This is a genomic window from Streptomyces sp. NPDC034099, from assembly GCF_055575415.1.
Map to the genome: position 1 here is coordinate 367,068 of NZ_JBVISR010000006.1, position 54,508 is coordinate 421,575.

Below are 54,508 nucleotides of genomic sequence, written 5' to 3' on the forward strand. Positions count from 1 at the left end.
AACCACCCCCTTGCCCCTGTTGTACCCCGGGTGTTTCCCCCCCTGGGCCCTTTCACCCCCCCCCCCCTCCCCCTTCCTGGTGGGGGGAAAAACCGCCAAAAAACGGGCGTGGGTCCCCTCCGCCCCCCCCCGCGCCGGACGGCGGTCCGTCAGACCCGCTGCCACAGGGCCGGCGTGCTCGCCGGTGCGCCGGCGCCCTGCGCCTGGTGGCTCTGCAGACACCGGTACCGCGCACCGTCGAAGGACACGGTGGTGCCGACCTCGTAGACCCGGCCCGCGGCCCAGGCGTCCGCCGCCGCGTTGTCCTGCGGCGCGGGTGTCTGGGTCGCGGCGGAGGTGGTCTTCAGGGTGAGGCCGAAGTCGCTGAGCAGCGGATTGACCGGCTGGTAGAAGGTGGTCCCGCCGTTGGTGCAGTCGCCGGAGCCGCCGGACGTGGTGCCCTGCGCCTGGGTGCCCGACACGAAGGGGCCGCCGGAGTCGCCGGGTTCGGCGCACACCGTCGTCTCGGTCAGCCCGTCGACGGTGCCCTCCGGGTAGGTGACACTCGTGTCGTGCTGCTGGATCGTGCCGCAGTGCCACCCCGTGGTCGAGCCGGAACGGCACACCGACGCCCCCACGAGCGCCTCCACCGACCCGGCGAGCTGGATCTTCTCGCCGTCCTGCGCCTTGACGTCCGGCGTGGCGGTCCAGCCGGAGTTGACGCCCACCCAGGCCATGTCCTTGCCGGGGAACGTGGAGGCCTGGAAGGTGCCCTGGTCGGCCTCGTTGAACCCGGTGGTGGTGGCACCCGGGTCGCCGCAGTGCCCGGCCGTGGCGAAGCCCTGCTGGTCGTCCTTGGTGACGGAGAAGCCGATGGAGCAGCGGGCCTGGTCGTTGATGTAGTAGGCGTCGCCGCCGACCAGGTCCTCCAGCACCCGCGGCTGGTCCGGCGAGACCCGGACGCCCACGTCCTCGGCCGGCACACCGGCTGCCTCGACGAAGGCGGCCGCGGCCGACTCGGCGGTGGCCTGGACGGTGACCCGGTTGGTCTTCACGTCGACGTACCAGACCGGCGTCTGCCGGGTCCGGGTACGGACCGCGGCGGCGTCCAGCTTCTCCTTGACCGCGCGCAGCTCGGCGAGGTTCCTGCCGACGACGGCCGCCTTGGCGCCCTGCGCCTCGATGGCCGCGGTGTCCGCGGCGTCGGTGGTGGCCACGGTCAGCTCGGCTGAGGTCGCGCCGCTCACCCAGGCCCCGGCGAAGCGGTCGCCCAGCGTGTTGCGCAGCATGCCCGCGCGGGTGCCCGCCTCCGCCTCGTTGACCAGCCGGGCCGCCGCCTGGCCGGGCGCCAGCTTCAGGTCGCGCTCCATCGCGCTCAGCATGCGCGCCGGAGCGGCGGCGGCGCCGGGCGCCTGGGCCACGGCGGGCCGCGGTCCGGGAACGGGCGGCGGTGCGGCCGACGCGGCCGAGGGGAGTGCGGTCAGGACCAGGGCGCCGAGCGCGGTGAGGGCTGCGCGGCGGCTGCGCGCGGCATGTCTGCCGACCATGCGATGTGCCTCCTTCGGACGCTGTGCGAGACAGCGGTGTTCGGTGGGCGACCGCGGGTCACGGTCGCCTGCGGCGAAGTCACAGGCCTTGCCGCAAAGACCCGCCGCGATGCCCGGCCCCGGTCTGTTTCGCGCTATGGGGGACGCCGTGGGTGCCATGTGCAGTACGCGGACGCCCTTGCGCCCGGCGGGCCCGGATCAGGCGGGTTTCAGCCCCGGTTCACCCGCCTCGGTGACGAAGGACGCGGCCGTGGTCACGGCGGCGCCGGGCGTGCTGATGGCGGACACCGTCTTGAAGTCCAGGTGAGTGGCCTGACGGCCGAGTTCGGCCCGGACGTAGCCGCGCTTGCCGTTGTAGAACTTCATATGTGGATTGGCCTGCATGTACAGGTCCCAGTTGGCGGGCTTCTCCACGCCGTCCCGGCCGCTGGCCACCGAGGTGCAGGTGACCTCGGTGCCGACGGTGGCGGACGCCGGGTCGTCGAAGTCCTCCTTGACGTCGAGGGCGTAGCCCACGTGCACGTCCCCGGTGAGGATCAGCCAGTTGTCGACCCCGGCGGCCTTCGCCCCGGCGACCACCCGGTCGCGCGAGGCGCGGTAGCCGTCCCAGGCGTCCATGGAGAGCGCGGCGTCGGCGGTCACGTCGAACTTGCGCTGGGAGAAGCACACCTGCTGGGGCATCACGTTCCACAGCGCCGTCGAGCCCTTCCAGCCGTCGAGCAGCCACTGCTCCTGCTCGGCGCCGGTGATGGTGCGCGCCGGATCGTCCGACTCGGCCCCCGGGGCGTGCGGCCGGTCGTCGTAGGCCTGGTCGGAGCGGTACTGGCGGGTGTCCAGGATGTCGAACTGGGCGAGCGAACCCCAGTGCAGCCGCCGGTACAGCCGGGCGTCCGGGCCCTGCGGCAACTGGGCGGCGCGCAGCGGCTGGTTCTCCCAGTACGCGCGGTAGGCGGCGGCGCGGCGCAGCAGGAACTCCGACGGCGGGATGTCGTTCTCGGGGAAGCTGCCCGCGTAGTTGTTCTCCGTCTCGTGGTCGTCCCAGGCGACGACGAACGGGTGCGCGGCGTGCGCGGCCCGCAGGTCCTCGTCGGTCTTGTAGAGCGAGTAGCGCAGCCGGTAGTCCGCGAGGGTCATCGTCTCGCGGTTGAACACGTCGGGCAGGGTGACGTCGGTGTAGTGGCGTTCACCGCCCTCGGAGTTCACCGCGTACTCGTACAGGTAGTCGCCGAGGTGGAACACCACGTCCACGTCGTCCTGGGAGACATGGCGGAGCACGGTGTAGTAGCCGTCCATGTACGCCTGGCAGGCGACCGCCGCCAGCTTCAGCGAGGAGGCGGCGCTGCCCGCCGCGGGCGCGGTCCGGGTGCGGCCCGCCGGGCTGAGCCAGGCGCCGGCGCGGAACCGGTAGTAGTAGACCGTCCCGGGCGTCAGGCCCTTCACATCCACGTGGACGCTGTGGTTGTACTCGGCGTGGGCGTCGGCGGTGCCCCGGAACAGGACACCCGCGAAGTACTCGTCCAGGGCCACCTCCCACTCGACCGTGACCCGCTCCGTGCCCATCCCGCCGTCCTCCAGGAACGGTTCGGGCGCCAGCCTGGTCCACAGCAGCACCGAGTCCGGCAGCGGGTCGCCGGAGGCCACGCCGAGGGTGAAGGGGTCCTTGCTGATCCGGGCGGCGCGTTCGGGGGCGGCGACCGCGCCGCGGGCCGGCAGGTTGGTGGAGAAGGCGAGCGCGGCGGCCGCCGCGGTGACGGTGAGGAAGCGCCGACGGCCCAGGTGCCGGGCGGCGGCGCCCATCACGGCGTCGTGCGGGGAGAAGGCGTGCTCGGCCAGTGCGCTGGGACGGCCCGTGGGCGCCATCTGGTGTCCTCTCGTACAACGGGGCGATGCGCGGACCCCGCATGCTAAGCAGACAAAACGCCCCAAACGGGCAGGGCTTGCGGAGTGATCACACAGGAGGAGGTACGCGCGTGTGGCCGCCGCCCCTCCGGGGCACCCGGGAGTCATGGCCAGGACACGGCGCTACGACGTGGCGGCCTCCGGCCGCTGGTGGGACGAGGACGACAACCGCTGGCTGCCGGCCGGTGAGGTGCACGCCTGGGAGCAGGGCAGGAACGAGACCGTGTGCGGTCTGTCGATCCACCGCTCGCGGCTCTCCCGGTTCCCGGCGGTCGTCTGGACCGACGTGCTGCCCGAGTCCGGCGGCGCCGCCGACGCCGTCCGCCGGGTCTGCCCCCGCTGCGCCGCCGCGGCCGGCCGCCGGGGCACGGACGCCCGGCCCGCCTGGCGGCGCGTCGACCCACGTCCGTAGGGGCGGGAGGAACGGTCCGGCCCCTCGGGTCGCGCGATCGGCCGCTACGACGGCAGCGGCGCCCGGCTCACCCGGATCTTGGACTGGCCGTGCGGCCGCTTCTCCCAGTCCTCCATGAACCGCGCGTGCAGGTTGTGCTGGGCGGCCAGCGTGAGCAGCGTGTCCGTGCGGTAGTAGAAGTCCTCGTGGAGCACCTGGTGCTCGGTGCCCTCCGTCCGGTCGAAGGTGAAGTCGAAGAACCCGGTCTCCGTCAGGACGCGGCCGACGTGCGCGAGGCACTCGTCGACGACGCTCAGCGGTGAGTGCGAGAAGACGCTGTGCGCGTGGACGACGTCGAAGTGGCCGTCGGGCAGGAAGTCCAGCCGGAGGTCCCCGGTGAGGGTCAGGTGCGGCAGCTTGGCCTGGAGGCCGCGCTCGGTCAGGGTCTCCTTGGCGGCGATCAGGATGTCCGGGGAGATGTCGACGCCGTAGTAGTGGCCGGTGTCGAGGTGGTCGATGAAGCGCCAGCCGCCGCGCAGGTTGCCGCAGCCGATGTCGAGCATGCGGTGCCGGGGGCGCAGCCCGTGCTCGATCAGGTAGTCGAACTGCATCCGCCCGAGCGCCAGCCAGCGGTCGTGGGTCCGGCTGCCGACCGCGGCCTCCGGATCGCGCCGGGCGTCGGAGGCCATCACCGCCCGGTAGTAGCCGACGTGGTCGCGGTGCCGGAGCCGCAGCCACGCGTCCCGGCCGGCCCGGCGGACGTGGGGACCTACGCGCTCGGGGTGGCGCAGCGCGTATCCGACCTTGTGCGTGAGCACGGCACGGTTGCCGCGCGGCTTCTTCGGGGACTCGGCGTCCTTGGGCATGGGGGGAGGGACCTCCGTACGAGGGACTCGGACAGTGAGCGGTGCCGGGCGGGGGTGCCGGATCCGGTGGTCTCGTGGCAGCGGGAGACATACCCGTTCGGGGTCGCGCGCTCCCGCGGTTCCGCCCCGGAGGTGAAGGCGCACTCCGGCACGCGGACCCGGTGCGCGGTGCCAAAAGAGACTTGGACTCCCCGTCCAAAGGTTGGACGTGTAGTCTGGGACTCCTCGAAGTCCCAGACTGGAGATCCGGATGAGTGACCCCGCGCTGGATGCCGAACGCGACGCCGTGCTCGCCGCGCTGCGCCCCGTCGTCGACGGGATCGCCGCCACCTTCGGACCGGTCTGCGAGGCGGTGCTCCACGACTACCGGCGCCCCGAGCGGTCGGTCGTCGCCGTCGCGGGCTCGGTGACCGGGCGGACGGTGGGCGGGGCGATGAGCGAGATCGGCATGCGCGTGCTGGCCCGGGGCGACGAGGCCCGCGACGAGCTGAACTACGTCACGCGTACGGCCGACGGCACGCTGCTCAAGTCCTCCACCATGGTGCTGCGCGACTCCACGGGCGCCGTCTTCGGAGCCCTGTGCGTCAATCTGGACGTCACCGCCGTCGACCGGGCCCACGCCCTGCTCGGCGCCCTCGCCGGGACCGCCCGCACCCCCGCCGAAGTACCGGCCACCACCTTCGGCGACGACATCGACGCCGTGGTCGACGCCATCGTGGACGCCCACCCGCTGCGCCGGGACACCAGCTGGGCCGCGCTGGACAGGGAGCGGCGCCTCGAACTGTTCCGCGACCTCGACGGGCGCGGCGTCTTCGCCGTACGCCGCTCGGTCGAGCACGTCGCCGCCCGGCTCGGCATCTCCCGCGCCTCCGCCTACCACTACCTCTCCCAGGCCCGCGCCGAGACCGGCCCGGCCGCCGACACCCCCTGAGGACACCCGTGACGACCACCACCCCGCCGGTCACCCTCGACGACGTCCGCTCCGCCGCCGCCCGCATCGAGGGCGTCGCGCACCGCACCCCCGTGCTGCGCTCGCGCACCCTGGACGCCCTCGTCGGCGCCGAGGTCTTCCTCAAGTGCGAGAACCACCAGCGGGTCGGCGCCTTCAAGTTCCGCGGCGCCTACAACGCGGCCTCCCGCCTCACCCCGGAGCGGCTCGCCCGGGGCATCGCCGCGTACTCCTCGGGCAACCACGCCCAGGCGGTGGCCCTGGCCGCCCGCGAGCTGGGCACCACCGCGGTGATCGTCATGCCCGAGGACGCGCCGCCCTCCAAACGGGACGCCACCGCGGGCTACGGCGCCGAGATCGTCACCTACGACCGCTACACCGGCGACCGCGTCGCCCTCGCCGAGGCGCTGGCCGCCGACCGGGGACTGACCCTGATCCCGCCCTACGAACACCCGCACGTCATCGCGGGCCAGGGCACCGCAGCCCTCGAACTGGTCCAGGAGACGGGAGACCTGGACGCCCTGGTCGCACCGGTCGGTGGCGGCGGACTGATCGCCGGGAGCGCCACCGCGGTCAAGGGCCTGCACCCCGCCACCCGGGTGATCGGCGTCGAGCCGGAGGCCGGTGACGACACCAGGCGCTCCCTGGCCGCGGGCCGGCGGGTCACGGTGCCGGTCCCGCGCACCATCGCCGACGGCCAGGCGCTGCCCACCCCCGGCGAACTGACGTTCTCCGTCAACCGGCGGCTGCTGGACTCGGTCGAGGTGGTGTCCGACGACGAGATCCGGGACGCGATGCGGTTCGCCTTCGAACGCCTGAAGACCGTCCTCGAACCCAGCGGCGCCACCCCGCTGGCCGCCCTCCTGAACGGCCGGATCGACGCCCTGCCCCGCCGCGTCGGCGTGATCCTCTCCGGGGGCAACGTGGACGCCGCCCGCTTCGCCGAACTCTGCGGCACGCCCCGCTGACGACGCGCCTCCCCCGGATGGCGGTGCCGAGTGGACAGGCGGACGATGGAGTGGTGGGGCCAGGGAAAGGAGGAGCGTCATGCTGGAGGCAAAGACGCTCGACAAGCCGGACGAGCGGCGCGATTTCCCCCGCGGTCACATCGAGGCCGTGCACATGGAAGGACTCGACTTCGCCGTCGCCACCTTCGAACCGGGCTGGCGCTGGTCGGAGTCCGTGGCGCCGATCGCCGGCACCGACAGCTGCATGATCCACCACAACTGCTACGTGGTCGAGGGACGCATGCACGTCCGCATGGACGACGGCACCGAGAGCGAGGTGGGCCCGGGCGACGTCTTCGTCTGCTCGCCCGGCCACGACGCCTGGGTCGTCGGCGACGCACAGTGCGTCGTGTACGACTTCGCCGGCAGCATGGCGAAGGAGTACGCCAAGGCCGACTAGGCCGACGTCCGGCAGACAGCAGGGAAGGGTGAGGGGGCGACCGCCGCGGCGGTCGCCCCCTCACCCTTCCCGTGCCGCTCACGCGGCCGCCGTCACCGCGCCCACCGCCGGAGTGCGCAGCACCCGCCGGGCCGTGCCCAGGCTCGTCCCCAGCGTCGCCGCCGCCGAGACCGCCACCATCGCGAGCCACACCCCGAGGAACCGGTCCGGCAGCACCGCGTCGGTGCGGACCACCGTGAACGGCACCACACCGGCCAGCGCGGCCACCGTGCCGAAGAAGATCCCCGTCACCGTGAGGACCACGCCCTCGGCGGCCACCACGCCCAGCACCTGCCCCGGCGTCGCCCCCGCCAGCCGCTGCTGACCGAATTCACGCGAGCGGTACGTCGTCGCCGCGTACAGCGAGTTGACCAGCATCACGCAGACGAACACCGCGATGATGCCGACCACCGTGAGGTTCAGCGTCTCCAGGTTCTTGGCGTCGACCGACTTCAGCAGACCGGAGTCCTTCACCGCGTCGCTCTCCACGGCCTGCATCGTGAGCGTCGCCGTCGACACGGCGGTGAACATGATCAGCGACACCAGGATTCCGGCCAGCTGATCCGCCCGCTCCCGCAGGTTCCGCACGGCCAGCCAGCCGCTCGCGCCGCTCAGCGGCAGCCGGTCGAGCACGCCCTTCAGCAGCCGCGGCGAGAGCAGCGCGAAACCGACCGAGAGCAGGATCGCCCCGTAGGCCGGCGCCGCCATCAGCGCCTCGTCCGTCGCGGAGAGCAGGAAGGTGGAGCAGGCGCCCGCGGCCCCGGCGGCCAGTGCCGCGTAGGCCAGGAACCGCTTCGCCCCGGCCCGCTCCCGGCGGCCCCGCGCCACCCGCCGTACCGCCAGGAACGCGGCGCCCGCGGACGCCAGCAGCGTGATGCCCACGCCGCTCAGCAGCGCGACGGGACCGAAGGAGTAGTCCACGGAAGGCGCCACCTGGCCGCTGTCCTGGAACAGGCCGAGGAGCGCCCGTCCGCCGAGCATCGCCGGGCCGATCGCCAGCGCCGCGCCCACCAGGGCCACGGCCACCGCCTCACCCACGACCATCCGCTTGATCTGCGCCGGGGTCGCACCCGAGCAGCGCAGCAGCTCCAGCTCGGCGGTGCGCTGACGCACGTTGACCGTCAGCGTCGAGGCCACCGCGAAGAACACCAGCAGGGTCCCGTACCCGCCGACGACCCCCGCCGCCGTGCCCAGCGTCTCCGAACTGACCGGGTCGACGCCGGCCTGCCCGGCCGTGTCGTGCATCGAGTTGAACGTCATGATGATCGCCGCCCCCAGGAAGGCGGACAGGAGGGTCGCGAGGAACCGCCCGGGACGGCGCCGGATCGACCGGAGAGCCAGTACGAACATCGCTCACACCCCCGCCGGCACGTCGTCGCCCAGGTGCGCGAGGCGCTCCGCGACCGCCTCCGGGGACGGCGCGTCCATCCGCCCCGCCAGCCGGCCGTCGGCGAGGAAGACCACCGAGTCGGCGTACGAGGCGGCGACCGGGTCGTGCGTCACCATCACCACGGTCCGCCCGTGCACCCGCACCGCCTCCTGGAGCAGCAGCAGCACCTGCCGGGCGCTGCGCGTGTCCAGCGCTCCCGTCGGCTCGTCCGCGAAGACCACCCGCGGTTCGGTGACCAGGGCCCGGGCGATCGCCACCCGCTGCCGCTGGCCGCCGGAGAGCTGGTCGGGCCGGTGACCGAGCCGGTCCCCGAGACCGACCGACGTCAGGATCTCCCGCGCCCGCCTCCGGTCGACGCGGCGTCCGGCCAGCTTGAGCGGCAGCACCGTGTTCTGCGCGACGGTCAGCGTCTCCAGCAGGTTGTACTGCTGGAAGACGAACCCGACCCGGCCGCGCCGGAACCTGGTCAGCTCCGCCTCGCCGCCACCCGTCAGCTCCTTGCCGTCCACGCACACGATGCCCCTGTCCGGCCGGTCGAGGCCCGCCGCGCACTGGAGCAGCGTGGACTTGCCCGAGCCGGACGGTCCCATCACCGCGGTGAACGTGCCGCGCCCCAGGCTCAGCGTCACCCCGTCCAGGGCGGTCACGGCGTTCTCCGCCGAGCCGTACGTACGGGTCACCTTGACGAGCCGGAGGGCCTCGGGGGCGGGGCCCGGGTCGTGATTTCCTCGTGCGCCGGAGCGAAACATCGTGATCACCTTCCGTGTGGCACGCCCTGTGCGGTGCCTCGTGGAAGACGCTACGGAGAGTGGGACCGGGCCACACTGGGTGCAGGACCCGTATCGGGGGGTGTACTCAGCGACACCCGGCAGCGCTACGAGCCGCCCAGCAGCACCACCTCCAGGGTGCGCGGGCCGTGCACCCCCTCGACGCGGTCCAGTTCGATGTCGCTGGTCGCTGAGGGGCCGGAGATCCACGTCAACGGCCGCTTCGGGTCGAGGCGTTCGAGGGCCTGGGGCACCGACGACACGACCTGCTCGGGTACCCGCACGACGCAGATGTGGTGGTCGGGGACGAGGGTGATGCGCCGCCGGCCCTGGTCGGGGGAGCCGTCCAGGACGATCGTGCCGGTCTCGGCGACGGCGACGGCGCAGCCGGTGACCACGCTGTCGACCTCGTCGAGTTCCGGTGCCGTACTCGCCGCCAGGTCCTGGACGAGAGGCGTGTCGACGGCCGTCAGCCACTGCGCCGGCAGCCCCGGAGGTACCACCACGGTCCGCGAACCGCGTGCGGACAGGAGACGGGCCAGCAGTTCGGGAACCTGCCCGTCCGCGCACCGGTGCACGACCGCCCGGTAGTCCGCCAGGTTCTCGGCGAGCAGGTCCACCGTCTCCGGGACGGACCGACGCCCGTGCTCGCGCAGATAGTCCCGGGCGACGGCCTCCTCGTAGGGCCTCGGCTCGTCCGGCACATCCGCCAGCGCGCGCCGTACCCGGCCCAGGATGCGTTCCCTGCTGCTCACTTGGCCCCGTCCTTTCCACCGTGCGTGCGCTGCCACCAGTCCCGGAACGGCTCCGCGGGCACCGTCGGCAGGTCCCGGCTGCCGCTCCACGCCCGGCCGGGTCCTGGCAGCGTGCGCGGATGCAGGCGCCGGGTGCGCGAGGCCAGCCGCTGCCCGGTCCGCAGCGCGCCCGGGTGCGTGAACGCCCACTGCGCGGCCCGCATCGCCGCCCGCTCGGCGGCGTGTCCCTTGGCGGGCCTCAGGACGACCCGGTTGCCGTTCCGTACGGACGGACCGCCCTGCACCACCCGCTCCCGCAGGTGCACCAGCACCTCGGGGATGTCGATGGCGACCGGGCACACCTCGTAGCAGGCCCCGCACAGCGAGGACGCGTACGGCAGTGAGGCGTCGATCTCGCTGCCGGTGCCCCGCAGTTGCGGGCTGAGGATCGCGCCGATCGGGCCCGGGTACACCGAACCGTAGGCGTGGCCGCCCGCGCGCTCGTACACCGGGCACACGTTCAGGCAGGCCGAGCAGCGGATGCAGCGCAGCGCCTGGCGGCCGACCTCGTCGGCGAGGGTGTCGGTGCGGCCGTTGTCCAGCAGGACCAGATGGAAGGTGCCGGGGCCGTCCCCTTCCCCGGCCCGGCCGTCCCCGGTGCCCGTCCACATGGACGTGTACGGGTTCATGCGCTCGGCCGTCGAGGAGCGGGGGAGGGTCTGCAGGAAGACCTCCAGGTCCTGCCACCTCGGCACGATCTTCTCGATGCCGACGACCGAGATCAGCGTCTCGGGCAGGGTCAGGCACATCCGCCCGTTGCCCTCCGACTCCACGACCACCAGCGTCCCGGTCTCGGCCACCACGAAGTTGGCGCCGGAGATGCCGACCTTGGCCCGCAGGAACTTCTCCCGCAGGTGCAGCCGGGCCGCCTCCGCGAGTTCGGCGGGCGTGTCCGTCAGCCCCTCGGGCGCCGGACGGCCCCACTCGCCCATCTCGGAGCGGAAGATGTCGCGGATCTCGCCCCGGTTGCGGTGGATGGCCGGCACCAGGATGTGCGAGGGCCGGTCCTTGCCCAACTGCACGATCAGCTCGGCGAGATCGGTCTCGTAGGCGTGGATGCCCCGGGCCTGAAGCGCCTCGTTGAGGCCGATCTCCTGCGTCGCCATCGACTTGACCTTGACGACCTCCCTCTCGCCGGTCTCCTCGACCAGCCGGGCGACGATCTCGTTGGCCTCGTCCGCGTCGGCGGCCCAGTGCACGGTCCCGCCGGCGGCCGTGACCGCCTCCTCCACCTGCACCAGGTACCGGTCGAGGTGGCGCAGTGTGTGGTCCTTGATCTGCTTCCCGGCCTCGCGCAGCGCCGCCCAGTCGTCCAGCTCCGCCACCGCGCGGGCCCGCTTGTCGCGGATGGTGTGGGTGGCGTGGCGCAGATTGCCGCGCAGCGTCGTGTTGCCCACCGCCTCCCGCGCCGCCCGGGGGAAGGCCGGCATCCCGACGAAGGTCCCGCTCATACGACCGCCACCTCCTCGGTGCTCGCCAGGATCTCCGCGATGTGCACCGGCCGCATGCCCGTGCGCAGCCGCGTCATGGTCCCGCCGATGTGCATCAGACAGGAGTTATCGGCCGCGCACAGCACGTCCGCGCCGGTCGACTCCGCGTTGCGCACCTTGTCCGCGCCCATCGCCGCCGACACGTCGGAGTTCTTCACGGCGAAGGTGCCGCCGAAGCCGCAGCACTCCTCGGCGCCCGGCAGCTCCACCAGCTCCAGCCCCCGCACCGCCTCCAGCAGCCGCCGCGGCCGGTCGCCCAGACCCAGGCTCCGCAGGCCGTGGCAGGTCGGGTGGTACGTCACCGTGTGCGGGTAGTACGCCCCCACGTCCGTCACCCCGAGCACGTCCACCAGGAACTCCGTCAGCTCGTACGTCTTCGGCACCACCGGCGCCAGCGTGGCCGCGAGCGTGTCCCCGCGCCCCTCCGCCCGCGCCCGCTCACCCATCCGCGGATACAGCTCCCGTACCATCGCGCCGCACGAGCCCGAGGGCGTCACGACGGCGTCGTACTGCGCGAACACGTCGGCGAAGTGCCGGGCGAGCGGCTCGGCCTCGTGCCGGTAGCCGGTGTTGTAGTGCGCCTGCCCGCAACACGTCTGGGCCATCGGGAAGTCGACCTCGACGCCGAGTCCGGTCAGCAGCTTCACCACGGCGCGGCCGGTGTCCGGATAGAGCGTGTCGTTGACGCAGGTCAGGAACAGTGCGACACGCATCGCGGCTCCTCGTGTTCGATCATCGGATGAATGATGAGTGCAGACTAGTCGGCGGACCGGGCTCTGGGGAGCCCCGGTTCACCGCTCGGCGAGTCGGGCGGCGGCCGCCCTCCAGCGGGCCGTGCCGCCGCGCGGTTCGTACCGGGTCAGCGACCGGGTGCGGGCCAACAGGCCGCGCATGTCCGCCAGGTCGCCGACCAGGCCGTGGGCGCGGGCCTGCACCAGGACGTTGCCGAGCGCGGCGGCCTCCGTCGGCCCGGCCACCACCGGCAGCCCGCAGGCGTCGGCGGTCAGCTGGCACAGCAGCGCGTTGCGGGTGCCGCCGCCGACCACGTGCACGACGTCGACCGGATGCCCGGCGAGCCGCTGCGCCTCCTCGACGGCCGCGCGGTGGGCCAGCGCCAGCGAGTCGAGGATGCACCGGGTCACTTCGGCGGGCGTCCGGGGCACCGGCTGCCCCGAGACACGGCACGCCTCGGCGATCCGCTCCGGCATCCGCCCCGGCGCCAGGAACGCGGCGTCCCCCGCGTCCACCACCGACCGCAGCGCCGGCACCCGTGCCGCCGCGAGCAGCAGCTCACCCAGATCGGGGTCGCCCCAGGCCCGTACGCACTCCTGGAGCAGCCACAGACCCATGATGTTGCGCAGGTAGCGGACGGTGCCGTCCAGGCCGAGTTCGTTGGTGAAGTTGGCGGCCCGGCTCTCCTCCGTCAGTACCGGAGCGGTCAGTTCGAGACCGGCCAGCGACCAGGTGCCGGTGCAGATGTAGGCGAAGCGTTCACCCGAGGCGGGTACGGCGGCCACCGCGGACGCGGTGTCGTGCGAACCGACCGCCGTCACCGGCACGGGCCCCGCGAGCCCCGTCTCCTCCAGCACCTCCGGCCGCAGCAGTCCCGCCGCGTCACCGGGCCGGCGCAGCGGCGCGAACAGGCCGAGGTCGATCCCCAGCCGGTCCGCCACCTCCCGCGACCAGTCCCGGGTGCGGGGGTCGATCAGCTGGGTGGTGGAGGCGTTGGTCAGCTCCGTGCCCTGCTCGCCGGTCAGCCAGTAGGTCAGCAGGTCGGGGATCAGCAACAGCCGCCGGGCCGCCGCGAACTGGGCCGTGCCCCGGGCGGCGACGAGCTGGTACAGGGTGTTGAAGGGCGCGTACTGCAACCCCGTCGCCGCGTACAGCTCCCCGGCGGGCAGCGAGGCCGCCCACACCTTCTCCGCGACGCCCTCGGTACGGAGGTCGCGGTAGTGCACGGGGTTGCCGAGCAGCGCCCCGTCCGCGTCCAGCAGGCCGTGGTCGACGGCCCAGCTGTCCACGCCCACCGAGTCCACCGGGCCCGCCGCCCGCAACCCGTCCAGCACACCGGCGTACAGCGCGAGGACGTCCCAGCGCAGCCCGTCGGGCGTACGCACCGGCCGGTTGGGGAAGCGGTGCGCCTCCGTCAGCTCCAGCCGGTCGGCGCCCACGCGGCCGACCATGACGCGCCCGCTGGACGCGCCGAGGTCGACCGCCGCGTACGCCTTGACGTCCACGGCGGTGCTCATCGCAGGAACGCGGCGGCGACGCCGGCGTCGACCGGGACGTGCAGGCCGGTCGTGTGGGTCAGATCGCCGCCGGTCAGCGCGAACACGGCGTTCGCGACGTGCTCGGGCAGCACCTCGCGCTTGAGCAGCGTCCGCTGCGCGTAGAACTCGCCCAGCTTCTCCTCCGGCACCCCGTACACGGCCGCCCGCCGGGCACCCCAGCCGCCCGCGAAGATGCCCGAACCCCGCACCACACCGTCGGGGTTGACGCCGTTGACCCGGATGCCGTGCTCGCCCAGCTCGGCGGCGAGCAGGCGTACCTGGTGGGCCTGGTCGGCCTTGGTGGCGGAGTAGGCGATGTTGTTCGGGCCGGCGAACACGGCGTTCTTCGACGCGATGTACACGATGTCGCCGCCCATCTCCTGCGCGGTCATCACCCGGGCCGCCTCGCGCGAGACGAGGAAGGATCCGCGGGCCATGATGTCGTGCTGGAGGTCCCAGTCCTCGGCCGAGGTCTCGAGCAGCGGCTTGGAGATGGAGATCCCCGCGTTGTTGACCACCAGGTCCACCCCGCCGAAGGCGAGCACGGCCGCCTCGAACGCCGCGGCGATCTGCTCCTCGGAGGTGACGTCGACCCTCACCGCGACGGCCTTGTCGTCCCCGCCCAGCTCTTCCGCGACCGCCGCCGCGTTCTCGGCGTTCAGGTCGGCCACCACCACACAGGCGCCCTCGTCCACCAGCCGCCGGGCGATCGCCTTCCCGATCCCGCTGCCCGCGCCGGTGACCAGGGCGACACGGGTCGCCAGCGGCTTGGGCCTCGGCATCCGCCGGAGCTTGGCCTCCTCCAGCGCCCAGTACTCGATGCGGAACTTCTCCGACTCCTCGATCGGCGCGTACGACGACACCGCCTCGGCCCCGCGCATCACGTTGATCGCGTTGACGTAGAACTCGCCGGCCACCCGGGCGGTCTGCTTGTCCTTGCCGAAGCTGAACATGCCCACGCCCGGCACCAGCACGATCGCCGGGTCGGCGCCGCGCATGGCGGGGGAGTCCGGCTCGGCGTGCCGCTCGTAGTAGGCGGCGTACTCCTCGCGGTAGGCCGCGTGCAGCTCCTTGAGCCGGGCCACCGCCTCGTCCAGCGGCGCGGTCGGCGCCACGTCCAGGACCAGCGGACGCACCTTCGTGCGCAGGAAGTGGTCCGGGCAGGAGGTGCCGAGCGCGGCGAGCCGCGGGTGCTCGGCCCGCGCGAGGAAGTCCAGTACCACGTCCGTGTCGGTGAAGTGCCCGACCTGCGGCCGGTCCCGGGAGGCCAGCCCCCGGACGTACGGCGCCAGTGCCGCCGCCCGCTTCCGCCGCTCGGCCTCGGGCAGCGCCTCGTACCCCGCGATCACCGGCCCGAACGGCTCGGCCTTGCCGCGCTCGGCCAGGAAGGCCTCGGCGGTGCGGATGATGTGCAGCGAGTTGCGCTCGCACTCCTCGGAGGTGTCCCCCCAGGCCGTGATGCCGTGTCCGCCGAGCACGCAGCCGACGGCCTGCGGGTTGGCCTCCTTGACGGCCGCGATGTCCAGCCCGAGCTGGAAACCGGGCCGCCGCCACGGCACCCACACCACGGTGTCGCCGAAGCACTCGGCGGTCAGCTTCTCACCGTCCGCCGCACAGGCCAGCGCGATCCCGGAGTCGGGGTGCAGATGGTCCACGTGGGCGGCCTCGACCAGCCCGTGCATCGCGGTGTCGATCGAGGGCGCGGCACCGCCCTTGCCGTGCAGGCAGTAGTCGAAGGCGGCGACCATCTCGTCCTCGCGCTCGACGCCCGGGTAGACGCCCTTGAGCGCCCGCATCCGGTCCAGCCGCAGCACGGCGAGCCCCGCCCCGGTGAGCGTCCCGAGATCCCCGCCGGACCCCTTGACCCACATCAGCTCCACATCACCCCCGGTGACGGGATCGGTCCCGGTGCCCTTGGCGGACGCGTTGCCACCGGCGTAGTTGGTGTTCCGAGGATCGGCGCCGAGCCGATGGGAACGGGCGAGGAGAGCGGAGGCTTCAGGGTGAGATGTCATGACGGTGCCTTTTCGACAGAGGGGTGGTGAAGCGCCCCTTCAGGGGCGCGGGGAACTGCGCGACCAGCCACAACAGCCCGCAGCCCGCGAACAACGGAAACCCGGCAGACGCCTACGCCCCCCACCCGGCCTGCTCGCCACCAACCCGCTCGGCAACGACCTTCTCGCCCCAACCGGACGCCCGGTACGCCTTGAGGGGCTCGGGCTCCAGGCCCATTTCCTCCCGCACCTCCCGAAGAATCGGACGCACGTCCGTGTCATACGCGTCCATCAACACGGCGTTGGCCTCCAGTACATCCCCCGAGTCCTGCGCGGCGGCCAGCGCCGCACCGTCGACCAGCAGCGCCTTCGCCGTAGCCTCCTGCACGTTCATCACCGACCGGATGATGGCCGGGATCTTCGCCTCGATGTTGTGGCACTGGTCGAGCATGAACGCCACGTCGGAGGTGAAACCGCCCCCGCGCACCACCTCGTACATGATGCGGAACAGCTGGAACGGGTCGGCGGCACCCACCATCAGGTCGTCATCGGCGTAGAACCGCGAGTTGAAGTCGAACCCGCCGAGCTTCCCCTCCCGCAGCAGCGTCGCCACGATGAACTCGATGTTCGTGCCCGGCGCGTGGTGCCCCGTGTCGACCACCACCTGCGCCTTCTCGCCCAGCTTCAGACAGTGCGCGTACGCCGTCCCCCAGTCCGGCACGTCCGTCGTGTAGAACGCCGGCTCGAAGAGCTTGTACTCGAGCAGCATCCGCTGCCCCTCGCCGAGCCGCTCGTACACCTCGGCCAGTCCCTCGGCCAGCCGGTTCTGCCGGGACCGGATGTCGTCCTGGCCGGGGTAGTTGGTGCCGTCGGCGAACCACAGTTTCAGGTCGCGCGACCCGGTGGCGTCCATGATGTCGACGCACTCCAGCAGGTGGTCGACGGCCTTCCTGCGCACCGCCGCGTCCGGGTGACAGATGCTGCCCAGCTTGTAGTCGTCGTCCTGGAAGGTGTTGGAATTGATCGCGCCGATCCGTACGCCCCGCTTCTCGGCGTGCGCGGCCAGCGCGGCGTAGTCCTCGACCCTGTCCCAGGGGATGTGCAGGGCCACGGTCGGGGCCGCGCCCGTGAACTCGTGCACCTTCGCCGCGTCGTCCAGTTTCTCGAACGGGTCGCGCGGGACACCGGCCTGGGCGAACACCTTGAAACGGGTGCCCGAGTTGCCGTACGCCCACGACGGCGTCTCGACGGCCTGGGTCTTGAGCGCGGCCTTCACCGCGGCGAGCTCGGTCACTTCGGGGCTCCTGTGGCATCGGGTCGTGGTCCGCTGTGCGCACGACCAGTCTGTGAAACGATTCAGAACGCGAAGCTATGAGCCGCCCGAAGGGGTGTCAACCCTTCCGGCCGCTCCGGCTCGCTGTGACTCGGTCGTGACCTTCGACTATCGAAAGTTTTTCGACCCGCAACCATTGACGTGACATACCCCTGCTGCCTAACGTCCCCGGCATCCGAGTTGAAACCTTTCACGACGCCGTGAGGGCCGTCCCGTCCGGCGCCGTCGAGGAGCCCCCAATGACCCACCCGTCCGACACGGGTACGGCCCCGGTTCTGGCGCTCAGGGACGTCTCCAAGTCCTTCGGCGCGGTCCGTGCGCTCAGGGACGTCTCCCTGGAGCTGTTCCCCGGCGAGGTGCACGCCCTCGCCGGCGAGAACGGCGCCGGAAAGTCGACCCTCATCAAGACGCTGGCCGGAGTGCACCGGCCGGACGCCGGCCAGGTGCTGCTCGACGGCGCGCCGGTCGTGTTCCACGGCCCCGGCGACGCCCGGGACGCCGGCATCGCCGTGATCTACCAGGAACCCACCCTCTTCCCCGACCTGTCGATCGCCGAGAACATCTTCATGGGCCGCCGGCCGCGCCGCGCGCTCGGCCGCATCGACCACAAGGCCACCCGTGCCGCCACCGCCGCACTGATGCGGCGCCTCGGCGTCGAACTCGACCCCGACCGGCCCGCACGCGGCCTGTCCATCGCGGACCAGCAGATCGTCGAGATCGCCAAGGCGCTCTCCTTCGACGCCCGCGTCCTGATCATGGACGAGCCGACCGCCGCCCTCACCGGCAGCGAGGTGGCCCGGCTCTTCGGCGTGGTGCGCACCCTGCGCGAACAGGGCGCCGCGGTGCTGTTCATCTCCCACCGCCTGGAGGAGATCTTCCGCCTCTGCGAACGGGTCACCACCCTGCGTGACGGCGCACGGATCGCCGGCGAGCCCCTGGCGGGCATGACCGAGGACGACCTGGTGCGCCGCATGGTCGGCCGCGACCTCGACGAGCTGTACCCCAAGCAGGAGGTCACGCCCGGCGAGACGGCCCTCAGCGTGCGCAGGCTGACCCGCGAGGGCGTCTTCACCGACGTCTCCTTCGAGGTGCGGCGCGGTGAGATCGTCGCGCTGGCCGGACTGGTCGGCGCCGGACGCACCGAGGTCGCCCGCGCCGTCTTCGGCGTGGACCGCTGGGACGCCGGGGAGGTCGAGGTCGACGGCAAGCCGCTCGTCAACGGCGCCCCCTCCACCGCGATGGCCGCCGGCCTCGCCCTCGTACCGGAGGACCGCCGCGCCCAGGGCCTGGTGATGGGCATGTCCATCGAGCGCAACATCGGCCTCACCGGTCTGCGGACGACCGTGAAGGCCGGGCTCGTGGACCGCGGGGCCGAACGCAGCCGCTCCCTCGACTGGGCGGTCAGACTCCAGGTCAAGTACGCCCGCATCGCCGACACCGTCGCCACCCTGTCCGGCGGCAACCAGCAGAAGGTCGTCCTCGCCAAGTGGCTGGCCACCGGCCCCAAGGTGCTGATCGTCGACGAGCCCACCCGCGGCATCGACGTCGGCACCAAGGCCGAGGTGCACCGGCTGCTGAGCCGGCTCGCCGCCGACGGCGTGGCCGTCCTGATGATCTCCTCCGACCTGCCCGAGGTGCTCGGCATGGCCGACCGCGTCCTGGTGATGCACGAGGGACGTCTGACCGCCGAGATCTCCCGCACCGACGCCACCGAGGAGACGGTGATGGCCGCAGCCACGGGGAGGGCCGCCGCATGACCGTTGCCGCACCCGACCAGGCCCCTGTGGCCGACGTGCCCAGGGCCGGCGCCACCCGGCTGGTGGACCGCATCTTCAAGATGCGCGAACTGGCCATCCTGCTGGTCTTCCTGGTGATGATCGCCATCACCCAGGCCGGCAACAGCGCGTTCCTGTCCGAACAGGGCATCAAGGACCTGCTGCTGAACGCGACCATCCTGGTCCTGGTCGCCACCGGCCAGTCGTTGGTCGTCATCACCCGCAACGTCGACCTGTCCGTCGGCTCCACCCTCGGCATCAGCGCCTTCGCCGCCGGCACCTACCTCCAGGGCGGCGGCAACCCCGTCGTGGCCGTGCTGCTCGCGGTGCTGCTGGGCATCGGCTTCGGCCTCCTCAACGGCCTGCTGGTCAGCCTCGGCCAGGTGCCCGCCCTGGTCGTCACCCTCGGCACCCTCTACATCATCCGCGGCATCGACTCCATCTGGGTCGGCTCCCGCCAGATCACCGCGGCCGACCTGTCCGGCGGCTTCGTCGACTTCGGCTCCGGCGGCGTCTCCGCCGTGCCCTGGCTGGCCATGATCGCCCTCGCGGTGCTCGTCGCCACGGCGTACTACCTCAAGCACTTCGGCGGCGGACGCGAGCTGTACGCGCTCGGCTCCAACCCGGAGGCCGCCCGGCTGGCCGGCATCCCCGTGCGCAAGCGGATCCTCGCCGCCTACACCTCCTGCGGCGCCCTCGCCGGACTCGCCGGCGCCCTCTACCTCGCCCGGTTCGGCAACGTCGACTCCGGCACCGGCAACGGCTACGAACTGACCGTCGTCAGTGCCGTGGTGGTCGGCGGCGTGGTCTTCACCGGCGGCTCCGGCAGCGTCTACGGCGCCGCCCTCGGCGCGCTGCTGCTGACCTCGATCAACAGCGTGCTGCCCGCCCTCGGCGTCAGCTCCGTGTGGGTGCTGGCCATCAACGGCGTCCTGCTCGTCCTCGCCATCGCCGTCGACCGGGTCGTCGCGCTGCGCGTGGCCAACGCCCTGAAGAAGAGGAACGCCCGCCATGGCTGACAGTTCCCTGACGCGCGCCGTCCGCCGGTCCGCCTCCTTGAGGTGGGACGGGGCCGTCGGCGCCCTCCTCGTGGTCGTCCTGCTGCTCTCCTTCGGCTTCGTCGACGGCTTCGGCAACGCCCTCAACCTGTCCTTCCTGATCGGCAACACCCTGCCGATCGCGCTCATCGCCCTGCCCATGACGCTGCTGGTCGTCTCCGGGGAGATCGACCTGTCGGTGGCCTCCACCGCGGGCCTGTCCGGCGCGGTGATGGGCGCCCTGTGGAACCGGGGCATGACCATCGAGGCGATCATCCCGCTCTGCCTGCTGCTCGGCGTGGTGTGCGGTCTGGTCAACGGCCTGCTGGTCACCCGGCTCGGGCTGCCGTCCCTCGCCGTCACCATCGGCACCATGGCCGCCTACCGGGGCATCGCGCAGATGGTGCTCGGCTCCGACGCGGTGACCGACTTCCCCTCGCAGTACCTGGACTTCGCGGCCGGCCGCGTCGGCGACAGCTTCCTGCCGTACGCCTTCCTGCCCTTCCTGGTGCTGCTGGCCATCGCCGTCGTCGCGCTGCACGCCATGCCGTTCGGCCGGTCGCTGTTCGCCATCGGCGCCAACGAGGAGGCCGCGCGCTTCGCCGGCATCCGGGTCAAGCGGCAGAAGCTGATCCTGTTCACGCTGACCGGCCTGATGTCGTCCCTCACCGGCGTCTTCTGGGCCCTGCACTACGCCAGCGCCCGCTACGACAACGCCACCGGACTCGAACTGTCCGTCGTCGCCGCCGTACTCCTGGGCGGCATCGACTTCGACGGCGGCAAGGGCACGCTCGGCGGGGCGATCGCGGGCGTGTTCCTGCTCGGCGCGCTGCAGAACGTGATGAGCCTCCAGGACGTCTCCGCGCAGTCGCAGACCGTCGTCACCGGCGTCCTGCTCGTGCTCTCCGTGCTCGGCCCCCGGGTCGCACGGCAGATCTCCCTCGCGAGGGCCGGACGCAGGGCGGCGCCGACGCCCCCGTCCAAGGCGCCCGCGCCCACCCCGTAACCCCGTCACCGGCTCCGTCCACCCTCGTAAGGAACCCACCATGCGCATGTCGTCCATCCGCCGTACCTGCGCGGCCCTCGCCGTCGTCACCTCCCTCGCCCTGGCCGCCACCGCCTGCGGCGGCACCACGAAGGAGGACGTCAAGGACGAGGGCGGCAAGGCCGCCACCGCGGGCAAGGCCGACCCGAACGCCGAGACGAAGAAGGGACTGACCGTCGGCTTCCTGCCCAAGCAGGTGAACAACCCCTACTTCACCGTCGCCGACAAGGGCGGTGAGAAGGCCGTCAAGGAGCTGGGCTCCAGCTACAAGGAGGTCGGCACCTCCAGCGGCACCGACACCGCCGGCCAGGTCTCCTACGTCAACACGCTCACCCAGCAGCAGGTCGACGCCATCGCCGTCTCGGCGCAGGACCCGGGCGCTCTGTGCACCGCGCTCAAGCAGGCGATGAAGAACGGCATCAAGGTCGTCACCTACGACTCGGACACCAACCCCGAGTGCCGCAACGCCTTCATCTCCCAGGCGTCCGCCGACGACATCGGCCGCACCCAGGTGCAGCAGCTGGCCGAGCAGATCGGCAACAAGGGCGAGATCGCGATCCTGTCCGCCGCGCAGACCGCGACGAACCAGAACGCCTGGATCGAGATCATGAAGGACGAGCTGAAGGACCCGAAGTACAAGGACATCAAGCTGGTCAAGGTCGCCTACGGCGACGACGACGCCCAGAAGTCCTTTCAGCAGACCCAGGGCCTGCTCCAGGAGCACCCGAACCTGAAGGGGATCATCTCCCCGACCACCGTCGGCATCAAGGCCGCCGCCCAGTACCTGTCCGGCTCCAAGTACAAGGGAAAGGTCAAGCTGACCGGCCTCGGCACCCCCAACGACATGCGCAAGTACGTCAAGAACGGCACCGTCGAGGCGTTCGAGCTGTGGGACCCGGCCAAGCTCGGCGAACTCGCCGCGCGCACCGCCGTCGCCCTGTCCTCCGGCCAGATCACCGGCAAGGAGGGCGAGACCTTCCGGGCCGGCGCCCTGGGCGAGTACACCATCGGCGAGGACGGTGTCATCAACCTCGGCAAGCCGACCGTGTTCACCGCCGGCAACGTCGACCAGTTCAACTTCTAGTCCCACCTTCGTACGGGAGCGGCAGTCATGCAGCGCGTCTGTTTCCTGCTCAAGGTCCGCCGGGACCGCATCGCGGAGTACCGCGAACGCCACGCCGCCGTGTGGCCTCAGATGTGCGAGGCACTCTCCGCCACCGGCTGGCACAACTACTCGCTCTTCCTGCGTGACGACGGCCTGCTCGTCGGCTACCTGGAGACCGAGGACTTCGCCGCCGCCCGGGCCGGGATGGAGGCCACCGAGGTCAACGCCCGCTGGCAGGCGGAGATGGGCCCGCTGTTCGAGTCCCTCGACGGGGCCCGCCCCGACGAGGCGATGAAGCCCCTCACCGAGGTGTTCCACCTCGCCTGACGGGGATCTCGTCGGGGCGGCCCGGGTACTGTGTGAAGGTCCCGCGGCCGCCGCCCCATACCCAGTACGACCTCGGAGGTCCCTGCCCGATGGCCCATTCCGTGGGTATCAAGGACGTCGCCCGCGCCGCCGGAGTTTCCGTGGGCACGGTCTCCAACGTCATCAACCGGCCCGACACCGTCGCGACCGAGACCCGCGCGCGGGTGCTGTCCGCCATCGACCGGCTGGGCTACGTCCGCAGCGAGTCCGCGCGCCAGCTGCGCGCCGGCCGCAGCCGCATCATGGGGCTCCTCGTCCTGGACATGGGCAACCCGTTCTTCGTCGACGTCGCCCGCGGTGCCGAGCGCGCCGCCCGCGAGGCCGGGCTCGGCGTGATGGTCTGCAACAGCGCGCAGAACCCGGGGGAGGAGGCCGAGTACCTCTCGCTCTTCGCCGAGCAGCGGGTCCGGGGCGTCCTGCTCACCCCCGCCGACGCCACCGGCCGCAACATCGAGGGCTTCCGGCGCCACCACATCCCCTTCGTGCTGGTCGACCGGGTCGCCGAGGGCACCACGGAGTGCTCGGTCTCCGTCGACGACGTCGCGGGCGGCGCGCTCGCCGTGCGCCACCTCGTGGACGCCGGACACCGCTCCCTCGCCTACGTCAGCGGCCCGCCCGGCCTCAACCAGGTGCGCGACCGCCGCACCGGCGCCCTCACCGCGCTCGCCGAGGCCGGGCTCGGCCCCGGCGCGCTGCGCGAACTGCCCACCGAGCGCCTCGACGTCGCCGCGGGCCGCGACGCCGGCGCCCGCCTCCTGGGCCTCGCCGAGCGGCCGACCGCCGTCTTCTGCGCCAACGACCTGCTCGCCCTCGGCGTCCTGCAGGCCATGTACGCCGCCGGGGTCGGCGTCCCCGACGACCTCGCGATCGTGGGCTACGACGACATCGAGTTCGCCGCCGCCGCGGCCGTCCCGCTCACCTCCGTGCGCCAGCCCGCCGTCACCATGGGCGCCATGGCCGCCGAACTGCTCCTGGAGGAGACCGAGCTGGAGGGTACCGACCGGACCCACCCGCACCGGCGGGTCGTCCTCCAGCCGGAGCTGGTGGTGCGGCGCTCCAGCCTCGCCGCCCGCTGACCGGCCGGTCAGCAGGATTTCATGATCCCGGGGGTCCGCGGCCGCAGGACGGTGTGCTGAACTGGGACGCGGCCGAAAGAATCGGCCGCCAGATCCGTCCGCCCCGGGAGACCCCTTGAGCGTCAGCTACCGCCAGCCAGGCGTCGTCCTCACCGACCGCCGTTTCACCGTGCCCCTCGACCACGCCGACCCCACCGGGGAGACGATCGAGCTGTACGCCCGCGAAGCCGTCGCGAGCGACAAGGCCGACAAGGACCTGCCCTGGCTGGTCTACCTCCAGGGCGGACCCGGCTTCGGGGCGAACCGTTTCATCGGCCGTCCCGCCTGGTTCGGCCGCGCCCTGAAGGACTATCGCGTCCTGCTCCTGGACCAGCGCGGCACCGGCGCCTCCACCCCGGCCAACCGCCAGACGCTCCCGCTGCGTGGCGGCCCCGCCGAGCAGGCCGACTACCTCACCCACTTCCGTGCCGACGCCATCGTCCGCGACTGCGAGGCCATCCGCCCCCAGGTCACCGGCGGCGCCCCCTGGACCGTCCTCGGCCAGAGCTTCGGCGGCTTCTGCACCGTCGCCTACCTGTCGCTGGCCCCCGAGGGCCTGAGCACCGCCCTGATCACCGGCGGCCTGCCCTCCCTGGACGGCCACGCGGACGACGTCTACCGGGCCGCCTACCCCCGCATCGAGCGCAAGGTCGTCGCGCACTACGCCCGCTACCCGCAGGACATCGAGCGCGCCCGTCGCATCGCCGACCACCTCCTCACCCACGACGTGGTCCTGCCGAACGGCTACCGCCTCACCGTGGAGGCCTTCCAGTCCCTCGGCATCATGCTCGGCGGCAGCGAGGGCAGCCACCGGCTGCACTTCCTCCTGGAGGACGCCTTCGTCCGCACCCCGAACGGACACGAACTCTCCGACGCCTTCCAGGAACAGGCCCAGGGCCTGCTGTCCTACGCGGCCAACCCGCTGTACGCCCTCATCCACGAGGTCATCTACGGCCAGGACGCCCGGCCCACCGCGTGGTCCGCCGAACGCGTCCGCGCCGAGTTCCCGCGTTTCGACGCCGCGAAGGCCCTCGCGGGCGACGAACCGCTGCTCTTCACCGGCGAGTCGATCCACCCCTGGATGTTCGACTGCGACCCGGCGCTGCGCCCGCTGCGCGAGACCGCCGAACTGCTCGCCGCCCGCACCGACTGGACGCCGCTGTACGACCCCGCCCGCCTGGCCGCCAACGAGGTCCCGGCCGCCGCGGCCGTCTACCACGACGACATGTACGTCGACACCGCCCACGCGCTGACCACCGCCCGCGCGATCCGGGGCCTGCGCACCTGGGTCACCGACGAGTTCGAGCACGACGGCGTGCGGGCCGGCGGCCCCCGTGTCCTGGACCGGCTGCTCGCGCTCGCCCACGACGAGGCGTGAGGGGCGGGGCCGGACAGCCGGGGCCGGGCCCGAAATCCGGGTGGAACGTCGGTGGCGCGGGTTAGTGTGCGGGCATGACGGAGCCGACGATCACGCAACTGGAGCCCATGCCCGGCGACTGGAGCCGCGCCCTGGCCGTGGTGGCGCACCCGGACGATCTGGAGTACGGCTGCTCGGCGGCGATCGCGGCCTGGACCGACGAGGGCCGCGAGGTCGCCTACGTCCTGGCGACCAGGGGCGAGGCAGGCATCGACACGCTGCCGCCCGACGAGTGCGCCCCGCTGCGTGAGCGCGAGCAGCGGGCGAGCGCCGCGGTCGTCGGGGTGAGCGAGGTGGAGTTCCTCGACCACCGGGACGGCGTCATCGAGTACGGCACCGCGCTGCGCCGCGACATCGCCGCCGCGATCCGGCGGCACCGGCCCGAGCTGGTCATCACCCTCAACCACCGGGACACCTGGGGCGGCGTCGCCTGGAACACCCCGGACCACGTCGCCGTCGGCCGAGCCACGCTCGACGCGGCCGCCGACGCGGGCAACCGCTGGATCTTCCCGGAGCTGACCGAGCGGGGTCTCGAACCCTGGAACGGCGTGCGCTGGGTTGCGGTCGCCGGTTCCTCCTCGCCCACCCACGCCGTGGACGCCACCCCGGGTCTGGAGCGCGCGGTGCGCTCGCTGCTCGAACACCGCACCTACATCGAGGTGCTGACCGAGGAGGACCCGGAAACGTACGTGCGCGGGTTCCTCACCGGCTTCGCCCAGGCCGCCGGGGAGCGGTTCGGCGGGAAGCCGGCGGTGACCTTCGAAGTCTTCGGACGGTAGCGGCGTGGCGGGGGAGCAGGGCGTGCGCGGGGAGCGGGACATGCGGGGACAGCAGCGTCTCGCGGAGCGGTTCGAGGAGCACCGCGGGCAGCTGAAGGCGGTGGCCTACCGCATGCTCGGCTCACTGGCCGAGGCGGAGGACGCCGTGCAGGAGGCCTGGCTGCGGCTCGACCGCTCCGACGGGGACGCCATCGACAACCTCGGCGCCTGGCTGACCACCGTGACCGGCCGGATCTGCCTGGACCTGCTCCGCTCCCGCACCGCGCGCCGCGAGGAGCCGATGACCGAGGGCCTCGACTCCTTCGTGCCGGACCCCGTGCTGCGGGCCCTGCCCCAGGCCGATCCGGAGGCGGAGGCCCTGCACACCGACTCGGTGGGCATCGCCCTGCTGGTGGTCCTGGAGACCCTGGAACCGGCCGAGCGGCTGGCGTTCGTCCTGCACGACATGTTCGCCGTGCCCTTCGACGACATCGCACCGGTCGTCGAGCGCACCCCGGCCGCCACCCGGCAGCTCGCCAGCCGGGCCCGGCGCCGGGTGCGCGACGCGACCCCCGCGGCCGAACCGGACCTCGGCCGGCAGCGCCGGGTGGTCGAGGCGTTCCTCGCCGCGAGCCGCGCCGGTGACTTCGAGGCCCTGGTGTCCGTCCTGCACCCGGACGTGGTGCTGCGGGCCGACGCCGGCGCGCTGGCCCGGGGCGTGGCGGCGTCCAAGGTGGTGCGGGGCGCGCGGACGGTCGCCACCGGGGCGTTCCACTTCCGTCACCTCGCCCCACTCGCCCGCGTCGTCCTGGTCAACGACGCGGTCGGTACCGTCGCCGTGTCCGAGGGGCAGCCGCGGTCGGTCACCTACGTCACCGTCGCCGACGGTCTCATCACGGGCCTGTACATCCTGTCCGACCCGGAGCGGCTGGCGCGCCTGGACCTGTCCGCGCTGGAGGCCTGACCGAGGGCGCGGGGCCGCCCTCGGGCCCGGGCGCCGACGGCCCGTATCCTCGACGACATGCGAGAACACACGGCGGACCGGGCGGACGGCCGGGCCGGTGCGGAACTGCGCGCCGACTGCGGGAGCTGCTTCGGCCTGTGCTGCGTGGCCCTGCCGTTCGCCCGCTCGGCGGACTTCGCGATCGACAAGGACGCCGGCACCCCCTGCGCGAACCTGCGCACCGACCACCGTTGCGGCATCCACGCGACGCTGCGGGAGCGCGGCTTCACCGGTTGCACGGTCTACGACTGCTTCGGTGCCGGACAGCGGGTCTCGCAGGTCACCTTCGGCGGCCGGGACTGGCGCACCGGCCCGCCGGAGCGGTCCCGCCGCATGTTCGAGGTGTTCCCGGTCGTCCGCCAACTGCACGAGCTGCTCCGGTACCTGACCGAGGCACTGACGCTGCCCGCCGCCCGCCCGGTCCACGCGGACCTGCGCGGCGCCCTCGCCGACACCGAACGCCTCGCCGCGGGGACACCGGAGGAGCTGGCCGTCCTCGACGTGGCCGCGCACCGGCAGCGGGTCAACGTGCTCCTGCTGCGCACCAGCGAGCTGGTCCGGGCCGGTACCCGCGGCCGGAGGAAGAACCGCCGCAACGCCGACCTGATGGGCGCCCGCCTGAGGGGCGCCGACCTGGCGGGGGCCGACCTGCGCGGGGCCTACCTCATCGCCGCCGACCTCACCGGCGCCGACCTGCGGGGCGCCGACCTGATCGGCGCGGACCTGCGCGACGCCGACCTGCGCGACGCCGACCTGACGGGCGCCTTCTTCCTGACCCAGCCGCAGGTCAACGCGGCCAGAGGCGGCTCCGGCACCAGGCTGCCGGACTCAGTCACCCGCCCGGTGCACTGGACAGCGGGACGCTGAACCGGCGTTCCCGGCGCCCTCCTCCCGTGCTTCCTCGGCGACGTCCGCGCGGGCAGCGGGCGCGGGCGCCGACGGGGCGCGCCGGTCCAGACGCAGGCGCAGCCCCTCGGGCATCAGCGTCAGCCGCTCGGTGACCCGCAGCCGGTAGCCGGGGTCCGGCCGCAGGTCGTAGCGGCGCAGCAGCAGCCCGAGGACCAGCGTGGCCTCGTGCAGCGCGAACTGCCGCCCGATGCAGGCCCGCGCCCCGGTCCCGAACGGCTTGAACGTGTGCGGGGCGCGCGCCCGCACGGCCTTCGCGTCGAAGCGGTCCGGGTCGAACCGCTCGGCGTCCGGGCCCCACACCTCGGGGTCGCGGTGCAGCATGCCCGTGAGCACCAGCGCCCAGGCCCCGCGCCGCATCGGGTACGTGCCGCCGAGCACCGTGTCCTCGCGGGCCTCCCGCGCGAAGCCGGGGGCGGTCGGCCACAGTCGCAGCGACTCGTCCAGGACCCGGCGCACGTAGCGCAGCCGGGCCACCTGCTCGTAACCGGGCGCCTCGGTGTCGCCCCACACCCGGTCCACCTCGGCACGCGCCCGGGCCGCGATCTCGGGGTGCTGCGCGAGGTAGTGCAGGGCGAAGGAGAGCGCGCCCGAGGTCGTCTCGTGCCCGGCGACCAGGAACGTGATGACCTGCCGGCGGACGTTCTCGGGCGACAGCCGCTCACCGGTCTCGGGGTGCGCCGTCTCCAGCATCCGGTCGAGCAGGTCGCCGCCCCCGCCACCGGCCGCCCGGCGGGCGCGGACGAGGTCGTCGACCGTGCGGTTGAGGTACGCGATGTCGGCGGCGTTGCGGCGGCTCGCGTCCCGCAGCAGCCAGGGGGCGAGCGGAGCGGGCACCGTGTTGAGGCGCTGCGCGTAACCGAGCGTGCCCACCATGGCGGAGACGAAGGGGTGGAGGCGGGGGCGTTCGAAGGAGCCGAAGTCGTGCCCGAAACCGGTGCGCGCGATGGTCTCCAGCGTCAGCTTGGTCATGTCGCCCGGCACGTCCACCGTCCGGCCCGCCGCCTCGGCCAGGTCCCACTGGCCGGTGAGCCGCGCGGCCACGTCCAGCATCATCACGTGGTACCCGGCCATGGCCTCGCGGCTGAACCCGGGCGCCAGCACATCGTGCGCGAGCTGCCAGTTGGGCTCGTGGTTGTACGCCGTGAACAACCCGTCCCCGGCCACCGGCCGCAGGTTGGCCACGCCCAGGCCCACGTGCTTGGCGAACCGCGTCTCGTCCGCCAGGTCGGCGGCGAGCGAGGCGCCCCACACGAACACGAACTCCTTGCCGAAGGCACGCCGCCGGAATATCGGCCCCAGCCGCCGCGCGTACCGCAGCGAGTCCTGCATCGGGGTGCGCCTGCTCGCGCCCACGACGTCACCGAGCAGGGGCAGCCGGTACGGGGGGTGCGGGATGCGGCGCAGTTCGGGCCAGCCCAGCTCGGCGCTGCGGAAGCCCTTCGGCAGTCCGTCCCGGGCCGTTTCCCTCACTGTCTGGGCCATGACGCGATCTCCCTTGACGCAGCGGCGTGTTGCGCGAGCCGAGTCGAGCGTGTTGTACATGGGTTCAATAACGCGCCCAGTCTCGTCCCGTTGTTGAACCGGCGTCAAGTAAGGTGCGGGCATGGCCGCGACACAGGGCGAGCGCACCCGCCGCCGGCTCAGCACGGGCGAGCGCCGGGAGCAGTTGCTCTCGGTGGGCGCGCGCCTGTTCTCGGAGAGTCCGTACGACGAGGTCCGGATCGAGCGGGTCGCCGAGATCGCCGGGGTCTCCCGCGGGCTGCTGTACCACTACTTCCCGAACAAGCGGGACTTCTTCGCGGCGGTCGTCGAGCGCGAGAGCGAGCGCATGCTGCGGATGACGGCGGCCGTGCCCGGCGTCCCGGTCCGCGAGCAGCTCACCGCGGGCCTCGACGCCTACCTGGAGTACGTGCGGGCCCACGCGCACGGCTACCGCGCCTTCCACCGCGCCGACGCGGCCGGCGACCGGGCGGTGCGCCGCGTCTACCAGAAGGCGCTCGCCGCGCAGGAACGGCAGATCCTCGCCGCCCTCGCCGCCGACCCGGAGTTCGGCCCGGCGTTCGAGGAACGCGGCGACGTACGGCTGGCGGTGCGCGGCTGGCTGGCCTTCACCACGGCGGTCTGCCTGGAGTGGCTGCGGGACCCGGAGCCCGCCCGTGAACAGGTGCGGGACCTGTGCGCACGGGCGCTGTTGGGGGCCATCGCGCCCTGAGGCCGCGGGTCCGGTGCGCGCGCCGGGGGAGAGTCGGCTCGGTGTCGTGGTTGGCGCACTCCCCGAACTCCGATAGGTTAGGTGAGCCTTACCTAATGAATTGCCGATCGGAGGTTGGGATGGGTGACACCCACACGTGGGCGGCCGCGCCCGCCGCGGCGGAGCAGGCCCGCTCGGTGCTCGCCGCCGCATGGTCGTGCACGGTGACCGCGGAGGGCGGCCGGGAGGAGTTCGTCGGCGCGCACTCCGTGACCGACGACGGCCGGGTGCTCCTGCACGTCCCCGAGGACAGCGCGCTGCTCGCCGCGGCGGTGTGCGCGCCCCGAGGGGAGCCGTCCGCCGTGCTGGAGTTCGCGGACGTGGCGCCCGTCCCGGTGCGCGGCCGGATCAGGGCCCGGCTCTGGCTCGCCGGCTGGTTCGCCGTGACGGACGGGCATCTGGCCTTCCGGCCCACCCGTGTGGTGCTGCGGCGGCCGTCCGGGACCGTGGTGGTCGACGTCGACGAGTTCGCCGCCGCCGCGCCCGATCCGCTGGCCCTGGCCGAGGCGCGGCTGCTGACCCATCTCGCCGACTGCCACGGCGACGCCGTACAGCGGCTGACCCGGCTCGTGGACCCGGACAGCCTGCACGGAGCGGTCCGGGTGCGGCCGCTCGCCGTCGACCGGCACGGACTGACCCTGCGCATCGAACGGATCCGTGACCACGGCGACGTACGCCTGCCGTTCCACGCGCCCGCCGACGAGATCGCGCAGCTCACGGAGCGGGTGCACGTGCTGCTCGCCCAGGCGGGCGCCGCCTCCCGCCCGCGGGCCCTACAGCGGCAGCGCACAGACGGCGACGGGTGAGGCGAACGGCTCTCCCGCGGGGTGCAGCCCGCCGTCGTCCGCGCTCACCCGGAACGCGCTCACGGTGCCGGAGTGCTGGTTGGCCGCGAACAGCAGCCCGCCGTCCGGGGAGAAGGCGATCTGCCGCGGGAAGTCGCCGCCCACCGGCACCGTCCCCAGCAGCCGGAGCCGGGCGCCCTCCGCCTCCACCGCGTACCGCGTCAGACTGTCGCGCCCCCGGTTGGCGAGGAAGGCGTACGCGCCGTCGGCCGTGACCAGGATCTGCGCCGGGTAGTTGGTGCCCGCCCCCTGGCCCGGTCCCGCCCCGGTGGACTGCGGCTCGCCGACGGTCAGGCGTCCGGTCCCCGGGTCGTACGCGCAGACCGTGACGGTGTCGTCGAGTTCGTTGGCCAGATAGGCGTGGCTTCCGCCCGGGTGGAAGGTGAGGTGCCGGGGCCCGGCGCCCGGCCGGGTCCGCGCCCGCGCGACCTCCGCGAGGGTGCCGGCGCCCTCGTCCAGGCGGTAGGTGTACACGGTGTCCGTGCCGAGGTCCACGGCGAGGACGTGGGCGCCGTCCGGGGCGGTGACGACCTGATGGGCGTGCGGACCCCGCTGTCCCGGGCCCGGCGGGGGAGTGGAGTGCGTGACCAGGTGGGTGCGTTCGCCCGGCGCGCCCGAGGCGTCGATCGGGTGTACGGCGATGCTTCCCGAGCCGTAGTTGGCGCTGAACAGCCAGCGCCCGCCCGGGTGCACCGACAGGTGGCAGGGCGCCGACCCGCCGGTGCTCCGGCTGCCCAGCACCCTGCGGTCCGACAGCCGGACGGCGGTCACCGCCCCGTCCTCGCGCTCGTCGACCGCGTACAGGGTCCGGCCGTCGGGATGCACCGCCAGGTACGAGGGATCGTCCACCTCGGCGAGGAGGCCGCGGCCGGTGATCCGGCCCGTACCGGGTTCGTACGCGGCGAGCCCGATGCCCTTGCCGCCGCCCTCGGCGGAGGTGTACGTGCCCAGGAGAAGCGGGCGCGGGCCGGAGGACCCCCGCTCCCTGCCCGACGCACCGCCGCTCGCCCGGGGTGCGGTGGGCGTCGTGGACGGCGCCCGAGCCCCTCCCGTGCTGCCGCAGGCCGCTACCGCGGGGAGGGCCGCGGTAGCGGCGGCCGTGCGGGCGAGCAGCCCGACGAAGCGCCGCCTGCTCCATCCGTCACCCTTCATACGGCCCTCCCGTGCCGGTCCCGCCGCTACCAGTCCCCGTCCTGCACCGGCTTGCCGGGTGCGTCCCCCAGCGGCTGGACCTGGTGGGGAGCGGGCGGCTGCCAGGGCTCGTGGTCGTCGCCGACCCAGTCCCCGACCGGCTTCACGTCCTGGAGCGGTGCGGTGGGTGCGAGATCGTGGGCGTCCTGGTCGTAGTAGTCGTACCAGGGCAGACCGGCCCGGGTGTAGGCGGCCCGGTCCACGGGGGACGGCGGCGGCGCCTCGCCGGTAATGCGGTGCCACTCGGGCGGCGTCACCAGGTGCACGAAGACCCGCCCCGCCGGCCGCTCGGCCCAGTCCGTCAGCGGCCGCTGGTCGCGGTACACCTCCTGGCGCATGGAGCCGCCGACGCCGAGACCCATGGCGGGCGCGGACCGGGGCGCACCGCCGTACCCCGCGGCCGCACCCGGGGCGGCCGGGGCCGAGGCCGGCGCCGGAGCCCCGAAGGCACCGCCGGAACGGGCTGCCCTGCGGGCCAGTTCCGTGCGGCGGCGCTCCTCCTCGCGCCAGCGGGCCAGCTCCGTGTCGTTGAGGGTGAACGCCTGCAGCTGGACGCCGCCCCAGACCTCCTCGCCGGTGACCTGGCCCTCGACGGTCGCCCCCATGCCGAGCGGCACCGCCACGAACTGACGGACCGTGCCGGTACCGGAGTTGATGCCGTCCAGCCACGGCTGGCGGGGCAGGACGAGGTAGTTCTGCGGGTCACGGGAGAGCCGGTCGCTCCAGGGCCTGCCGGAGACCGCGCACACCTTGCCCACCCCCACCTGGAGCGCGGCGGGCTCCCTCGTGCCCGCGAAACTCAGCCACATGGCCTCACGCAGGTACACCGGCAGCATTACGCCGCCGCGCGCCCGCCACGCCTCGGGCACGCGGTCGGCGTAGTCGGAGACCCGGCGGACCGGGAACTCGCCGAGCCCGGGCGGCAGCGGGTGCGTGCCCGTCTCAGGCAGCCGCAGGGTGCGTATGAAGCGGACCGTCGCCCCGCCCGGCAGTGACAGCCGGTTCCCGTCGAGCCGCACACTGGTGTCGCTCATCCGAACGCCCCTCATTCACCGTTCACGCGCCTTCGTCGGCCGTGCGCTGTTCGTCGTTCCTCAACTGTTCGCCGTTCCTCAAGAGGAACGCCGCGTGGTGGTGCCGCGGTTCCGCCTGCGCAGCCCGGCCCGCACCCGGTCCCGCAGCCGGGTCAGGCGCGGCATGCGCTCGCGCTGCTCGCGCGTGTGGCGGTCCAGCTCCTCCAGGAGGCGGCGGGAGCGGTGCTCGGTGTCCATCTCGTCGATGATCCTGTTCACCTCGGCCAGCACCGCGCCCCGCAGCTCCCACTGCCGGGCGTCGCGCCGGACCTCCTCGAGCAGCAGGTCGGCCAGCCGGTCCCGGGTGGCCGCGGCCTGCCGCAGCTCCGTGGCCAGGCGCTCCTCCGCGGACTCGGCGTTCTCGCTCGCGCTGGTGGTGACCAGCACCGAGAAGCTCACCACGGCGTCGGCGATCTCGGACAGCAACTGCTGGACCGCGGCGCCCGTCTCGGGCGCGAACAGGGGCTCCGGCTCACGCTGCTTGGCGAGGTCGGTGAAGCTGCGCGCGAGGACCCGCATGACCACCGTGCAGATCTCCAGGGTGTCCAGGCCGGTGCGCAGCACCACCCGGTGCAGCAGGCCCTCGCGCACCCGGGGGTTGAACCGCAGGCTGTCCTCGGCCTGGCGCAGGTCCTCGTCCACCTCGCCGATGTCGTGGTCGAGCCGGCGCGCCTCGTGCAGCCGGGCCGCCGCCTCGTGGAAGGGCGTGCTGCCCGCCGCCTCCTCGCCCATCCGCAGCAGCAGTTGGCGCACCTGCCGGGCCAGTCCCACGACGGACTCGCCGGCCTGCTCCACCCAGACCGGCGGCGCGAGGATCAGGTTGAACACCAGGCCGACGATCGCCCCGATCAGGGTCTCCACCACCCGGGCCCACGCCAGGCTCCCGTGCGAGGTGACGCCGAGCACCAGCATCGCGCTGATCGCCACCTCGGCGGTGAACTCCTCGGCGCGCACCAGGTGCCCGACGCCCAGCGCCGCCACGATGATCAGGGCCAGACTCCACCAGCTGAGCCCGACCAACTGGCTGAAGGCGATGGCGACCAGGACACCGGCGACCACGGCGTTCACCCGGCGGAAGCTCATCTTCAGCGTGGCGTACAGGGTGACCTGGACGACCAGCAGCGCGGTCAGGGGCGCGGTCAGCGGCGCCGCCGACTTGTCGGGGCTCAGCCGTACCGCGATGACATAGGCGATCGAAGCCGCGGCGGCGGACCGCAGGGCCTGCACGACCACAGGGTCCTTCAGCCACTTCACCCGCCGCAGAGCCGTCCTCGCGGCCTCAAGCACATCCCGCATCCTCGGGCTGTTCCCTTCCGCAGGCGCCTCGAACGTGTCCGCTCAGGACGGTAGCCGGACGCGGGTGGCCGGACCTCTCTCACGCGCCGGGCGCCGCCGGACGGGTCAGCTCGTCACCTTGGCGACGAACGCGGACAGATTGCCCAGCGTCCGGGCGACCTGTTCCTCCAGGGTCAGGCTCTCCTCGAAGCGGGCACCGCTCTGCGACACCTTCTTGCCCCGCAGATACAGGGAACACGCGAGGTCGGTGCACATGTACAGGCCGACCGAGTTGCCCTCGCGGCCGGCCGCTCCGGCTTTGCGCGCCGTCATCAGCGACACACCGCCCCGGGGATGGGTGGTCAGGCACAGCGCGCACATGCTGCGCTGGAAGAAGCCGCTCCTGGCCGGCTGGAAGCGCAGCGCCACACCGGTGAGGCGCCCGTCCAGGTCGGCGACCAGGTAACTGCGGTCGGGCGCCCCCGGGTCCCGCCAGCCGAGGAAGTCGAGATCGTCCCAGGGACGCTCGTCCAGGTCGCGGGGGACGGCCAGGCGCTTGGCCTCGCCCTTCGAGCAGTTGATGAAGGAACCGCGGACGTCCTGCTCGCCGAGTGCTCTCATGGGGAGCCTCCCCTTGATCGAACCTTGATGGAAAGGAACCTAGGATCTCTAGGTTTACGCCTAGCGTAGATAGCCTATGTGCTGAGGTGCCACCGGATTTCGGGGAGGCGAGTTCATAGCATGAATTAAGTGTCAAGGGAAGTCGCGTACGGTCGTACGGCAGAGGTATCTTGCAGACCGGGCACGGTACGGGAGGAACCACATGGCGGGGCGGAACGGGCGCACGGTGCGTGACCTGAGGAGGGCCAACCGTACGGCCGTGCTGCAGCGGCTCTACTTCGACGGACCGCTCAGCCGCTTCGAGCTGGGCCCGGCGACCGGACTCAGCTCCGGTTCCGTCAGCAACGTGGTCGCCGATCTGGTCGCAGACGGCCTGGTGGAGGAGGCCGGCAGCGTCGACTCCGACGGCGGCCGCCCCCGCACCCTGCTGCGCGTGGCCCCCGCCAGCGGCCACATGATCGGCGTGGACGTCGGCGAGACCCGGGTGCGGGTCGAGCTGTTCGACCTGACGCTCACCGAACTCGCCCGCGCCGAACGCCCGCTGGCCCCGCAGCGCTACGACGTCGACGTCATCGTCGGGCACATCCGCGAGGGCGTCGCCGAGGTGCTGGCCACGGCGGGACTCCCGCCCGAGCGGCTCCTCGGCGCCGGGATCGGCGTCCCCGGCATCGTGGAGCACACCGCGGACCGCGGTGCCGTGGTGCACGGCCAGACCATCGGCTGGGACGCGGTCCCGCTGGAGGCCCTGCTGCGCGCCGGCTCCCCGCTGCCCGACACCGTGCCCTACCTCATCGACAACGGAGCCAAGACGCTGGGCCAGGCCGAGATGTGGTTCGGCGCCGGACGCGGCGCCCGCAACGCGGTCGTGGTCCTCTTCGGCTCCGGTGTCGGCGCCAGCCTCGTCACCCCCGAGGTCGAGCAGGGCCGGGCGGTCGAATGGGGGCACCTGACCGTCCGGGTCCGGGGCCGCCGCTGCCGCTGCGGAGCGCTCGGCTGCCTGGAGGCGTACGCCGGCGCCGAGTCGCTGCTGGCCCGCTGGCGGGAGGAGGACGGCCGGGTGCCGGAGGGCACCGACGAGGAGACCGCCCTCACCGCGATGCTCGCCGCCGCCTACCCGGCCGACGGCGGGAGCCCCGACCCGGTCGCGCTCGCCGTCCTTGAGGAGACCGCCGAGTACCTGGGCGCCGGCCTGTCCGACCTGATCAACCTCTTCCAGCCGGAGCGCATCCTCATCGGCGGCTGGGCCGGTCTCCAGCTCGGCACCCGTTTCCTGCCCGCCGTACGCCGCCACGCCGTGTCGTACGCGCTGTGCCACCCCGCCCAGAAGGTGACGGTCGACCTGGGGCGGCTCGGCCCGGACGCCGTCACCGTCGGCGCCGCGATCCTGCCCCTGGCCGACTTCTTCGCGCGAGGCGGCAGGCGCCCCGAACCGGCCCCGGAATACCCGGTCCCCGCCTGGCGCACGGCTCTCGAGGAGCGGGCCCCGCACTGAGGTTTCGCCGGTCGCCGCGGAGGTACCCGACGTCGCTCCGACGACCGTTCGGCAGGTCCGTGCGGCCGTCGGGAGACCGGAGGACCAGAAGAGCCGCGGGAAGGAGCGTGCCGTGTCCGAACACCGCCACGAAGGACCGGGGGAGAACGGTGCCCCCGTCCCGCGCGACATGCCGGACCAGCAGGCCGGCGACCACGACGACCCGTGGGAGGCCGCCTCGCCCACCCGCGAGCAGCGCGAGCACCGTCAGGGCCTGGACAACGACCGGCCCGAGGATGAGGGGGAGGCCCCCGGCGACCGGGAGACCGGGTCCGCGCCCGACGTCCCCGACACCGACGAGGCGGGCACGGGCCGCCAGGGCGCACCGCACTCGGGCGCCGTACACCCCGAGCACCCGGTGCCCGACGAGCCCTCCGGCTGAAGGGGGCACCCGGCCCGGGACCGAGAGCGTCATGTGTGAGGGGCGGCGGGCAGGATGCCCGCCGCCCCTCACACATGACGCTCAGCCCACCTTGCGCCCGCGCATCGGCTCCGTGTCCGCCCCCGCGCCCTGCCGCAGGCCCCGCAGGAACTCCTCCAGTACCTCCGTGGCCGTGCGCGTCGGGCGCCAGCCCAGCTCCACCCGTGCCCGGGTGCAGTCCATGAGCGGCAGCCGCAGCACCGCGTCGAACAGATGCGGCGAGGCGGGCAGCAGCCGCATCCCCCACGCGGCGGCGATCGCCGAGCGGGCCGCGGTGCGGGGCAGCCGGACCGGACGCACCCCGAGCAGCTCGCCCAGCGCCTCGGCGTCCACCGGCGGATCGGCCGCGAGGTTGAACGCGCCCCGGGCGTCCTCGGAACGCACCGCCAGCCGGTAGGCGTGGGCGGCGTCGTCCGTGTGCAGGGCCTGCACCCGCAGACCGGGGACGTCCGGCAGGAACGGGAGCAGCTCCAAACGCGCCGCCGGACCCGGCAGGAACCGGCCGCCGAAGATCCGGCGCTGCTCGCTGGCCGACTCCCGCTTGAAGAGGAAGGCCGGCCGCATCCGCACCACCCGGATCCCGGGGTGGTCGCGTTCGAAGGTGTCCAGCGTCCGTTCCAGATAGGCCTTCTCCCGGCAGTACGCGGCGTCCGGCCAGCCGTGCGTCGGCCACGACTCGTCCACCGCGTGGTTCTTCGGCCCCGGGGAGTACGCGCCGACCGACGAGGCGTGCACCAGCGCCGGCACCCCGGCCGCGGCCACCGCCTCGAAGACCCGGATGGAGCCGAGTACGTTCGTGCGCCAGGTCGTCGCCGGGTCGTGCGTCGGCTGGAAGGCCCAGGCCAGATGGACGACGGCGTCGGCGCCGGCGAAGTGGCCGGCCAGGTCCGTCTGCTCGGAGGCCAGGTCGACCGCCGCCCACTCCGTCTTCGCGGGCGACCAGCCGGGAATCCGCCGGGCCAGTCCCAGCACGGACCCCACCTCCGGATCCTCCGAGAGAAGCCGCACCACGCTGGTGCCCACGTTGCCCGTGGCACCCGTGACCACGATCCTGCTGCCCGTTGTGCTGCTCACCCTGTGCTCCTCTCGCCCGTTCGCCCGTGCGGAGAGCACCGGGTACCCGCCGCCCGGGAAGGGCACGCGCGGACGGGCGGGCATGGAGAAGCCCCGACCGCGACGGGGGAATCACGGCCGGGGCGGCTCGGGGTGGATACGGATGGCGGTCGCCTCTCGGCGAAAGGCTCCACAGGGCTTCAGCCGAACGATCGTCCCTGTGGGCAATAGGTGAGGCCCGGGGACACTGTCCCATCCGTACCCACGGTCTGTTCAACGGCGAACGACCTGTCGGTGTTCCACCGTCTGTCGCGGTTTGGGGTGATGTGCGTCACTGTTCGGCGGGCTCGTGAGGGCCGGACTGGTGGGGATCGGGCACGAGTTCGGCCCACAGGTTCTCCGCCTGCAGCAGCAGGGTTCCGAGGACCGCGGTCCGGGAAGCACCCTGTCCGGCGTGCTCCCGCAGACGTTCCTGCAGCCGCCGGTGCAGTTCCTCCATCGTCTCCTCGGTCGCCGCCCCCGAGTCGGCCCAGTCCCGTTCGCCCACCAAGCAGCCGGCCTCGGCGTGGCAGGCGTCGCCGATCAGCCGCAGCAGACGCGCGTACAGGTCGAGGTCGGGCCCCTCCGGCGGTACGGGCGTGCGGTGCTCGTCGGCCGCCACGGCCAGGGTCCGGGTCAGCGCGGTGAGGTTCCCGGTGACCCGGCTCCACCGCTGGTCCTCGTCCTCCGGCGGCACGCCCGTGGGCCGGCGGGTCAGCCGGCGCAGCGGGCCCGAGGTCAGGCGCAGGCTCTCCCGGCTCCACGACCGGGCGGAGTACAGCGCGTCCAGGCGCCGCTGAAGCCACGCCGCCTGCCGGGACCAGTCGGCCGCGCTCTGCGCGTCCCACTGGGTCTCGCGCAGGTCGGCGGCGACGGCGTGCAGGAGGTCGCCCGACTCCCGGGCCAGCGCCGCGAGGTTCTCCCGTACGTCCCGGAGGTGGACCGGGGGCAGCACCAGCGCGTTGACCGCCACGCCGATGACCGCCCCGAGCGCCGCCTGACCCACCCGGTGACCGACCGCGGCGGCCGACACCGCGGTGCCGGAGGCCAGGACGAACACCGCCGTGGTGGCCGTGTAGACGCCCTGCGGGCCGAAACGGGACCAGTTCGCGGCCAGCATCAGCACCGGCAGGGACAGCACCAGCGCCCCCGTGTTGTCCTCCGTGATCGCCTGGGCCCCCGACGCCACCAGCGCGCCGACGCAGATCGCCGCGAACTGCTGTCCGGCCTGCCGCACCGAGCTGTAGACGGTGGCCTGCACGAGGACCAGCGCCACCCAGGGCGCCATCAACGCCATCGGGTCGTCCAGCCACACGCCCGCCACGGCCCAGGCGATCAGCGCCGCGCCCGCGGCCTTCAGCGACTGCACGACCAGGTCGCGTTCCCGCCCCGGCCCCCGCCAGGCGGCCCGGGCGGCCCGTCCGACGGCACACGCCTCCCACCACACCGCGGCCAAGGGCCGCCGACCCCTCAGTGCCTCCCGCAGGGTGTGTGTCACTGCGCTCATGCGATACCGGGTGCCCGCGTGACCGGCGGACTCGTCTCGACGCGGGGCTTACGGTGCATGCGGGGTGCGAGGTGCGTGGGGCGGGAGCGGGGTTCGGTCCGGTGACTCATGCCAGCGGGCTCCCGCCCAGGGAGGCCAGGAGGTCGGCCGGGTCGGCGTAGACCGCCTCCGCGCCCGCCTCCTCCAGGTCGGCGCGGGGCAGACCGCCGCACAGCACGCCCACGCAGCGCACCCCGGCCCGGCTGCCCGCGCGCATGTCCCACACGGTGTCGCCGACGAAGACGGCCCGCTCGGCCGGCACCCCGGCCAGTTCCAGGGCGTGCTCGACCGGCTCCGGCGCCGGTTTGCCCGCGTCCACGTCGTCGGCGCTCGCGGTGGCGGCGATCGCGTCGTCCGCGTCGATCGCCCGCCGCAGCGCGCCCAGCTCCGACCCGCCCGCCGAGGTGGCCAGCACCACCGTCCAGCCGTCGCCGGCCAGCCGACGCAGCAGTTCCCCGGCGCCCGGCAGGGCGGGCAGCCGGTCGAAGTACTGTCCGTACAGTGCCTTGTGCGCGGCGCTCAGCTCCGCGTCCTGGTCCTTGTCCCGGTCCTCGCCCAGCAGCCGTGCGACGAGGTCGCCGGAGGCGAGGCCCACCGCCCGGTGGACGGCGTGCATCGGCACGTGGTGACCCGCCTGCCGGAACGCCTCCCACCAGGTCGTCACATGCAGGTGATTGGTGTCGACGAGGGTTCCGTCGACGTCGAACACGGCCGCCCGTTCCATGCACTGTCCCTTTCGTGGTCCGTGATCCGCGGACTGCGGATCGGCGGTCGGGTACCACGTCAGCGGCTCGCCACTCCGGACGGTGTACGGCCCTCGCGCGTCCAGGCCAGCAGCTCGTCCAGGGACCAGGTGGTGACCACGCGCTCCGGGGGCACCCCGCACTCCTCGGCCCGCGCGCACCCGTGGATCTGCCAGTCCAGCTGGCCGGGCGCGTGCGCGTCGGTGTCGATGGAGAACAGCACGCCCGCCGCCACCGCCCGGCGCAGCAGCCGCCGCGGCGGGTCGAGCCGCTCGGGACGGCTGTTGATCTCCACGGCGGTGCCGGACTCGGCGCAGGCGGCGAAGACCTCCTCCGCGTCGAACTCCGACTCCGGCCGTCCCCGCCCGGTCAGCAGCCGTCCGGTGCAGTGCCCGAGCACGTCGGCGTGCGGATCGCGGACGGCGGCCACCATCCGGCGGGTCATCGAGCGGGCGTCCATCCGCAGCTTGGAGTGCACCGACACGACCACCACGTCGAGCCGCTCCAGCAGCTCCGGCTCCTGGTCGAGCGAGCCGTCGTCGAGGATGTCGCACTCGATGCCGGTCAGCAGCCGGAACGGGGCCCAGGCCGCGTTCAGCTCCGCCACCACGTCCAGCTGCTCGCGCAGCCGTGCGGGGGAGAGGCCACGGGCCACCGTCAGCCGCGGCGAGTGGTCGGTCAGGGCCGCCCACTCGTGCCCGAGCGCCGCGGCGGTCCGGCCCATCTCCTCGATCGGACTGCCGCCGTCGGACCAGTCCGAGTGCAGGTGGCAGTCGCCGCGCAGCTGCTCCCGCAGCCGTTCACCGCCCCGGGCGAGCGGGGTGTCCGCCTCGCCCTCCAGCTTCGCGAGATAGCCGGGCACCTGCCCGTCCAGCGCCTCGCGCGCCACCTGCGCGGTCTTGGGCCCGACCCCCTTGAGCGACTCCAGTGATCCCGCCCGCTCGCGCAGCTCGGCGGCCGACAGCCCACCGAGCACCCCGGCCGCGGTGCGGAAGGCGCGGACACGGTACGTCGGCGCCTGGGATCGCTCCAGGAGGAACGCGATCCGCTCCAGTGCCTCGACGGGGTCCATCGCCACCTCCTGGTCCGACCTCGACCGGCCCCCACCGGCCTCGGCCGGCATGTCCAGGGTTCCCCAGAGCACCGGGACCCGCACCACGAGCCGGGCGGTCGGGCCGGTGCCCGGACCGTGGCCCGGTCCTCGCTCCCGCGGGTTGCGGCCTACCCTCTAGGCATGACCGAGATCGACAGCCCGCACATCGGCAGTCCGCGGATCCTCGTGTTCGGGGTGGACCCGGGCCCGCCCCCGTTCCGGATCGTGCAGATCGACGGCCAGGTCGTCGGTGAGGCCAGGGCCGTCACCGACGTACTGGAGGCCGCCGCCGCCTTCGGCATCATCGTCCACGACCTCGACGACCCGGAAGTCGTCCGCTGGGTGGGCGGGGACAAGTTCACCTGGACCACGCACTAGGACGCGTCCCGGGCCGCCCCGCCCGGTGCCTCAGCCGACCGTCCACTTCTGGTTGGCGCCGCCCGTGCAGGTCCAGATCTGCAGCCGGGTGCCGTTGGCCGAGTTGTTGCCGGTGACGTCGAGGCACTTGTCGGCCTGCGGATTGACGATGTCGCGCGCGGCGGTGACGACCCATCGCTGGGCGGCGCTGCCGTTGCAGTCCCACAGCTGGACGACCGTGCCGTCCGCCGTGCCGCCGGCGTTGACGTCCAGGCACTTGCCGAGCGCCCGGACCGTGCCGTCGGAGCCCACCGTCCACTGCTGGGCCGCCGTTCCGTTGCAGTCGTAGAGCTGTACGGGCGTGCCGTTGGCGGTGTTCGCCGCCGCGACGTCCACGCACTTGCCGGCCAGGCCCCGGATCGCGCCACCGGCCGGTGAGTCGCCCGTCGTCACCGAGACGTGGTCGACGACGAGCGTCTGCGGGAAGACCGTGGAGCCGTCCGGGTCGCCGGGCCAGTAGCCGCCGACCGCCAGGTTCAGGATCAGGAAGTACGGCCTGTTGAACACCCACTGCTTCCCGCCCAGGTCGGCCGGGGTGCGCCGCTGGTAGACGTTCCCGTCCACCGACCAGGTGATCGAGTCGGGCGCCCAGTCGACGGCGAAGGTGTGGAAGGCGTCCGCGAAGGCCTGGCCGCCCGGCAGGGTGTAGCCGGCGCCGATGCCGCCCGAGCCGGAGTAGCCGGGGCCGTGGATCGTGCCGTGCACGGTGGAGGGCTCGAAGCCGACGTTCTCCATGACGTCGATCTCGCCGGAGTCCGGCCAGTTCACCGGCGTGCCCAGCATCCAGAACGCGGGCCACATGCCCTGCCCGCGCGGCACCTTCATCCGGGCCTCGACGTGGCCGTACTGCGCGGTGAACCTGCCCGAGGTGTTGAGCCGGGCGGAGGTGTACTGGCAGGTGCCGTACCAGCACTGGTAGTTGGCCGGGTTCTCCTTGCGGGCGGTGATGACCAGGTGGCCCTGGCCGTCCAGGGCCGCGTTCCTGTTGCCGGAGGTGTAGTACTGGCGTTCGTGGTTGTTGACGTTGTCGCCGGTCTCGATCTGCCACTTCGAGGCGTCGACGGCCGCACCGGCCGGACCGTCGAAGGTGTCGGAGAAGGCCACGGCGGCGGCCGCGGAGGACGAGGCGTCGACGGCCCCGGAGGCCCGGGAGGTCACCGGGGCCGCCTGGGCGGGGCCGGTCACGAGGGACGCGGCGAGCCCGGCGGACAGGGCGGCGGCGAGGAGACATCTGCGGAGCAGGCGTGGGCGGGCCACGGCTCTCCCTTCCGTACGGCGCCTTGCGCGAAGGCGCCGACCGAGGTGGGGGTTGGGGGTGTCGCCTCTTTATTTAAGTAGTGAGATAAGGGCCGGTCAATACCTTGGTACGGACCAGATGGCCCAGTCTCAGGTGCGTCCCCCGCGCGCGTGCACCGTGCGGCTCATCCGCCGGCCGAGGAGCAGGTAACCGATCAGCGCTCCACCGGTGTTGAGGATGACGTCGTCGACGTCGAAGGCCCGCCCGGTGACCAGGACGCCCTGGGCGGACTCCACCAGCAGCATCACGACGGCCGTCAGCAGCAGCACGCGCAGCACCCCGCGTGTGCGCGGGGCGACGACCGGGACCAGGACGCCGAACGGCACGCCGAGCAGGATGTTCCCGCCGATCTGTTTGACGGCGTCGCGCAGGGCGGGCTGGTCCAGATACGCCCTCAGCGAGCGGCCGGGGTGCAGGTTGGTGTGCGTCAGGGCCTCGGACGCGGGGGAGGGCTGCAGGGTCAGCCGCGCCAGCACCACCGCGAACGCCACCATGAAGACGAACGCGCACGCCGTCGCCAGCAGCCGCAAGGGCAGGGCGAGCGTGTGCCGTTCGCGACGGTCGCCCTCCCGCGCCTTGTCGGCGCGGGGGCGCGGCCAAGAACGCGGCCGTGAGGCGGCACGAGCCATGTCGGTCCTCCAGTCGTCAAGTTCCCCGCGTGGTGAGGCGGTTACCCGCCGATCCGCCGAGGATGCCCGGCAAACCGCGCGCCCCCGCGAGCGGCCGGCCGCGCGCGACCGCCCGCGCCCACCCGTGCCGTGCCCGTCCCGGCCCGCCGGCCCAGGCCGGTTTCCCCGCCCTCGGCTGAGCGGAGCGGTGCCCACGTACGGGATCTCAGGTCCCGTACGTCACCCGCACCTCCTCGAAGCCGAGGGAAGTCAGCAGGCCCCGGAGCATGGCGGTGGTGTTGCTCTCGGCCCGCGCCTTCAGCTCACTGTCCTTCGCCGCGTCGCCGATGTGCCGGGCCGCGAGCTTCTGCACGGCCTGCTCGCCGTTCGGGTTGTCCGAGAACAGGTCGCCGAGCCGGTCGAGCAGCCCGCGCTGCTTGGAGACCGCGTAGGAACGGTCGGGGTCGAGCGCCGGCTCACCCAGCGCCGCGTGCGGCAGCCGCAGCGTGGCCGAGGTCCGCTCACCGTTGACCGTCACGTCGTCCTCGCCCACCTTGCCGAGGTCGACGAAGGCGTCGACGGTGCCCGCCCCGACGTACAGGGTGCGGGTGCCGCGGACCGCGTCGGGCAGGAACTTGGCGTCCTTCTCCAGGTCCACGACGACCTGGAAGTTGCCCGACGCGGCGTCGTAACGGCTGATGTCCTGGACGGACTTCAGCAGCGCCGGGCCCGAACGGTCCTGGGTCTCGGAGCCGAACAGGTCCTTCAGCCCCGGTACGACACTCAGGCGCAGCCCGGCGAACAGCACGACCAGCACCAGCACCAGTGCGGTCAGCGCCTTGGCCCAGCCGGGCATGCGCCGCGCGGGCCTCTCGACGGCACTCGTGGGCTTCTTGACGGGAGTCGTCATGGCGACGGCCCTCCTTCCTACTCACCCGGATGCCCGCCAACTCCCCTGCCAGGCCCACCGTTTCCGGGCTTCAGTGGACGGTCCTCGGCGGGGCGCGAGGACCACACCGCCTCCCCGCGCGTCAGCCCCGGCAGCCGCAACTCGGCCTCCCGCTCCCGCCGGGCCGGCAGCTCGCCGGTGACGATCCAGGCCGGGGCGCCGCCCGTCGTACCGGTGAAGTCCGCGCCCAGCGAGGCCAGCAGGGCGGTCACGGCGGCCAGCGTGTCCGACGGGACCTCCGCCTCGAAGGCCCGGTACGGCTCGTGGAGCACGGTGCCCGCCCGGGCCAGGGCACGGCGCAGCACGATCGGCGTCAGTCCGCGGAAGTCGGCGGCCGTGCTGACCGGCGAGCTGAAGCCGGAGCGGACCAGTGTGACCCGGTAGTCGGTGACCGCCGCGCCGGTCAGCCCGGTGAGCAGTGTGGCGTGCACGGTCTCCTCGACGGCCTGGTGGAAGGCGCGGGGCAGCGCGCCGAGTTCCGTCTCGTAGGCGAACTCCCCGCCCGAGCCGCGCGGACCCGGCTCGACACGCAGCCCGATCGTCGCCCAGTAGCGGGTGTGGTCGAGCCAGGGCATCTCCTCCGCCGCCTCACCGGTACCGGTCGGACGCTCCAGGAACCGGACCCGGCCCGGCGCGAACTCCGCCTCGATGCCGAAGTCCTCGGCCAGCGTCGCCGCGAGCACCTCCATCTGGACCTCGCCGTACAGGAGCAGGGCGGTGGCGCCGGAGGCCGCCGGGCGGGCGTGCAGCAGCGGGTCCTGGTCGGCCAGCGCCAGCAGGGCGGAGCGCAGCGGCGCCGCCTGCCCCGGGTCCACCGCCCGGACCAGCGTCTGGAGGCTCGGTGGCGCGAACTGCGGTGCGCGGTCGGACAGTTCGCCGAGCCGGTCGCCGACGCGCAGGCCCCCGGGTACGGTGAGCGCGGCGATGTTCCCGGCGGTGAGCGTGGTGTCCCCGCCGACCACGTCGAGGCGGGTCACCCGGCCGGAGACCTCGGTGGTCCGCCCGTCGGGCTCGCGCCGCAGGAAGGTGAGCCGGCGGCGCGGGCGCACCTCGCCGTCGTACAGCCTGAGGTACGCCGTGCGCTCACCGGCGGGTCCCGGGCGTACCGCGAAGACCGTGCCGCGCGGTTCCGCGCCGCGGGACGTGTCCGCCGCGGCGGCCGGGACCAGGCCGACCAGGCCCTCGACCAGCTCGGCGACACCCTCGCCGCCGAGTGCGGATCCGTGGTACAGCGGGTGGAACGAGCCGTCGGCGGTACGGGCGGCGAGGGCGGCGGCCAAATCCCGCGCGGTCGGCTCGGGGCCGTCCACCAGCGCGGCCAGGATGCCGGGGTCGACCTCGGCGAGCGCCTGCGCGGTCCGGTCGTCGGGCGGGCGGCGGACGACCCGGGCGCGCGGGGTACCGGTGTCCGCCACCTCGGTCAGCGGCGCGACGTGCGGGGTCAGCAGGCGCCGGACGTCGTCGAGCAGGCCGTCGGTGCGCGCTCCGGTCCGGTCGATCTTGTTGACGAACACCAGCGTGGGCAGCCGCAGTCGCCGCAGGGTGCGCATGAGGACGCGGGTGCGCGCCTGTACGCCCTCGACGGCGGACAGCAGCAGCACCGCGCCGTCGAGCACCTCCAGAGCGCGCTCGACCTCCGCGACGAAGTCGCAGTGGCCCGGGGTGTCGATCAGGTTGACCCGCGTGTCGCCGACGGTGAAGGCGGCGACGGCGGAGCGGATGGTGATGCCGCGACGGCGCTCGATGCCGCCGTCGTCGGTACGGGTGTCACCGGCGTCGACGCTGCCGAGCCGGTCGATGGCGCCGTGGTCGAACAGGAGCCGTTCGGTGAGGCTGGTCTTACCTGCGTCGACGTGGGCCAGGATGCCGATGTTCAGGGTGCGCATGGGTGGAGGAGTCCTCGAAAGCCGTGGGCCGGAAGGGGCGCTGGTGGATTCCGAGGAGTCGGCGCATGCGAGGGATTCCTGACGTCAGGTGGCTCGAGAAGTCCTGGTGAAGACGGACGGGGCCATCATGGCCCGGGGCCCCGGGAGCGGCGCAACAGGATTTCCGTAAGCTGGGGATTCCGGCCGGACAGGATCACGCGAGGAGCGGTCCGTGCGAGACATCGCCGTGTTCAGCGGTAGTGCCCATCCCGACCTGGCCGAGGAGGTCTGCGCCCAGCTGGGCGTGCCGCTCAGCCCCACCCGGGTCAGCCGGTTCGCCAACGACTGCCTCGAGGTGCAGCTCATGGCCAACTGCCGGGAGCGGGACGTGTTCCTCGTCCAGCCGCTGGTCAAGCCGGTCCAGGAGCACCTGGTCGAGCTGCTCCTGATGTGCGACGCGGCCCGCGGGGCGTCGGCGGGCCGCATCACCGTGGTCATGCCGCACTACTCCTACGCCCGCTCCGACAAGAAGGACGCCCCGCGCATCTCGCTGGGCGGGCGCCTGGTGGCCGACCTGCTGGTGGCGGCCGGGGCGAGCCGGGTCCTCGCCATGACCCTGCACTCGCCCCAGGTGCACGGCTTCTTCTCGGTCCCGGTCGACCACCTGCACGCGCTGCGGGAGCTGGCCGCGCACTTCCGGCAGTACGACCTCTCCCGGGCGACCGTCGTCTCGCCGGACCTGGGCAACGCCAAGGAGGCCGCGGCGTTCGCCCGGATGCTCGGCGCCCAGGTGGCGGCCGGCGCGAAGCAGCGGTATGCCGACGACCGGGTCAGCATCAGCGCGGTGATCGGGGAGGTCGCGGGGCGCGACGTCATCGTGCTGGACGACGAGATCGCCAAGGGCAGCACGGTGCTGGAACTGCTCGACCGGCTCCGGGAGTCGGGTCCGCGCACCATCCGCCTCGCCTGTACGCACGGGCTGTTCGCGGCCGGGGCGCTCGGCCGGCTCAGCGAACAGCCGGACGTGCTGGAGATCGTCTGCACCAACACGGTGCCGGTGCCGGTGGACGACCACACGGACAAGCTGAGGATCCTGTCCATCGCCCCGGCGCTCGCCGAGGCGGTGCGCCGCATCCACAACGGCGAGTCGGTCAGTGCCCTGTTCGATCCCCGGCCGGCCGGCTGACGCCGAGGGCCTCGTCCAGGGTCGGCCACGGCGGCAGCAGCCGCGCCAGGCCGGTGATCCGCAGCATGCGCAGGGTCAGCGGGTGGGCGCACACCAGGTGCACCTGCCCGCCCCGGTCGAGCACCTGGCCGCGGGCCCGGTACAGCAGCCGCAGCCCGGAGCAGTCGAAGAACTCGATGCCGCCGAGGTCGAGCACGACCCGGGCACCGGGTCGCACCGTCTCCCGGTCCAGGTGCGGGGCGATCTCCGCCGCCGAGGCGATGTCGATCTCGCCCCGGAACTCCAGCACCGTGTGCCCCCGGTGGTGGCGCACGCGTAGGTGCGAGGTGGGCGACGCGGATTCCTGCCGCACGTACGGTGCCTCCAGCCTGTCGCGGCCTTTCCGGCCTGCTTCCGGGGGCTCAACTACCCAGTCCGCTCGGAAAGTTACCCCGATCGAGCGAGTTTGAGCATGTTCGATTGACATATGTCATCGAAATCTCACGGGCAGCGCCGGCCGCCCGCCGATCAGGAGGGGTGGGCGGTCAGTCGACCACGAGGACGAGCTTGCCGGTGGTGCGGCCCATCTCGCCCAGCGCGTGCGCCCGCGCCGCCTCGGCCAGCGGGAACGTCTCGGCGACGGTGGCCCGCAGCTTCCCCGAATCGACCAGACGGGCGATCTCCTCCATGCCGGCCCGGTCGGCGTCGACCAGCATCCGCACCGCCCGCACGCCCAGCCGGTCGGCCTCCTCGAAGAACTCGTCCGAGCCGACCGGCAGGATCGACACCACGACTCCACCCGGGCGCAGCACGCGCAGGGACCGCAGTGACGTGTCGCCGCCGATCGTGTCCAGGACGACGTCGACGTCCTTCACGGCCTCGGCGAAGTCCGTCTCCCGGTAGTCCACGGTCTCGTCCGCCCCGAGCGAGCGCAGGAACTCGTGCTTGCCCGCGCTGGCGGTGCCGATCACATGGGCACCGCGGGCCTTGGCGATCTGCACCGCCACATGGCCCACACCGCCGGCCGCCGCGTGGATCAGCACCCGCTGCCCCGGCTGCACGTCCGCGCGCTCCACCAGGGCCTGCCAGGCCGTCAGCGAGACCAGGGGCAGGGCGCCCGCCTGGACGTGGTCGATCCCCGACGGCTTGCGGGTGAAGGTGCGCGCGGGGGCGGTGACGTACTCCGCGTGCGAACCGTGGCCGAAGGGGTAGGACAGCATGCCGAAGACCTCGTCACCGGGGTGGAAGGCGGCGACGCCGATCCCCACCGACTCCACCACGCCCGACACGTCCCAGCCCAGTACGAAGGGCGGCTCGCCGAGGAAGCCACCGGTCGCCCGGTGCTTCCAGTCGGTCGGGTTCACCCCGGCGGCACGCACCCGTACCAGCACCTCGTTCGGGCGCGGCTCGGGCCGCTCGGGGCGTACCTCCTTCAGGACCTCGGGACCGCCGAGGACGTCCTGGCTGACGGCGCGCATGGTGTTCATCGGGACCTCGCAACTCGGGGAGGGGACGGGCGACACGATCGGCAACCTCCGAAGTGATCGTGCCATTCCCCAAGCCGCCCGGCACTGCGGCGAAGTCCCGCGGGACGGCCGGCGGCCGGCCGCCGACTGATTCGGCCGGGCCGGGATATCCGCAAGGTACAGGGCACGGGGCACGACGCCCCGCGCCCGGAATCCTTCGGAGGAGACATGGCACTGGTCAACGCGGGCGTCGTGGTGCTCGACTGCGCCGAACCCGAGCGGCTCGCCGAGTTCTACAAGGGGCTGCTGGGCGCCGAGGAGAGCGACGTGAGCGCCAACCGCATCGAGATCGAGGGCCCGGGCGGCTTCCGCATGGCCTTCCGGCGGGACGTGAACGCCACCCCGCCGAGCTGGCCGCGCCCGGAGAACTCCCTCCAGGTCCACCTGGACTTCGTGGTGGCGGACCTGGACGAGGCCGAGCGGGCGATCGTGGGGCTGGGCGGACGCCCGGTGGAGGCGAAGGACCCGGCCGGCCCGCACGAGGAGCGCGGCTTCTCCGACCCGGCCGGGCACTCCTTCACCCTCCGCCTCACCTTCGCACCGACCGCACCCAAACAGGGCTAGGGCCTGTCCGCCGGACAGGCCCTGGCCCCGTCCGGGTCAGTCGCGGCCGCCCTTCCCGGTGACCGGCCAGGTGCCGGTCGAGCGCTGGATGGCCTTGGCGCCCGTGCGGTCCACGGCGCTGCGCACCGCGGCGAAGATGGCGCCCTGGATCGCCGCGGCCAGCAGGATCTCGCCCCAGCCGCGGTCCGGGTCCAGGGCGTCGGGCGCGTCGTCCTCGTCCCGGATGACCTTCCAGGTCTTCTGGAACGCCATCCCGGCCAGCGTGCCGCCCAGCCAGCCGAGCGCGAACCCGACGGGCTTGTAGGCGAGGGGGAGCTTCTTCTTCTTCAACTTCGCCATGGGAATCTCCTTGTCTGGTGTGGGCTGCCTGGTCGTATGCGTACCGGTGCCGGTCAGGGCCTGCCCCGCACCGGTACCTCCTCGTCGGCCCGGACCGGCCCCGGCGGGGTGCCCTCGCCGAACGGACGCCCGCCCAGCTCCTGGCGGTGGTGGGGGGTGAGCCAGCCGGACAGGTCCGGGCCCAGGGGCACGATGCCGGTCGGGTTGATGCCGGTGTGCACCTGGTAGTAGTGGCGCTTGATGTGGTCGAAGTCGACGGTGTCCCCGAATCCGGGCGTCTGGAAGAGATCGCGGACGTATCCCCACAGCACCGGATTCTCCGTCAGCTTCCAGCGGTTGCACTTGAAGTGGCCGTGGTAGACGGCGTCGAAGCGGACCAGCGTGGTGAACAGCCGGATGTCCGCCTCCGTGATGGTGTCACCGACCAGGTAGCGCTGCCGCTCCAGCCGGGGCGTCAACTGCTCCAGGCGCCGGAACACCCCCGCGCACGCGGCCTCGTACTCCTCCTGGCCGGTGGCGAAGCCCGCCCGGTACACACCGTTGTTGACGTCCTCGTAGACCCCGGCCATCACCTCGTCGATCTCGTCGCGAAGGGCCTGCGGATACAGGTCGGGCGCACCCGGCCGGTGCAGGGAGGTCCACTCGGTCGCGAGGTCGAGGGTGATCTGCTGGTAGTCGTTGGTGACGAGCGCCCCGCTGGGCACGTCCACGACCGCGGGCACGCTCACCCCGCCCGGATAGCCGGTCTCCCGCCGGTCGTAGGCCTCGCTGAGGTAGCGGATGCCGAGGACCGGGTCGCGGCCGTCCGGGTCCAGCGTGAAGCGCCAGCTGCGGTCGTCCTGGACCGGGTCGGCGACCGCCAGGGACAGGGCGTCCTCCAGACCGAGCAGCCGCCGCGAGACCAGGGCACGGCTCGCCCACGGACAGGCGCGGCTCACCACGAGCCGGTAGCGGCCGGCCTCCACCGGCCAGCCGTCCCGGCCGTCCGCCGTGATCCGGTCCGCGAAGTGGCTCCGGGACCGTTTGAACGCCTTCCTTCCGTAGCCGCTGTTGCCGGGCGTCCCGTCGTCACCGCTCATGGCCCTGCCCTTCCGTCGTCCGGATGTCCGTCCCTGTGTAGGCGTTCCCCGTTTTCGCCCGTCGGCACTGGTGGCCACCCGCAAGGCGGGGGTGTGAGCCGGGCCGGCCGGGGCAGTCGGGGCTTCGTGAGTGGGACAGCAGCAGAAGACAAGCCGGGCCGGAAGGCCGACCGCAGGACACGCGTCACCGTGCTCGTGGCCCTGGCGGCCAATCTGGTGATCGCCGTCGCCAAGGCGGTCGGCGGGTTCATCGCGGGTTCGCCCGCACTGCTGTCGGAGGCGGCACACTCGGTCGCGGACAGCCTGAACGAGATCTTCCTCCTCGCCGCCCTGCGCCGCAGCCGCCGCCCCGCCGACCGCAAACACCCCTTCGGCTACGGGAAGGAGCGGTTCTTCTGGTCGCTCCTCGCAGCCGTCGGCATCTTCGTCATGGGCGGCTGCTTCTCCTTCTTCCAGGGCGTCGAGGCCCTGCGCACCGGCGCCGACGAGAAACTCAGCGGCTATGTGGCCGGACTGATCGTGCTCGGTATCGCCCTGCTCGCGGAGGGCGGCTCCCTGCTGCGGGCCCTGCACCAAGTACGGGGCCAGGGCGGGCTCGCCGACGGGCTGCGGGACCCGGCGCTGCGCACGGTCGTCGCCGAGGACGGCACCGCGGTGCTCGGCGTCTGCCTCGCCATGACCGGCATGGTGCTGCACATGGTCACCGGGCAGGTGGTGTGGGAGGCCTGCGCCTCGCTCGCCATCGGCGCACTGCTCGTCTACGTGGCCTACCGGCTGGGCCGCGAGGCCCGCGACCAGCTGATCGGCGAGGCCGCCGACCCGGAGGCCAGCGGCCGGATCAGGGCGCTGCTGCGGGCCCAGCCGGAGATCGACAGTGTCGAGGCGCTGTTCACCATGAAGACCGGCCTCGACTCGACCCTGGTGGCGGCCCGCGTCGACCTGGTGCCGGGCCTGGACAGCGAACGGGTCGAGGAGGTCTCCGTGCGCATCAAGAGGTCGATCGCGCGCACCGTCCCCGAGGCGGGGCAGGTCTTCCTGGACGTCACCGACCGGCTCGCGCGGGAGGCAGCCGAAAGCCCCGCCGCGACGGGGGAACGCGGCGGGGCCTGAACGGCGTATTCCCGGCACCCGCCGGTCCATGCACGCCGATCCGGGAAAGTCCGGCGCGCCGGCTCAGCCCGCGTCGGACGGTTCCAGGACGAAGACGGGGATCTCCCGGTCGGTCTTCTCCTGGTAGTCGGCGTACTGCGGGAACGCCGCGACCGCGCGCTGCCACCACTCGGCCTTCTCCGCGCCGGTGACCTCACGGGCCGTCATGTCCCGCTTCACCGGGCCGTCCTGGAGCTCCACCCGGGGATCGGCGGTCACGTTGAAGTACCAGACCGGGTGCTTGGGAGCGCCGCCGAGGGAGGCGACCGCGGCGTACCGGCCCTCGTGCTCGACGCGCATCAGCGGCGTCTTGCGCAGCTTGCCGCTCCGCGCGCCGCGGGTGGTCAGCACGATCACGGGCAGACCGGTGTCCGCCAGGGTCGTGCCCTCGGTGCCGCCCGAGCTCTCGTACAGCTCGACCTGTTCGCGCACCCACTGCGTCGGGCTGGGTTCGTACTCGCCGTCAAGAGGCATGTGCATCCGTCCGTGTCGTCGTGTCGTCGTGTTCGTCTGTGTCGTCGGGCCGGCCGGACCGATGGGCACCCTCGACCGGCGCGTGACCATCCTTACCGCATCCTGCCCCTCGTACCCCATGGTCGCGCGGACAACCGGAGGGGGCGGGTCCGGCCGCCGGTCGTCACCCCCTGCCGCTCGGCCAGTTCCGGGGCACGGCCCGGACCGCCGGTGGTCGCGATCGCGCCACTCGCGGCGCGGACCCGGCCCGCGCGCCAGGGTTCCGCCGCCCCCGACCGGTGATCCCCGGCCAGTCCGCCGCCGCCACCGATATGGCCGAACTTGTCGTCGCTTCATTAGATGCCCGAGGCATCTAATGAAGATCACGACGCACTCTTCGTCTGCGAGGTCTTCCATGACGGACACCGACACGACGACGAACACCGGCAGCACGCGGGAGTCGGGCGCGGCGCACCCCGTCGCCTTCCCGCAGGACCGGACCTGCCCCTACCAGCCGCCCGCCGGCTACGACCCGTTGCGCGCCGCCCGGCCACTGACCCGGATCACGCTCTTCGACGGCCGCCCCGCCTGGCTGGTGACCGGGCACACCGCCGCCCGCAGGCTGCTGGCCGACCAACGCCTGTCGACCGACCGCACCCGCGACGGCTTCCCCGCCACCTCGGCACGCCTGGCCGCCGTGCGCGGGCGCAGGACCGCACTGCTCGGGGTGGACGACCCCGAACACCGCGCCCAGCGCAAGATGGTGCTCCCGGAGTTCACCCTCAAACGCGCCGCCGCGCTGCGCCCGCGCATCCGGCGGATCGTCGACGAACGGCTCGACGCGATGATCGCGCAGGGGCCGCCCGCCGACCTGGTGACGGCCTTCGCGCTGCCCGTGCCGTCGATGGTGATCTGCGCACTGCTCGGGGTCCCCTACGCCGACCACGACTTCTTCGAGGAGCAGTCCCGCCGGCTGCTGCGCGGCCCCCTGCCCGCCGACACCCAGGAGGCACGCGACCGACTGGAGGCGTACCTGGGGGAGTTGATCGACCGCAAGCGGCAGGCACCCGGCGACGGCCTGCTGGACGACCTGGTCCGGCGACAGTCGGCCGACGGCGCGATCGACCGCGAGCAGCTGATCGCGTTCGCGGTGATCCTGCTGGTCGCCGGCCACGAGACCACCGCCAACATGATCTCGCTGGGTACCTACACCCTCCTGACCCACCCCGGCCGGCTGGCCGAACTGCGCGCGGCCCCCGCGCTGCTGCCCGACGCCGTCGAGGAGCTGATGCGCGTCCTGTCGATCGCCGACGGGCTGCTGCGGATGGCCACCGAGGACATCGACGTGGACGGGCAGACCATCCGGGCCGGCGACGGGGTCGTCTTCTCGACCTCCGTCATCAACCGCGACGAGAGCGTCTACCCCGACCCGGACGCCCTCGACTGGCACCGCCCGGCCCGCCACCACGTCGCCTTCGGCTTCGGCATCCACCAGTGCCTCGGCCAGAACCTGGCCCGCGCCGAACTGGAGATCGCCCTGCACAGCCTCTTCGAGAGGCTGCCCACGCTGCGCCTGGCCGCCCCGGCCGACGAGATCCCCTTCAAACCCGGCGACACGATCCAGGGGATGCTGGAACTCCCCGTGGCCTGGTAGGAGGCTCCGGACATGCGGATCGGCATCGACAAGGACACCTGCATCGGCGCGGGCCAGTGCGCCCTGACCGCCCCCGACGTCTTCACCCAGGACGACGAGGGCTACAGCACACTGCG

At 73.0% G+C, this 54,508-nt stretch carries 53 protein-coding genes (1 of these 53 running past the window's edge); 24 read left to right on the top strand and 29 right to left on the bottom strand.

Annotated elements, in window-relative coordinates; genetic code table 11:
- Positions 1-149 precede the first annotated feature (149 nt).
- On the bottom strand, positions 150-1,526 hold the full coding sequence (locus ACZ56V_RS20255) for an alpha-lytic protease prodomain-containing protein (protein ID WP_468943984.1): 1,377 nt from the start codon (positions 1,524-1,526) through the stop codon (positions 150-152).
- 198 nt (positions 1,527-1,724) lie between these two features.
- Positions 1,725-3,386 (bottom strand): alkaline phosphatase D family protein, encoded by a 1,662-nt coding sequence (locus ACZ56V_RS20260; protein WP_467382281.1) that lies wholly within the window; start codon positions 3,384-3,386, stop codon positions 1,725-1,727.
- A 145-nt stretch (positions 3,387-3,531) separates the two neighbouring features.
- On the opposite strand from ACZ56V_RS20260, the gene ACZ56V_RS20265 reads away from it, so the two are divergent.
- A complete protein-coding gene (locus tag ACZ56V_RS20265; protein WP_468943988.1) occupies positions 3,532-3,837 on the top strand; it encodes a hypothetical protein in 306 nt (101 codons plus the stop codon).
- Positions 3,838-3,881: 44 nt separating this feature from the next.
- On the opposite strand, the gene ACZ56V_RS20270 is transcribed toward ACZ56V_RS20265, so the two are convergent.
- Complete coding sequence (locus ACZ56V_RS20270; protein ID WP_468943990.1) at positions 3,882-4,682, bottom strand: class I SAM-dependent methyltransferase; 801 nt, start codon at positions 4,680-4,682, stop codon at positions 3,882-3,884.
- 250 nt (positions 4,683-4,932) lie between these two features.
- Between ACZ56V_RS20270 and ACZ56V_RS20275 the strand changes: the two genes are divergently transcribed.
- The 3 genes from ACZ56V_RS20275 (at position 4,933) to ACZ56V_RS20285 (ending at position 7,038) form a co-directional block, all read left to right on the top strand.
- A complete protein-coding gene (locus ACZ56V_RS20275; protein WP_398918423.1) occupies positions 4,933-5,613 on the top strand; it encodes a transcriptional regulator in 681 nt (226 codons plus the stop codon).
- An 8-nt stretch (positions 5,614-5,621) separates the two neighbouring features.
- A complete protein-coding gene (locus tag ACZ56V_RS20280) occupies positions 5,622-6,599 on the top strand; it encodes a pyridoxal-phosphate dependent enzyme (RefSeq protein WP_468943993.1) in 978 nt (325 codons plus the stop codon).
- Between the two features lie 79 nt (positions 6,600-6,678).
- Entirely contained in the window at positions 6,679-7,038 is a 360-nt protein-coding gene (locus ACZ56V_RS20285; RefSeq protein ID WP_003978039.1) for a cupin domain-containing protein, read from the top strand.
- 78 nt (positions 7,039-7,116) lie between these two features.
- Here ACZ56V_RS20285 and ACZ56V_RS20290 read toward each other — a convergent pair whose 3' ends face one another.
- From ACZ56V_RS20290 to rhaI, 8 genes are all read right to left on the bottom strand, one after another.
- Entirely contained in the window at positions 7,117-8,427 is a 1,311-nt protein-coding gene (locus tag ACZ56V_RS20290; RefSeq protein WP_468943997.1) for an FtsX-like permease family protein, read from the bottom strand.
- 3 nt (positions 8,428-8,430) lie between these two features.
- A complete protein-coding gene (locus tag ACZ56V_RS20295) occupies positions 8,431-9,216 on the bottom strand; it encodes an ABC transporter ATP-binding protein (protein WP_398908300.1) in 786 nt (261 codons plus the stop codon).
- Between the two features lie 125 nt (positions 9,217-9,341).
- Positions 9,342-9,989, bottom strand: a complete 648-nt coding sequence (locus ACZ56V_RS20300) for a lactate utilization protein C (RefSeq protein WP_398908301.1) — start codon at positions 9,987-9,989, stop codon at positions 9,342-9,344.
- Positions 9,986-11,479 (bottom strand): LutB/LldF family L-lactate oxidation iron-sulfur protein, encoded by a 1,494-nt coding sequence (locus ACZ56V_RS20305; RefSeq protein ID WP_468944002.1) that lies wholly within the window; start codon positions 11,477-11,479, stop codon positions 9,986-9,988. Before ACZ56V_RS20305 ends, ACZ56V_RS20300 begins: the two co-directional genes overlap by 4 nt.
- On the bottom strand, positions 11,476-12,231 hold the full coding sequence (locus tag ACZ56V_RS20310; protein WP_467382290.1) for a (Fe-S)-binding protein: 756 nt from the start codon (positions 12,229-12,231) through the stop codon (positions 11,476-11,478). Before ACZ56V_RS20310 ends, ACZ56V_RS20305 begins: the two co-directional genes overlap by 4 nt.
- Before the next feature lie 78 nt (positions 12,232-12,309).
- Complete coding sequence (locus ACZ56V_RS20315; RefSeq protein WP_468944006.1) at positions 12,310-13,767, bottom strand: rhamnulokinase; 1,458 nt, start codon at positions 13,765-13,767, stop codon at positions 12,310-12,312.
- On the bottom strand, positions 13,764-15,803 hold the full coding sequence (locus tag ACZ56V_RS20320) for a bifunctional aldolase/short-chain dehydrogenase (RefSeq protein WP_398908308.1): 2,040 nt from the start codon (positions 15,801-15,803) through the stop codon (positions 13,764-13,766). Before ACZ56V_RS20320 ends, ACZ56V_RS20315 begins: the two co-directional genes overlap by 4 nt.
- A 112-nt stretch (positions 15,804-15,915) precedes the next feature.
- Positions 15,916-17,076, bottom strand: coding sequence for an L-rhamnose isomerase (gene rhaI / locus ACZ56V_RS20325; protein ID WP_468944009.1), 1,161 nt, complete (start codon positions 17,074-17,076; stop codon positions 15,916-15,918).
- Positions 17,077-17,354: 278 nt separating this feature from the next.
- Between rhaI and ACZ56V_RS20330 the strand changes: the two genes are divergently transcribed.
- The 10 genes from ACZ56V_RS20330 (at position 17,355) to ACZ56V_RS20375 (ending at position 27,603) form a co-directional block, all read left to right on the top strand.
- A complete protein-coding gene (locus ACZ56V_RS20330) occupies positions 17,355-18,872 on the top strand; it encodes a sugar ABC transporter ATP-binding protein (RefSeq protein ID WP_398908311.1) in 1,518 nt (505 codons plus the stop codon).
- A complete protein-coding gene (locus ACZ56V_RS20335) occupies positions 18,869-19,909 on the top strand; it encodes an ABC transporter permease (protein ID WP_468944012.1) in 1,041 nt (346 codons plus the stop codon). Before ACZ56V_RS20330 ends, ACZ56V_RS20335 begins: the two co-directional genes overlap by 4 nt.
- Positions 19,902-20,933, top strand: coding sequence for an ABC transporter permease (locus tag ACZ56V_RS20340; protein ID WP_468944015.1), 1,032 nt, complete (start codon positions 19,902-19,904; stop codon positions 20,931-20,933). The genes ACZ56V_RS20335 and ACZ56V_RS20340 overlap by 8 nt, the downstream gene beginning before the upstream one ends.
- 40 nt (positions 20,934-20,973) lie before the next feature.
- Positions 20,974-22,056, top strand: coding sequence for a rhamnose ABC transporter substrate-binding protein (rhaS, locus tag ACZ56V_RS20345; RefSeq protein ID WP_468944018.1), 1,083 nt, complete (start codon positions 20,974-20,976; stop codon positions 22,054-22,056).
- Positions 22,057-22,083: 27 nt separating this feature from the next.
- Positions 22,084-22,404, top strand: a complete 321-nt coding sequence (locus tag ACZ56V_RS20350; RefSeq protein ID WP_398908318.1) for an L-rhamnose mutarotase — start codon at positions 22,084-22,086, stop codon at positions 22,402-22,404.
- 89 nt (positions 22,405-22,493) lie between these two features.
- On the top strand, positions 22,494-23,519 hold the full coding sequence (locus ACZ56V_RS20355; protein ID WP_104633491.1) for a LacI family DNA-binding transcriptional regulator: 1,026 nt from the start codon (positions 22,494-22,496) through the stop codon (positions 23,517-23,519).
- Between the two features lie 115 nt (positions 23,520-23,634).
- Entirely contained in the window at positions 23,635-24,936 is a 1,302-nt protein-coding gene (locus ACZ56V_RS20360; RefSeq protein WP_398908320.1) for an alpha/beta fold hydrolase, read from the top strand.
- A 74-nt stretch (positions 24,937-25,010) separates the two neighbouring features.
- Complete coding sequence (locus tag ACZ56V_RS20365) at positions 25,011-25,754, top strand: PIG-L deacetylase family protein (RefSeq protein ID WP_398908322.1); 744 nt, start codon at positions 25,011-25,013, stop codon at positions 25,752-25,754.
- A 40-nt stretch (positions 25,755-25,794) separates the two neighbouring features.
- Entirely contained in the window at positions 25,795-26,697 is a 903-nt protein-coding gene (sigJ, locus tag ACZ56V_RS20370; protein ID WP_398909382.1) for an RNA polymerase sigma factor SigJ, read from the top strand.
- A gap of 57 nt (positions 26,698-26,754) precedes the next feature.
- Positions 26,755-27,603 (top strand): pentapeptide repeat-containing protein, encoded by an 849-nt coding sequence (locus tag ACZ56V_RS20375; RefSeq protein WP_398908324.1) that lies wholly within the window; start codon positions 26,755-26,757, stop codon positions 27,601-27,603.
- Here ACZ56V_RS20375 and ACZ56V_RS20380 read toward each other — a convergent pair.
- Positions 27,565-29,127 carry a cytochrome P450 gene (locus tag ACZ56V_RS20380; RefSeq protein ID WP_468944024.1) on the bottom strand — a complete coding sequence of 521 codons (1,563 nt, stop codon included), beginning with the start codon at positions 29,125-29,127 and terminating at the stop codon, positions 27,565-27,567. The two genes, ACZ56V_RS20375 and ACZ56V_RS20380, sit on opposite strands and share 39 nt — an antisense overlap.
- Positions 29,128-29,248: 121 nt before the next feature.
- Here ACZ56V_RS20380 and ACZ56V_RS20385 point away from each other — a divergent pair, with 121 nt between their 5' ends.
- Complete coding sequence (locus ACZ56V_RS20385; RefSeq protein WP_398908329.1) at positions 29,249-29,857, top strand: TetR/AcrR family transcriptional regulator; 609 nt, start codon at positions 29,249-29,251, stop codon at positions 29,855-29,857.
- A 119-nt stretch (positions 29,858-29,976) separates the two neighbouring features.
- Positions 29,977-30,702 (top strand): DUF2470 domain-containing protein, encoded by a 726-nt coding sequence (locus tag ACZ56V_RS20390; protein WP_468944028.1) that lies wholly within the window; start codon positions 29,977-29,979, stop codon positions 30,700-30,702.
- Here the strand turns inward: ACZ56V_RS20390 and ACZ56V_RS20395 are convergent.
- The 4 genes from ACZ56V_RS20395 to ACZ56V_RS20410 all read right to left on the bottom strand — a co-directional run bounded on the left by ACZ56V_RS20395 (position 30,670) and on the right by ACZ56V_RS20410 (position 34,901).
- Entirely contained in the window at positions 30,670-31,893 is a 1,224-nt protein-coding gene (locus ACZ56V_RS20395) for a lactonase family protein (RefSeq protein WP_468944030.1), read from the bottom strand. The two genes, ACZ56V_RS20390 and ACZ56V_RS20395, sit on opposite strands and share 33 nt — an antisense overlap.
- A gap of 26 nt (positions 31,894-31,919) precedes the next feature.
- Positions 31,920-32,966: a hypothetical protein gene (locus ACZ56V_RS20400; RefSeq protein ID WP_468944033.1), complete on the bottom strand. Its 1,047-nt coding sequence runs from the start codon at positions 32,964-32,966 to the stop codon at positions 31,920-31,922.
- A 78-nt stretch (positions 32,967-33,044) separates the two neighbouring features.
- Positions 33,045-34,301, bottom strand: coding sequence for an aromatic acid exporter family protein (locus tag ACZ56V_RS20405; RefSeq protein ID WP_398908336.1), 1,257 nt, complete (start codon positions 34,299-34,301; stop codon positions 33,045-33,047).
- A gap of 105 nt (positions 34,302-34,406) precedes the next feature.
- Positions 34,407-34,901: an FBP domain-containing protein gene (locus tag ACZ56V_RS20410; protein WP_356372001.1), complete on the bottom strand. Its 495-nt coding sequence runs from the start codon at positions 34,899-34,901 to the stop codon at positions 34,407-34,409.
- Positions 34,902-35,103: 202 nt separating this feature from the next.
- Here ACZ56V_RS20410 and ACZ56V_RS20415 point away from each other — a divergent pair, with 202 nt between their 5' ends.
- Positions 35,104-36,393: an ROK family protein gene (locus tag ACZ56V_RS20415; protein ID WP_468944038.1), complete on the top strand. Its 1,290-nt coding sequence runs from the start codon at positions 35,104-35,106 to the stop codon at positions 36,391-36,393.
- A 112-nt stretch (positions 36,394-36,505) separates the two neighbouring features.
- The gene (locus ACZ56V_RS20420) at positions 36,506-36,814 is read left to right on the top strand and encodes a hypothetical protein (protein ID WP_398908339.1); all 309 of its coding nucleotides are present in this window, start codon (positions 36,506-36,508) and stop codon (positions 36,812-36,814) included.
- A gap of 81 nt (positions 36,815-36,895) precedes the next feature.
- Here ACZ56V_RS20420 and ACZ56V_RS20425 read toward each other — a convergent pair whose 3' ends face one another.
- The 4 genes from ACZ56V_RS20425 to ACZ56V_RS20440 all read right to left on the bottom strand — a co-directional run bounded on the left by ACZ56V_RS20425 (position 36,896) and on the right by ACZ56V_RS20440 (position 41,306).
- Positions 36,896-37,927, bottom strand: a complete 1,032-nt coding sequence (locus tag ACZ56V_RS20425) for an SDR family oxidoreductase (RefSeq protein ID WP_398908341.1) — start codon at positions 37,925-37,927, stop codon at positions 36,896-36,898.
- Between the two features lie 310 nt (positions 37,928-38,237).
- The gene (locus tag ACZ56V_RS20430) at positions 38,238-39,452 is read right to left on the bottom strand and encodes an FUSC family protein (protein ID WP_468944042.1); all 1,215 of its coding nucleotides are present in this window, start codon (positions 39,450-39,452) and stop codon (positions 38,238-38,240) included.
- 106 nt (positions 39,453-39,558) lie between these two features.
- The gene (locus ACZ56V_RS20435) at positions 39,559-40,215 is read right to left on the bottom strand and encodes an HAD family hydrolase (RefSeq protein ID WP_398908344.1); all 657 of its coding nucleotides are present in this window, start codon (positions 40,213-40,215) and stop codon (positions 39,559-39,561) included.
- A gap of 59 nt (positions 40,216-40,274) precedes the next feature.
- Positions 40,275-41,306, bottom strand: a complete 1,032-nt coding sequence (locus ACZ56V_RS20440) for a PHP domain-containing protein (RefSeq protein WP_398908346.1) — start codon at positions 41,304-41,306, stop codon at positions 40,275-40,277.
- A 162-nt stretch (positions 41,307-41,468) separates the two neighbouring features.
- On the opposite strand from ACZ56V_RS20440, the gene ACZ56V_RS20445 reads away from it, so the two are divergent.
- Positions 41,469-41,705, top strand: a complete 237-nt coding sequence (locus tag ACZ56V_RS20445) for a hypothetical protein (RefSeq protein ID WP_356372153.1) — start codon at positions 41,469-41,471, stop codon at positions 41,703-41,705.
- A gap of 30 nt (positions 41,706-41,735) precedes the next feature.
- On the opposite strand, the gene ACZ56V_RS20450 is transcribed toward ACZ56V_RS20445, so the two are convergent.
- The 4 genes from ACZ56V_RS20450 to otr(A) all read right to left on the bottom strand — a co-directional run bounded on the left by ACZ56V_RS20450 (position 41,736) and on the right by otr(A) (position 46,484).
- A complete protein-coding gene (locus ACZ56V_RS20450) occupies positions 41,736-43,001 on the bottom strand; it encodes a ricin-type beta-trefoil lectin domain protein (RefSeq protein WP_468944046.1) in 1,266 nt (421 codons plus the stop codon).
- Between the two features lie 129 nt (positions 43,002-43,130).
- On the bottom strand, positions 43,131-43,670 hold the full coding sequence (locus ACZ56V_RS20455) for a VanZ family protein (RefSeq protein WP_356372151.1): 540 nt from the start codon (positions 43,668-43,670) through the stop codon (positions 43,131-43,133).
- Between the two features lie 205 nt (positions 43,671-43,875).
- Positions 43,876-44,559 carry a DUF4230 domain-containing protein gene (locus ACZ56V_RS20460; RefSeq protein WP_398908350.1) on the bottom strand — a complete coding sequence of 228 codons (684 nt, stop codon included), beginning with the start codon at positions 44,557-44,559 and terminating at the stop codon, positions 43,876-43,878.
- Positions 44,560-44,576: 17 nt separating this feature from the next.
- A complete protein-coding gene (gene otr(A), locus ACZ56V_RS20465; protein ID WP_398908352.1) occupies positions 44,577-46,484 on the bottom strand; it encodes a tetracycline resistance ribosomal protection protein Otr(A) in 1,908 nt (635 codons plus the stop codon).
- A 211-nt stretch (positions 46,485-46,695) separates the two neighbouring features.
- On the opposite strand from otr(A), the gene ACZ56V_RS20470 reads away from it, so the two are divergent.
- On the top strand, positions 46,696-47,649 hold the full coding sequence (locus ACZ56V_RS20470; RefSeq protein WP_467382318.1) for a ribose-phosphate diphosphokinase: 954 nt from the start codon (positions 46,696-46,698) through the stop codon (positions 47,647-47,649).
- Here ACZ56V_RS20470 and ACZ56V_RS20475 read toward each other — a convergent pair.
- Together ACZ56V_RS20475 and ACZ56V_RS20480 are read right to left on the bottom strand one after the other, a co-directional pair.
- Entirely contained in the window at positions 47,615-48,001 is a 387-nt protein-coding gene (locus ACZ56V_RS20475) for an anti-sigma factor antagonist (RefSeq protein WP_356372147.1), read from the bottom strand. The two genes, ACZ56V_RS20470 and ACZ56V_RS20475, sit on opposite strands and share 35 nt — an antisense overlap.
- 172 nt (positions 48,002-48,173) lie before the next feature.
- Positions 48,174-49,115, bottom strand: a complete 942-nt coding sequence (locus ACZ56V_RS20480) for an NADP-dependent oxidoreductase (RefSeq protein ID WP_398908355.1) — start codon at positions 49,113-49,115, stop codon at positions 48,174-48,176.
- Between the two features lie 207 nt (positions 49,116-49,322).
- Between ACZ56V_RS20480 and ACZ56V_RS20485 the strand changes: the two genes are divergently transcribed.
- Entirely contained in the window at positions 49,323-49,718 is a 396-nt protein-coding gene (locus ACZ56V_RS20485; protein WP_398908356.1) for a VOC family protein, read from the top strand.
- 36 nt (positions 49,719-49,754) lie between these two features.
- On the opposite strand, the gene ACZ56V_RS20490 is transcribed toward ACZ56V_RS20485, so the two are convergent.
- Both ACZ56V_RS20490 and ACZ56V_RS20495 read right to left on the bottom strand, forming a co-directional pair.
- Positions 49,755-50,057, bottom strand: coding sequence for a DUF4235 domain-containing protein (locus ACZ56V_RS20490; RefSeq protein ID WP_398908358.1), 303 nt, complete (start codon positions 50,055-50,057; stop codon positions 49,755-49,757).
- Positions 50,058-50,110: 53 nt separating this feature from the next.
- Positions 50,111-51,136 (bottom strand): glutathione S-transferase family protein, encoded by a 1,026-nt coding sequence (locus ACZ56V_RS20495; RefSeq protein ID WP_398908360.1) that lies wholly within the window; start codon positions 51,134-51,136, stop codon positions 50,111-50,113.
- A 189-nt stretch (positions 51,137-51,325) separates the two neighbouring features.
- Here ACZ56V_RS20495 and ACZ56V_RS20500 point away from each other — a divergent pair, with 189 nt between their 5' ends.
- Entirely contained in the window at positions 51,326-52,246 is a 921-nt protein-coding gene (locus ACZ56V_RS20500) for a cation diffusion facilitator family transporter (protein ID WP_398909384.1), read from the top strand.
- A gap of 63 nt (positions 52,247-52,309) precedes the next feature.
- Here ACZ56V_RS20500 and ACZ56V_RS20505 read toward each other — a convergent pair whose 3' ends face one another.
- Positions 52,310-52,759 (bottom strand): nitroreductase family deazaflavin-dependent oxidoreductase, encoded by a 450-nt coding sequence (locus ACZ56V_RS20505; RefSeq protein WP_398908362.1) that lies wholly within the window; start codon positions 52,757-52,759, stop codon positions 52,310-52,312.
- A 394-nt stretch (positions 52,760-53,153) separates the two neighbouring features.
- Between ACZ56V_RS20505 and ACZ56V_RS20510 the strand changes: the two genes are divergently transcribed.
- Complete coding sequence (locus ACZ56V_RS20510) at positions 53,154-54,392, top strand: cytochrome P450 (RefSeq protein ID WP_398908364.1); 1,239 nt, start codon at positions 53,154-53,156, stop codon at positions 54,390-54,392.
- A gap of 12 nt (positions 54,393-54,404) precedes the next feature.
- Positions 54,405-54,508 carry the 5' end (the start) of a ferredoxin gene (locus ACZ56V_RS20515; protein ID WP_467382322.1) on the top strand. The gene runs 121 nt beyond the window's last position, so 104 of the gene's 225 nt are visible here — the first part of the coding sequence; its start codon is at positions 54,405-54,407; its stop codon lies off the right edge, out of view.

What these genes read in the sequence shown, in the direction of transcription:
- ACZ56V_RS20255 (WP_468943984.1), bottom strand. Translation starts at nt 1,526, where the DNA reads ATGGTCGGCAGACATGCCGCGCGCAGCCGCCGCGCAGCCCTCACCGCG.
- ACZ56V_RS20260 (WP_467382281.1), bottom strand. Translation starts at nt 3,386, where the DNA reads ATGGCGCCCACGGGCCGTCCCAGCGCACTGGCCGAGCACGCCTTCTCC.
- ACZ56V_RS20265 (WP_468943988.1), top strand. Translation starts at nt 3,532, where the DNA reads ATGGCCAGGACACGGCGCTACGACGTGGCGGCCTCCGGCCGCTGGTGG.
- ACZ56V_RS20270 (WP_468943990.1), bottom strand. Translation starts at nt 4,682, where the DNA reads ATGCCCAAGGACGCCGAGTCCCCGAAGAAGCCGCGCGGCAACCGTGCC.
- ACZ56V_RS20275 (WP_398918423.1), top strand. Translation starts at nt 4,933, where the DNA reads ATGAGTGACCCCGCGCTGGATGCCGAACGCGACGCCGTGCTCGCCGCG.
- ACZ56V_RS20285 (WP_003978039.1), top strand. Translation starts at nt 6,679, where the DNA reads ATGCTGGAGGCAAAGACGCTCGACAAGCCGGACGAGCGGCGCGATTTC.
- ACZ56V_RS20290 (WP_468943997.1), bottom strand. Translation starts at nt 8,427, where the DNA reads ATGTTCGTACTGGCTCTCCGGTCGATCCGGCGCCGTCCCGGGCGGTTC.
- ACZ56V_RS20295 (WP_398908300.1), bottom strand. Translation starts at nt 9,216, where the DNA reads ATGTTTCGCTCCGGCGCACGAGGAAATCACGACCCGGGCCCCGCCCCC.
- ACZ56V_RS20305 (WP_468944002.1), bottom strand. Translation starts at nt 11,479, where the DNA reads ATGAGCGGGACCTTCGTCGGGATGCCGGCCTTCCCCCGGGCGGCGCGG.
- ACZ56V_RS20310 (WP_467382290.1), bottom strand. Translation starts at nt 12,231, where the DNA reads ATGCGTGTCGCACTGTTCCTGACCTGCGTCAACGACACGCTCTATCCG.
- ACZ56V_RS20315 (WP_468944006.1), bottom strand. Translation starts at nt 13,767, where the DNA reads ATGAGCACCGCCGTGGACGTCAAGGCGTACGCGGCGGTCGACCTCGGC.
- ACZ56V_RS20320 (WP_398908308.1), bottom strand. Translation starts at nt 15,803, where the DNA reads ATGACATCTCACCCTGAAGCCTCCGCTCTCCTCGCCCGTTCCCATCGG.
- ACZ56V_RS20330 (WP_398908311.1), top strand. Translation starts at nt 17,355, where the DNA reads ATGACCCACCCGTCCGACACGGGTACGGCCCCGGTTCTGGCGCTCAGG.
- ACZ56V_RS20335 (WP_468944012.1), top strand. Translation starts at nt 18,869, where the DNA reads ATGACCGTTGCCGCACCCGACCAGGCCCCTGTGGCCGACGTGCCCAGG.
- ACZ56V_RS20340 (WP_468944015.1), top strand. Translation starts at nt 19,902, where the DNA reads ATGGCTGACAGTTCCCTGACGCGCGCCGTCCGCCGGTCCGCCTCCTTG.
- rhaS (WP_468944018.1), top strand. Translation starts at nt 20,974, where the DNA reads ATGCGCATGTCGTCCATCCGCCGTACCTGCGCGGCCCTCGCCGTCGTC.
- ACZ56V_RS20350 (WP_398908318.1), top strand. Translation starts at nt 22,084, where the DNA reads ATGCAGCGCGTCTGTTTCCTGCTCAAGGTCCGCCGGGACCGCATCGCG.
- ACZ56V_RS20355 (WP_104633491.1), top strand. Translation starts at nt 22,494, where the DNA reads ATGGCCCATTCCGTGGGTATCAAGGACGTCGCCCGCGCCGCCGGAGTT.
- ACZ56V_RS20365 (WP_398908322.1), top strand. Translation starts at nt 25,011, where the DNA reads ATGACGGAGCCGACGATCACGCAACTGGAGCCCATGCCCGGCGACTGG.
- sigJ (WP_398909382.1), top strand. Translation starts at nt 25,795, where the DNA reads ATGCGGGGACAGCAGCGTCTCGCGGAGCGGTTCGAGGAGCACCGCGGG.
- ACZ56V_RS20375 (WP_398908324.1), top strand. Translation starts at nt 26,755, where the DNA reads ATGCGAGAACACACGGCGGACCGGGCGGACGGCCGGGCCGGTGCGGAA.
- ACZ56V_RS20380 (WP_468944024.1), bottom strand. Translation starts at nt 29,127, where the DNA reads ATGGCCCAGACAGTGAGGGAAACGGCCCGGGACGGACTGCCGAAGGGC.
- ACZ56V_RS20385 (WP_398908329.1), top strand. Translation starts at nt 29,249, where the DNA reads ATGGCCGCGACACAGGGCGAGCGCACCCGCCGCCGGCTCAGCACGGGC.
- ACZ56V_RS20390 (WP_468944028.1), top strand. Translation starts at nt 29,977, where the DNA reads ATGGGTGACACCCACACGTGGGCGGCCGCGCCCGCCGCGGCGGAGCAG.
- ACZ56V_RS20395 (WP_468944030.1), bottom strand. Translation starts at nt 31,893, where the DNA reads ATGAAGGGTGACGGATGGAGCAGGCGGCGCTTCGTCGGGCTGCTCGCC.
- ACZ56V_RS20400 (WP_468944033.1), bottom strand. Translation starts at nt 32,966, where the DNA reads ATGAGCGACACCAGTGTGCGGCTCGACGGGAACCGGCTGTCACTGCCG.
- ACZ56V_RS20405 (WP_398908336.1), bottom strand. Translation starts at nt 34,301, where the DNA reads ATGCGGGATGTGCTTGAGGCCGCGAGGACGGCTCTGCGGCGGGTGAAG.
- ACZ56V_RS20410 (WP_356372001.1), bottom strand. Translation starts at nt 34,901, where the DNA reads ATGAGAGCACTCGGCGAGCAGGACGTCCGCGGTTCCTTCATCAACTGC.
- ACZ56V_RS20415 (WP_468944038.1), top strand. Translation starts at nt 35,104, where the DNA reads ATGGCGGGGCGGAACGGGCGCACGGTGCGTGACCTGAGGAGGGCCAAC.
- ACZ56V_RS20430 (WP_468944042.1), bottom strand. Translation starts at nt 39,452, where the DNA reads ATGAGCGCAGTGACACACACCCTGCGGGAGGCACTGAGGGGTCGGCGG.
- ACZ56V_RS20435 (WP_398908344.1), bottom strand. Translation starts at nt 40,215, where the DNA reads ATGGAACGGGCGGCCGTGTTCGACGTCGACGGAACCCTCGTCGACACC.
- ACZ56V_RS20440 (WP_398908346.1), bottom strand. Translation starts at nt 41,306, where the DNA reads ATGGACCCCGTCGAGGCACTGGAGCGGATCGCGTTCCTCCTGGAGCGA.
- ACZ56V_RS20445 (WP_356372153.1), top strand. Translation starts at nt 41,469, where the DNA reads ATGACCGAGATCGACAGCCCGCACATCGGCAGTCCGCGGATCCTCGTG.
- ACZ56V_RS20455 (WP_356372151.1), bottom strand. Translation starts at nt 43,670, where the DNA reads ATGGCTCGTGCCGCCTCACGGCCGCGTTCTTGGCCGCGCCCCCGCGCC.
- ACZ56V_RS20460 (WP_398908350.1), bottom strand. Translation starts at nt 44,559, where the DNA reads ATGACGACTCCCGTCAAGAAGCCCACGAGTGCCGTCGAGAGGCCCGCG.
- ACZ56V_RS20480 (WP_398908355.1), bottom strand. Translation starts at nt 49,115, where the DNA reads ATGAACACCATGCGCGCCGTCAGCCAGGACGTCCTCGGCGGTCCCGAG.
- ACZ56V_RS20485 (WP_398908356.1), top strand. Translation starts at nt 49,323, where the DNA reads ATGGCACTGGTCAACGCGGGCGTCGTGGTGCTCGACTGCGCCGAACCC.
- ACZ56V_RS20490 (WP_398908358.1), bottom strand. Translation starts at nt 50,057, where the DNA reads ATGGCGAAGTTGAAGAAGAAGAAGCTCCCCCTCGCCTACAAGCCCGTC.
- ACZ56V_RS20495 (WP_398908360.1), bottom strand. Translation starts at nt 51,136, where the DNA reads ATGAGCGGTGACGACGGGACGCCCGGCAACAGCGGCTACGGAAGGAAG.
- ACZ56V_RS20505 (WP_398908362.1), bottom strand. Translation starts at nt 52,759, where the DNA reads ATGCCTCTTGACGGCGAGTACGAACCCAGCCCGACGCAGTGGGTGCGC.
- ACZ56V_RS20510 (WP_398908364.1), top strand. Translation starts at nt 53,154, where the DNA reads ATGACGGACACCGACACGACGACGAACACCGGCAGCACGCGGGAGTCG.